The organism is Nocardia sp. NPDC004068 (genome assembly GCF_042874315.1).
Taxonomy (GTDB): Bacteria; Actinomycetota; Actinomycetes; order Mycobacteriales; family Mycobacteriaceae; genus Nocardia.
Map to the genome: position 1 here is coordinate 1 of NZ_JBIAMW010000027.1, position 48,437 is coordinate 48,437.

Consider the following 48,437-nt stretch of genomic DNA (forward strand, 5'->3'; position numbering starts at 1 on the left):
GTGTCACACACAAACACGACATGATCACGCGGTGGCCGCTCCACGTCCAGCCCACTGACCAGCAACACCATCGATCACGAAGTCCGGCTGGAGTATTAGGCTGGTCGGTGAAACCTGCCAGTGGACCGAAAGGCGCTACGAACGTGGGGAATTCGAGCTGTGGCCTCTGTGGGAAAACCATGAGTGTGCCCGCAACGGGCAACCTGTGTGCTTCATGCCTTCGGGCGGCTGGCCTCTCGCAGCCGATACCTCCGAACCTCTACAACGATCCGACGATTCGAAACGCCTTGGCGCGCTACGACTTCGGGACGGTGTTCGTCGCAGTGCGCAAAAAGGCGGGGCTCAGTCAGATGCAGCTGGGCGCCTTGCTCGATTTGAGTCAGTCCCGCATATCCGCGGTCGAACGCGGTGAGCGAAACATTGGGCATATCAAGCTGGTTGCGCGGATCGCCGCCCGGTTGAGCATCCCGGCCCATCTTCTCGGCTTCACGCCCGAACTGGACGGTACCCTGGCAAGGGAGGAGGTGAGCTGGATGGATCGACGCGACTTCCTGATCCTGGCGACTGCCGCCACCCTCGGTTCCAGCCTGCACCCGGAACTGGCGCGCTTGGGCAACGCACTGCCCGGCGAGGCGGCACCGGTGACGCGTACCAGCCTCGGCGCGGCCGACATCGATGCGATCGAGGCCATCAGCGCGGCGTTCCGCCGCTGGGACATGGCTCACGGTGGCGGACTCTGTCGGATGGCGGCGCTCGCTCAAGTCCAGCAAGTACGCGCTCTGGAAACCGCCAGTTGCAGCGAAGAGATCCGCATTCGCTACTGGATCGCCGCCGCCGAGCTGGCGGCGATCACGGGCTGGCTTTGCTGTGACGCCGAAGACCATGACACAGCACGCCGCTTGTGGACCTACGCACTCGATCTCACGCACCGAGGACAAGCCGACCCGCGCAGCACCGATCTGGCCGTGAGCATCCTACTGGACATGATCCACCAGTCCAGGCACCTCTGGCATCCGCTGAACGTGCGGCACGGCGACGATCAACGGCGCAAGGAAGCGCTGTCACTCGCCAATCTCGCGGCAACGACGGCAAGTACCCGCAAGCACCCGGTCGGCGCGATCACGGCAGGGTTTCTCTCGGACGAGACCGCCTCGTGTTGGGCGCTTCTCGGTGAGACCGAACAGATGCGACGTGCCCTCGGCACCGCCCAGGAGCAGTACACAGCGAGTAATGCCGACAACACGCACTCCTGGACGTCATACATCACTCCGGCGGAAATCTCCGCGGGGGTAGGGACTGCGTATTTCCTGCTGTCGTTGACCGACCCCGCTGCTGCTTCCGCGGCCATCGATCCGCTGACCACCGCGGTCAACAGCCATACGCCCGAGCACGCCCACAGCCGGGCCAGCCAGTTGCCGACGTTGACCGCTGCGTGCCTGCGTGCTGGCGATTATGAGGCGGCCGCAGCCTACGGTCGCGAGGCAGCCGTCGCCGTGAATTCGGTGTCCTCACAACGCTGCCGCACACGTCTGCGGGATCTGGATGCGCTGGCTGCCCATTACGACCGCAACCCACAGATCGCCGACATGCGGGAAGCGATCCGCCCGGCGCTCGTGGGTGCTGGTTGAGAGTGAGCGGTCGCTCGGACCGATGTGCCGCGCTGCGCCCTCACCGACCACCATCCGGACGGGAGCGCTCCGGCCGCCACGCCCCGTCGATGGCGGCTACAGCGTTCCGCTCAACTGACCTGGGTCCGCGGGGGAATGCCAGTTCATTGCCCATGGGGTGAGCCCAGGGCCTGGATTTCCAGGGGGCTCTAGGCCGAGGGGTGGCGGGGAGTTGCGGATGGATCCGCCGGTGCCGGATCCGGCTCGGCGACCAGGCCCTGGGCTATCAGATTGGCGGACTCACGGTCCAGGATGTCGTTTCGATAGTTCACCGAGACGTGTACGCGGTCGGCGGCTTCGATGATGTTGACGCCGATGAAATCGGGACCTGGGGGTGGGAGGAACATGAGGATGCGCGGTGGGGATTTCTGGGCGGGGGACGGTGGGGTGAGCCATTTGCTGCCGTACGACATCATCAAATGTGTGGTCGGTGATTCGGTGGGAGGGGAGGGTTTGGCCTTGCGGTGTTCTCTGCGCGAGTGCACAGCGCGGCAGAATATCAAGAGCGGGAGGCCGGAGTCGAGAATCTTCGATACTCGACCGGCCAGTTCACTCGGGTCATTCGGCGGCGTGGGGATTGATTTCGACCAGCTGAAATTTCCGTCGACGGCCATTCGCGCGGGGAGGTAGCGGCGCATATCGATCATCATCACCATTCGGGGGGCGATCACGATGCCCTGGGACCGGAACAAGGTTATTGCGCGGACCGAGAGGATCGACATGATCGTCGCCGCCGGACAGCGACGGTCGCGCTCCTCGCGCATCCTGTTCAGGAACCCGGCGTCACTGGTCGCCGCCGCCACGTCGAAGCGGTGGTCGTCGCCGGTCGGAGAGTCGCAAACAGCGGGATGACGCACCGGACGAGCGAGTTCCCGCTGTACGCGGATGGCCCTGGCGATGCGAAAGGGCGAGCGCCCGAACGAGTTCAGCAGCGCGCGTGGAATCGGTGCGAACGCTGGTCGGTTGACTGTCGGAAAGGGCGCGGGCTCGGTGTCGAGGAGGAATCCGATGAAACTCCAGGTCGATACGGCGTCCCCGAGCGCGTGTGAATAGCGGATCTCGGCCCAATCGTGGCCGATCGTCAATCTGAACGGGAGCCCGTCGCGTCGATCGTTGTCTCGATTCGCGGATATCGGCGGCGATTCGTCCGCCGAGGAAACCACCAGCGCGCGAATGAACTCGTCCGCGCGATCGGCGGACGGACGGCCACTGACTCCCCGGTCGATATCGAGCAGACGCCATCTGATGTCATCGCCGTGCCGATGGGCGCATTTCTTCAATCGGGCGCGCACCGATTCGACGTCCGGAGTCCGAATCGAGGTGATCACCTTGATCACCCGTACGTGCCGCCACACACGGTCGCGGCGCCGCAGCGGGCGAATATCGACGGCGGTCCACCCGGCGATACTACCTACCCGACCGTACCGATTCAGCATCGCGAAATCCTGTCCATTCATTGAACCGCCACGAGCGCTATTCGAGAGAGGGATATTGTGCGGTGCCGCGCCGTCAAATAGTCTGCGACCAAACGTCATACATATTCCGCAGCGTCGACACCTCGACCTCCCGCCCCACGATCGGGCTCAGAATCGGCCGCCGGAATTTGCCCAATGATGGGAACGTCGCGCAATCGACCGTCGTGCAGTCGTGCTTTTCGGCGGTTTCGATGAGGTATCGGAGGAGGTGGAGTTCGGGCTGCGGGGTGGGGTCGTAGGCGAGGATCTGTTGCCACAGGCGGCCGAGGGGAGCTCGGAGGGGGTTGCCGGAGTGGGCTCTGGTGAGGCGGAGGTCGGATTTCGGGAGGGCGGTGCGCGCGGTGAGGAGTTCGTCGTAGAGGAGGCGCTCGCCCTCGTCGAGGTCTGGGTACGTCAGTTTCGCCACGGGATGTCCTCTGGGTGTGGGCCGCTGTCGGCGGGCGGTCCTTGTCCCCCAAGGTCCCAGAACGGGTGCGGTGTGGCATGCGTATCGAGGTACTCGATTCAACTTCCCTGGCGTACGGCTCCCCAGACCTTGCGGGCCGCGACGAGGACCGGATCCCAGACCGGCGAGAACGGTGGGGCATAGCCCAGGTCCAGCGAGATCATCTGCTCGACAGTCATTCTCGCGGTCAACGCCACCGCCGCGATGTCGATGCGCTTGCCCGCGCCCTCGCGCCCCACGATCTGCGCACCCAGCAAACGTCCGGTCCGCCGTTCCGCGAGCATCTTCACCGTCATGGGTGCGGCGCCGGGGAAATACCCTGCGCGACTGGTGGATTCGATGACCGCGGTGTGGAACTTCAACCCGGCGCGGTGCGCATCCCGCTCCCGGAGCCCGGTTCGAGCGACCTCCAGGTCACACACCTTGCTCACGGCGGTGCCGACGACGCCGGGGAACGTCGCGTAGTCGCCGCCGACGTTGAACCCGATGATCTGCCCGTGCTTGTTGGCGTGCGTGCCGAGCGGGATGTGTCGGCGAGCGCCGGAGACCAGATCCAGCACCTCGACGCAATCGCCACCCGCCCAGATGTTCTCGTGATCACGGACCCGCATGGACATATCCGTCAACAACCCGTCGTTCAAGCCCACCGGAAGCCCGGCCGCCCGAGCCAGCTCGGTGGCGGGCCGAACTCCCAACCCCAGCACCACCACATCCGCCGGGTACTCGTCCTCGGCGGTGGCGACGCCGCGAGCCCGACCGGAGTCCGTCAGGATCTCGGTCACCTCCGCGTTGCCGACTACCCGAATCCCCATGCCCTCCATGGCTTTCCGGATCAACACGCCCATATCGGGGTCCAGTGTGGACATCGGCTCGGCGCCACGGTTGATCATGGTGACCTCGAAGCCCCGATTGATCAGCGCCTCGGCCATTTCCACGCCGATGTACCCGGCCCCGACCACCACCGCGCGGCGGCCGGGGGTCGAGTCCAGCGTGTCGAGCAACGCCTGCCCGTCGTCCAGGGTCTGCACGCCGTGGACGCCGGGCGCGTCGATTCCGGGGAGCGAGGGGCGGATGGGGGTGGCGCCGGTGGCGAGGACGAGTTTGTCGTAGTGCCACCAGGTTTCGTCGCCGGTCGCGAGGTCGCGAACCCTGACCCGGGTGCCGGGAACGTCCAGTTCCACGGCCTCCGTGCGCAAGCGGAGGTCGATGTCGCGGGACCGGTGTTCCTCGGGCGTCCGGGCGATCAGCTGGTCGCGGGAGTCGACCTGGCCGCCCACCCAGTACGGGATGCCGCAGGCCGAGTAGGAGGTGAAGTTGCCGCGGTCGAACACCACGATCTCGAGTTCGTCGTTCGACTTCAGACGCCGGGCCTGGGAGGCCGCCGACATGCCCGCGGCGTCGGCGCCGATGACCACCATCCGTTCGCTCATACCGATGACGGTACGGACCCTCGGATCAGGCCGTCTCCGAGCCCTGTTCGCGTTGCACGACGAGGGCGACGTGCAGGCGGGACGGGCAGCGCAGGCGCAGCATCACCTGGCGGAGGTGGTTGACGACCGTCCACTCCGCGATGCCGAGATGACTGGCGATCATGCGGTTGGTCATGCCGCGGGAGACGAGAACGGCGACCTCGCGCTGCCGGTTGGTGAGCGCGGCCAGCGACGGGCGCGATTCGGCGGGGCGGGATTGAGGGTGAAGCATAGGATCCATCGAGACACTCGCTTTCGGCTACGGAAATGCATGCCCCACATTCCGATGAGATGACGTCTCATGTTCCGGGCGCGCGCACGCGGCCGGGTGCTTCCACCCCCCTTGCGAGAATACCGACGAGCGGAACCCCCGGTTCCGACGACTATTCCGATGCTACGTATTGTGTGCCCCGTTGCGATGATTGATCTTGCCGTATTGCATGTTGAAGTGAGCGCAAAGTGATCCAAGTCACACTATAAGATTTCCATGCCATTCTCGTATCATTGCTGGTGAACAGGGCTGCGGGGGCGTTGCCAGGCCCCCTGGGAGGGTCTTCTCGCTCGTATTCCTCGGGTTTGCCAGGGGCCTTGCCCGGTTGTTTCCTGGAGGTAACAATCAACACCGCTCGTCCCGCCGAGAGCTGTTCGGTGGCCGAACGGTGTGCCGAGGTGCTGTCATTAGCCGGGGTGGGTCGCCGGCATTTGCGATAATCCAACTGGTCGTTCTGCTTCAGCCCTGGCAGCAGATTGCTACTTGCGAAACGTCGACATTTCGGGCGCAATATCAAGAGCCCCTCGGACACGACAACGACGTCGGCTCACCGAACTCATGCGGCTCCGGTCTGCGGGGCCGACGGCACGTCGGAGGTTGCAATTCACGATGCATCGACACCGCGCATCGCGATCGTAGGCGGGGGACCCCGGGGTCTGAGCGTTTTCGAGCGGTTGTGCGCGAACGTACGACGCGGTGGCGACCGCGATTCGGTCGAGGTGTACCTCATCGATTCCACCAGCATCGGCACGGGGGCGGTGTGGCGCACCGACCAGTCCCCGCATCTGCTGATGAACACCGTCGCCGCCCAGGTCACGATCTTCACCGACGAGAGCGTGACTATGGCGGGTCCGGTCGAGGCCGGGCCCAGCCTCTACGAATGGGCGAACTTCCTGACCAAGATCGACGACTTCGCGGGGCTGCCCGAGGAGGTCCTGGCCGAGGCCCGGCGCACCGCACCGGACACGTACCCGACCCGTGCCTTCTACGGGCACTATCTGCGCTGGGCGTATCGGCGCACCCGCGACCGGGCCGCGTCGCGGGTGCGCGCGCACGAGATCGTCGGAACCGTCGTGGATCTCCGCGACCGGGCGGACGGACTCCAGGAGCTGGAGCTGAGCGACGGGCGGCGCATCGGTGCGCTGCACGCCGTGGTGCTCGCGCAAGGCCATGTGCCGCTGCGGCATTCGCCGCATTCGGCCACGCTCGCGGCGGAATCGGCGCGGCTGGGGCTGACCTATCTCGCGCCCGGCAATGCCGCGGACATCGATGTCGAGCGCGTACCCGAGCGCGGCACGACGATCATCCGCGGGCTCGGGTTGACCTTCTTCGACTACATGGCCCTGTTGACGGTCGGCCGCGGCGGATATTTCAAGGCGTCCGCGATCGCGGGCGAACTGGAGTACATTCCGTCCGGCCGGGAGCCGCTGATCGTGGCGGGCTGCCGTCGCGGGGTGCCGCACCACGCGCGCGGGGAGAATCAGAAGGGCGTCGAGGGCAGGCACGTGCCCATGCTGCTGGATTCGGGGCGGATCGCCGAATTGCGCAGGCGCGCGGATCGATTCGGGGACGTGTCGTTCCGGCGCGATGTCTGGCCGCTGGTCGCGCGGGAGGTGGAGGCCGTGTACTACGCGCGACTCATCGCCGACCGGATCAGCCCGCGCGAGCGCCGGTGGTTCCACGCGCGCTATCTGGACGCGCCGACCGCGGACGAGGTGCGGAAACTGTTGCGGGAATACCGGATCGACGAGCGCGATCACTGGGACTGGGCGCTGGTGGCCGACCCCACGGGCGGGCGGCGGTTCGCCGATCCGGACGCCTTCCGGGATTGGCTGCTCGCCTACCTGGACGCCGACGTGCGCCACGCGCGGCTCGGCAATGTGGACGGACCGGTCAAGGCGGCGCTGGACGTGCTGCGGGATCTGCGCAACGAGGTCCGGCTGATCGTCGACCACGGCGGCATCACCGGCAGCTCCTACCGCGACGATCTCGACGGGTGGTACACGCCGCTGAACGCCTTCCTCTCCATCGGCCCTCCCGCCGGGCGCATCGCGGAGTTGGCCGCGCTCATCCGCGCCGAGGTGGTCCGGATCGTGGGGCCGGGGATGCGGGTGCGGCTCGACGCCGAGGCGGGGTGTTTCGTGACGGAGTCTCCGCTGGTCGACGGGTCGGCCGTCACCGGGGTGGCGCTGATCGACGCGTGGCTGCCCGAACCGGATCTGCGTGCCACGGGGGATGAGTTGTTGCGTAATATGCTGCATCGCAAGGAGATTCGTGGCTACGCCATCGCCGATCCGGGCGGGGACCCGTATCGCACCGGCGGTCTCACCGTGGCCCCGGATTCCCATGCCGTCGTCGACGACGCCGGGCGGCCGCATCCGCGCAGGTACGCGCTGGGTGTGCCGACCGAGGCCGTGCACTGGGTGACCGCCGCCGGGCCGCGACCCGGTGTCGACTCGGTGACATTGTCGGACAGCGACAGCATCGCCCGTTCGATATTGCAGCGAAAGGATTGATGTCCATGAGCATCGACAAGGGCCTGCTCGCCCCCGTCCGGGCGGGGGTGCCGGCGGCGGAACTGGTGTCCGACGACGCGTGGCTCGAGGCCATGCTCGAGGTGGAGCTCGCGCTCGCGCGGGCGCAGGCGCGGCTGGGCATCGTCCCGGTCGAGGCGGTCGAGCACATCACCGCGGCCGTGCGCGACCATCGGTTCGACGCCGCGGTGATCGCGGAAGCCGCTCGGGGCGCGGCCAATCCGGTGGTGGTCTTCGTTCAGCAGTTGCAGGCGGTGGTGGCCGCGGCCGATCCCGCGTCGGCGATGTACGTGCATTGGGGTTCGACGAGTCAGGACATTCTCGATACCGCCACCATGCTCGTCGCCGCGCGGGTGGTGACGGCGATCGTCGCGGATCTGGAGTCGACCGCGGACTCCCTCGCCGACCTCGCCCGCCGCCACCGCGACACCCCGATGGCCGCGCGGACCCTTGGCATGCACGCGGTGCCCACGACGTTCGGGGCGCGGGTGGCGACCTGGCTCCAGGGCGTGCTCGACGCCCGCGACCGGCTGCGGCGGGTGCGGGCCGACGGGCTGCCGGTCCAATTGGGCGGGGCGGCGGGCACATTCGCGTCCTATCTGGAATGCGTCCGCGACAGCGGCGGGGAACTGGCGGACGCCCCGGCCGAGCGGATCTACACCCGGCTCACCGAGGAGTTCGCGGGGGAGTTGTCCCTGGCCCGCGCCGACGCGCCCTGGCACAGCGTGCGCACGCCGATCGCGGATCTGGCCGCCGCGCTGTCGATCACCTCGGGCGCGCTGGGCAAATTCGCCGTCGACGTCATCACCCAGGCGCGCACCGAGATCATGGAGGTGGCCGAGCCGGGCGCGGCCGGGCGGGGCGAGTCCTCGGCCATGCCGCAGAAGCGCAATCCCGTGCTGGCCACCATGATCCGCGCGGCCGGAATGCAGGTGCCCGCGCTGGCGTCCACGCTGTACGCGGCCATGCTCGCCGAGGACGAACGGTCGCCCGGCGCCTGGCACGCCGAGTGGCAGCCGCTGCGGGAGTGCCTGCTGCTGGTGGCGGGCGCCGCGCACACCGCGGCCGAACTGGCGGCCGGGCTGACCGCGGACGCCGACCGGATGGGCCGCGTCCTCGCGGCGAGCCGGGGCCAACTGGTCTCGGAGCGCCTGTCCATCCGCCTGACCCCGCTGCTCGGCCGGGTCGAGGCGAAGAAGGCACTCCAGGCCGCCGCCTTCGAGGCCGAGGCGAGCGGCCGCACCCTCGCCACCGTCCTGGCCGAGAACCCGGTCGTGCGTGAGCATTTCGACGCCGACCAGATCGCCGCCCTGCTGCGCCCGGAGGACTATCTCGGCATGGCCCCGGAACTGGTGGATCGGGTGGTCGGGCGGGTGTGACGGCGTCGCCCCGAATTGGTGGATGGGCGCTCGGATCGGTTGTGGCAGCACGGCTCCGGAGCTGCTGTGCCGGGCGGTCGGCGAGGTGGAGCGATGGGTTCTCGGGCCGGTGGATCGAGAGTGACGGCGTAGCCCCAGAACTGGGGTACGGGCGGGTGTGACGGCGTGGCTGCCGGGCTCGGGTTCGGGTCGGTGGGGCGGCACTACGATGGCCGGATGGCTGAGCGGTTGCACAGGGTGCCGTCACGGTTCGTGGTCGAGCATTGGGCGCGGGCGACCTTTCCCGAGGATGACGAGTGGATCGCGTTGGTGCGGGCGCCCGAGGGGTTGACCGTGGTGCGGGAGGCGCCGCCGTGGGCGGAGGGGGAGACGTGGGTCGGGTTCTATGGTGGGGCCGAGCGAGGGGCGCGGCGGCCCGACAGTTTGAGCGCGCTCGCGAATCCGTTGGCGGACAGTGGGATTCCGGTGTTCGTGGCGTCGACGTATCACGCGGATCTGGTGTTGGTGCCCGAGGAGCGGCTCACCGAGGCCGCGGCGGCGTTGCGGGGGGCGGGTTTCGCGATCAGCGAGTAGCGGCGAGGCCGTAGAGCAGGGGGACGATCGGCTCCTCGGGCGGGAGTCGCCACCAGCCGTTGTCGGTCGGCACCATCTGCGGGAAGCGCGGCCACGGGAGCAGTTCGGTCTCGGTGAGCGCGGTGATGCGCAGGCCGGCGGCCAGCAGGGCGGTGATCACCTCGCCGAGGCCGTGCCGCCATTCGTAGGCCGTGGTGTCGCCGGTCAGGGGCGGGCCGTCGGTGTAGGTGTGCGGGCTGTCGCGGCGCAGCGCGCCCCGGCCCGCGAGGTAGTCGTCGTGGAGCAGCAGCGCGCGCGGGTCCGCGCCCGGCGGGGGCGTCGGGCCCAGCGCGTGCAGCAGCGGATGGAATTCGACGATGTACACCAGCCCGCCCGGCCGCAGCAGCCCGGCCAGCACCCGCGCCCAGCGGGTGAGGTCCGGAAGGTAGCAGAGCGCGCCCTTACCGGTGTACACGATGTCGAACGTCGCCCCGCCGAGCGCGGACACCGCGTCGTGCACGTCGGCGCAGACGAATTCGACGGCGTCCCCGGCGAATTCGCGGGCGTGGCGCAGGGACTCGGCGGAGAAGTCGAGGCCGACCGCGCGGGCGCCGCGCCGCGCGAATTCGACCGTCTCCGTGCCCAGATGACATTGCAGGTGCACAACGTCGCGATCGCGCACGTCGCCGAGCACATCCCATTCGAACGGCGCGAACCAGAACCCCGGCTCGTGGCCGCGGTAGAACTCGCTCGCGGCGTGGATCGGCGCGCGAGCGTCCCAGTTCCGTCGGTTGGTCAGCAGCGGGTCCATCGGGTCATGGTAGGGGCCGGGACCGCCGCGCGGGTGTCATCCCGCTGCCGAATCCGCCGTCGCGGTCGCCTGTGCCGACAGCGCGAATTGCAGGTCACCGCGCCGGGCCACCGAGAGTTTGCGGTAGACGCGGGTCAGGTGCTGTTCGACCGTGCTCGTGGTGATGGCCAGCGATTCGGCGATGTCGCGATTGCGTTTGCCCAGCGCGGCCAGCTCCGCGACGCGGCGTTCGGCCGGGCTGAGGGTTTCGGCGCTGCGTGCGGTCGCGCGGGGACGCGGGCCCGCGGCGGGAGCTCGGTCGCCGCGTAGTCGCCGGACCAGCGGCACCGAACCGCACGCCTCGGCCAGCCGCACGGCCTCGCGCAGCAGCGGCCGGGCCTTGTCGGCGTCGCCGATGCCGCGGTGGGCACGGCCCAATTCGGTGAGGGCCGTGGCCAATTCGTGGTCGTCGCCGCCCGCGCGGGCCACCGCCACCGCCCGGCGCAGCAGCATGACCCGCCGGTGCGGGTCGCCGGTCGCGGCGAGCAGCCGCAGCGACACCGAACCGGTGCGGTGCCGGTCCGCGCCGCCGATCAGTTCCAGGTGCATGGTGGCCAGGGTCTGGGCGCGGCGCTGGTCGCCGAGCTCGAGATAGGCCGCGGCCAGATCGTTGCGCCAAGGGACCAGCCACGCGAAGTCGAGATGCCATTGGCGCATGAGGTTTCCGCACTGGCGGAACTGCCGCAGCGCCTCCTCGGGCCGTCCCGCCGCCAGACAGTGCTGACCCCAGGCGTGCAGATACGGCAGCGCGAACCGGGATTCGAACATCGCCCGCGGCACCGGGCGGCCCAGCTGCGCGGCGGCCTCGGTGTGCCTGCCCTGCGCGGTCAGCGCCCGGACCAGGACCGCGATCGGGCGGCCGACCCAGACGCCGAGATGTTCGGCCGGGACGAGATTCAAGGCGAGCGTGGCGTTCTCGATCGCGCCGGTGAGATTTCCCTTGCGCAGCAACGTCTCCGCACGCAGCGCGGCGAAGACCGAACGCCAGGTGGGCGCACGGCGCGCCTGCGCCTCGGCGAGCAGCGAGGTGCACCAGGCGTCGGCGGTGTCGAGATGGTCGCCGTAGATCAGGCTGTCGACGGCCGCGACCAGCGCCTCCACCGAGGTGACGGCCAGCCGGTGCCCGGCCAGGATGCGCTGGGCCAGCCCGGCGATCTCGGCGGGCGGATGCTGCACGGTTTGCGCGCCGAGCAGGTCGGCGGCCTGGCGATGCGGGGAGCGGCGGTCGAAGGCGGCCCGCCCGCCCTCGCCGACCCGGGTCGCGAACAGGCGGCGATGGCGGTCGACGTGCGGCGGATGGGTGTAGCGCAGCCAGGCGCAGAGGAAGTCGACGGCCGGGTCGACGATGCGGTGCGGGTCGCGGTCGAGCCGGGCCAGCGCCTGATCGGCGTGCTGGGTGTTGCCGTGCCAGAGCATGTGCAGCACGGCCGTGGGCAGTTCGGTATCGGGGACGCGGCCGGTGTAGAGCGCGGCCTTGAGGCGCGCGAAGTTCCGCGTGCGCGCCGAGGGATTGACCCGGCGTTCCACCGAGACCAGCCGGGTGGCGATCGCGGCGCGCGCTCCCGCCCGGCGGCTGGCCCGATACGCCAGTTCCAATCGTTGCGCGGCGCCGTCGATATCGTCGTGGACCAGCGCCTCGTCGGCGGCCTCGACGAGTACCTGCGCGGCCCAGGAGCTGCGCGGTTCGCCACCGGCCACCAGCTGGGCGGCCACCGCCGCGGCGGGAAAGTCGTTGCGATACAGCACCTCCGCCGCGCGGGTGTGCAGATTCGCGCGATCGTCGGCCGGGATCGCGCGCAGCAGATGCGCCGCCACCGCGGGCGGATGCAGCCGCTGCCCGTCCACCATCCCCATCGCGGCCAATTCGGTGACGGTCTCGCGCACCGAATCCGGATCCGTCTCCAGAAGTTCGGCGACGAATTCGATGTCGGACGCCGCCCCCAGCACCGCCATCGCCTGTGCCACCCGATGTCGTGCCTCGTCGGCTGCCAATACGGCCGCCAGACTGTCGCACTCCAGTCGCGCCCCCCGCGCGAGCTGGGGTTCTTGTGGACCGATGACGACCGCTGCCCGGCCTCGGTCTCGAGCGACCGACCGCTGCATGCTCGTTGTCCCTTCGTCGATTCAATGGCCCCGACTGAAGGGGAGTACGTCTCGGGAGACGCGGTCTTGCAGGGAGCGGCAACGTTGCAGCTGTGCGTCGCGGAACACACGGGAATTCAGCCGGTGCACAATGGTTTTCGGCGACCACCGGGGTGCATCCCATCACCACCGGCGACGATCTGTCGCGTGAATTATGCTACATGTCAAGCTGTTTCGCGTATAGATCGACATCTTGCCGATCGGCGCGAATGGGCACGTGCCGATTCGCGACGCGAGCCGTCCTCGCCCCATCGAATCGGCCCGGACGGATACCGCGAGTGCGCCTTTTCCGCACAAACTCGGCAACCGCCGATACGCCGCCGATCCGGCCGTCGGAGACCGCGGAATCCGCTGCCCCGCAAGCCCGTTCCGGACGGCTGACCAGCAGGAAACCCGTTCGGGTGACCAGCTTCGCGCGGTTCGGCGTGAAATCCTTCGCGGCGGCCCGGCGCTCAGCCGGAAAATAGCCGCGACCGGGCCCGCGCCGCCGACACCCGCCGCCCCCGACGGGCATCGGGTGCGCGGCGGCGGGGGCGGGGGAGCGAACCGGAGAGACGTAGATCACATACTTGTTCCGAATGCCCGTGATTGGTTCGAGATTCGCCGGACCCCGCGTCGCGGGCGCCGCGAACCGCGCGGCGGCCCCGCCGGGCGTGCCCGGCCGGACCGTCCCGGTCGATTCGAAACGTGCGTGCATGGACCCCTGCTCTCTCGACGGATTACCGATTCGCTCGAATTCTGTTGCGAAGAAAAGGTATTGGCGTCGCTGCCGAACCGGGAGATTACCAGGGGAAGTGCGGTGAATTTTCGTTCGAGGCGGCGTCGTTATCCCGTTCGTGATCCGAAACGGCAAGGTGAGGGAACTTTTCGGAGGAATCCTTCCGGCATATTCCAATAGGGGGTCATAGGGGTTCCGACAACTGGGGGTTCGGCGGCATCGGCCCAGGTCGGCAAGGCTGTCGGACCCGCCTGGCATAGTTCGGTCGCGATGGCATCCCTCGACGACGACGGCGCGACGCCGCTCCCGACTTCGCTGCTGAGCGTGCTGGTTTCGTGGCGCTCGGCGCACGCGCTGGACGCGCACGCGCTGTTGCTGGCGGCCGACGGCCGGGTGCGCTCGCGCGCGGACGCGGTGTTCTTCAACGCGCCGCGGCATCCCTCGCAGGCGGTGACGCTGGATCAGCGGCCCGAGCCGCGCACCGCGCGATTGTCGGTGTCGTTGCCGCGCACCGAATCCGAGGTGACGCGCGTGCTCGTCGCGGGTTCGGTCACCGACGGCGCGCTGGCCGATCTCGGGCGACCGGAGGTGACCGTGTTCGACGCCGAGGGGCCGGTCGCCCGCTGCGATGTGGCGGCCGTGCCCGGGGCGCGGACCATGGTGCTGGCGAGCCTGTTCCGGAGTGACGGGCGCTGGTGGTTCCGGCCCGAGCACTCCGGATTCGACGGGCTCGCGGACCTGTTGGCGGCCTTCGGGGTTCGCGAGGTGTCGACGATCCGCGCGCGGGTCGCGGCGCGCGTGGACGACACGCCCGCGCCGCCCGGTGACCCCCGACCGGACTGGCACGACGATCCGCGCGACGCCACGATGTCGCGCTGGTGGGATGGCACGCGGTGGACCGAGACCACCCGCGAGCGCGTCCCCGTCGACCCCCGGATCTGCGCGCGCTGCGGCCGCCCGCGGCGCTGGCGACTGCGCGGCACGCCCACCCCCTGCCGCGCCTGCGAGGCCGAGATCGAGCGCTACCTCGAGGGCTGGCGGGCGCGGGCGTGGCGGGTGCTCACCGCCGACGGTCCCCGCGGCCGGGCGTGGGACGAGTTGTGGACAGCCTTGCGCTACCGGCACATCGACGCCGAGCGCGGGCGCGCGGCACTGCGCGGGCCGGGGCTGGCCTACGCCGAGCGGCTGGCCGCGTTCGCGGTCGCCGACGGCGAGGTCGGCGCGGACGAGGTCGACGACTTCGACCGCACGGTGGCCGCGCTGGCGCTGACCGGTCCGCAGGTGGACGAGTTGCGCCGCAGGCTTCGTCGCGGGCGCACACTCACGCGGTTGCGCGCGGGCGAGTTGCCGACCGTGCGCGCGCCGGGGCTGCACCTGGACCCGGAAGACGCGGTCCACCTGGACATTCCGGCGACGCGCGTGCGGCAACTCGCCCGGGGACCGCGCGCGACCGACGGCAGACTGATCTGCTCGGCCCGCAAGCTGCGCTTCGTCGGACCGGAGGCGGGCATCGAAATGCCCTGGGCGCGCGTGGTTTCGGTGGTCGTCGCCGACGACACGGTCGTGGTGGCCGCTACCTCCGCCCGCGGCGGGGCGACATTCCGGGTCGAGGACCCGGATCTGGTCGCGGCCGTCCTGGAAGGCGCGCTGCGCGTGGCCAAGCGGCTCACCCTCGCACCCGGTCGCCGCGACCGTCGTTCCATCCCACCCGAACTCAAGGCCCAGGTATGGCAGCGCGACGGCGGGCGCTGTGTGGAATGCGGGGCGACCCACTATCTGGAGTTCGACCACGTCATCCCGCTCAGTCGCGGCGGTGCGACCAGCGCGGCGAACCTGCAGATCCTGTGCCGTGCGTGCAACCGGGGCAAGGGTGCTCGCATCTGACGATGCGATGGGTGCCAAGGTCCTCGCGTGGCGCGATACGACCGGTTGGTTCGGGGCGGCGGGGGCACTTCGTCGTGCGGCTCGTCGTCCGACACTCGCCTCGTCGCGAGTGCCTGTCGTATCGGATCCTCGATCGGCTCGTCTTTCCGGGGGTTGACCTTCGTCCGGTTTCGAAACGTGCTGGGCGGAAGTTTCGTTCGATGTGTCAGTGCGCGCCGAGGGCGCTGAGTACGACTTGGCGCAGGACGCCGAGGACATCGGCGGTCTGTTCCTCGCCGGTGCCGTAGGTGTGCGCGGCGATGGTGAAGCCGCTGCCGTAGGAGGCCGAGGCGACCTCGGGCGGGCCGAAATCCGACCAGCCCCACTTGGTTCCGAGCACGCCCGGGAGTTTCGCTGTGCCCCAGTCCTGTACGGTGCCGTCGGCGGCGACCGGATCGGCCTCGGCCATCCAGGTCAGCAGCCGGGAGTCCGGATCGGTGCGCAGTTTGGTGTCGAGGAAGTCGGCGAGGTCGGCGGTGCTGGTCAGCGAGGATTCCCACGATCCGTTGCGGCGGGTGGCGGTGAGGTGATACTCGGCGGCCACCGCGTCGATGGCCGTGGGGTATTTCGCGTCGAGTTGCGAGGCGGCGGCGTCATCTGATTTGCGAATCATTTGCTCTCCCAAGCGAAGATCCTCAGAGGAGCCGTCGCCGTGGCGCAGTGCGTAATCCACCAGATAGAGCTTGACCATCGACAGCGCGCTGTGCGGCTCGTGGTCGTTGGCCGTGTCCCAACGCATCCAGGGGAGCGCCGAGCGGACCGCGATGGCCGTGCGTGGTGGCACATCGGCGGGATCGGGCAGGTCGGGGGCGGCGGTCGCGGGTCCCGCCGCGACGATGATCGCGCCCGTCAGCAATCCGGTCAGCAGCGCCCGACAGTTCATGTCTCGCCTCCGCGGTCCGTGAACACGTGCTCCCCAGAATGCGCCCGGATTGCCCGGAATGCGGCGTGTCGCGAGGCGACACACCGATTGCTGTTTATTCGCCCGAGGTCAGGCGGTGGTCCGGACATGGGCCACGGCGGTCACCGCGTCGAGCGCGGCGGCGGCCTTGAGGACCATTTCGCGGTATTCCTGTTCGGGATCGGAATCGAGGACGATCGCCCCGCCCGCGCCGACCCGCCAGCGGCCCTCGTGGCGCACGGCGGTGCGGATGACGATGTTCAGATCGGCGGTGCCGCCGAGGCCGAGGTAGCCGAGGGTGCCCGAATAGATGCCGCGCGCCTCGGTCTCCAATTCGTCGAGGAGCTCCAGCGTGCGCAGTTTCGGGGCGCCGGTCATGGAACCGCCGGGGAAGCAGGCCCGCAGGCAGCCGACCGCGTCGATCTCCGGGCGCAGGGCGCCGCGGACGGTGGTCACGAGCTGATGCATGGTCGCGTAGGTCTCGGCGGTCATCAGGCTGGGGACGTGCACGCTGCCCGGTTCGCACACCCGGCCCAGATCGTTGCGCAGCAGGTCGACGATCATGAGGTTCTCGGCGCGGGTCTTGGGATCCGATTCCAATGCGCGACGGGCGATTTCGTCGGCGCGGGGGTCGGGGTGCCGGGCGGCGGTGCCCTTGATCGGGCGGCTCTCCACCGTGCGGGCGCGGTCGATCCTGAGGAATCGTTCGGGGGAGGAGCAGGCGATCTCGAGTTCGCCGAAGCGCAGGAACGCGGCGTAGGGGGCGGGGTTGCGGCGGCGCAGGACGCGGTGGACGTCGAGGCCGGGGCAGTCGGCGTCGGTGTCGGTGTTGTCGGTGAGGTTGACCTCGTAGGTCTGGCCCGCGCGGAGATGGTCGCCGATGGCGGCGATGTCGGCGAGGTAGCGGCGACGGCCTCGATTGGGTTGGCGGGGCGGGAACGGTGGTGGGGGCTGATCGGGTAGCCGATCGGCGGGGCTCGGCATGGCCGTTATCGCGGCGCGGGTCTCGGTGAGCCAATTCCGTGCTGTCGCAAGGGAATCGGCGTCGGTGAGGGCGAGGAGGTGGGTGCGGGCGGTGTGGTGATCGACCACCACCAGGCGGTCGGCGAAGATCCACTGCGCGTCCGGGGTGGGGGAGCGGTGGCGGGCGGTCGCGCCGCAGTCGGCCTTCACCTCGTAGCCGAGGTAGCCGACGTAGCCTCCGGCGAAATCGAAAGGGACGTCCGGGAATTCGATGCGGCGGCGGGCGAGTTCGGTGGACAGGTAGTCCAGTACGGTGCCGGGTACGGTTCGGGAGCCCGATCCGGAGTCGACCCGGACGAAACCGTCGCCTACTCGGTAGTGGACCACTTCCGACAGCGGGCCGGACGCGTCGCCGAGGTACGAGAAGCGGTCCATGCCGGTTTCCAGGTGGGCGCTGTCGAGCCAGAAGGCTGTTTCGGTGTCGGCGTAGCGGGCGAGGAAGAGGGCTTCGGTGTCGGTGGGGTGGTCGATGGTTTCGTGGAGTACGCGGTATTCGAGGGGGGTGGGGCGTGGGGGGTCGGAGAGCGGGTGGGTCTCGGTGTTGCGGCAGTCCTGCTCGCCGGTCCCGGTGGTGTTGCGGCGGTCTCGCTCGCGGATCTCGGTGTTGTGGTGGTCTTGCTCGGGGGTCTCGGTGTTGTGGTGGTCTTGCTCGGGGGTCTCGGTGTTGTGGTGGTCTCGCTCGCGGGTCTCGCTGTTGTGGCGGTCTCGCTCGCCGGTCTCGGTGTTGTGGTGGTCTTGCTCGCGGGTCTTGGTGTCACGGGGGTCCCGCTCGCGGGTCTCGGTGGGGCGGCGGCCTCGCTCGCGGGTGGATGCGGTCCTCGCGCTCGGGGAGCCCGCGGGGGCGGGCGCAATGTCGGGTCGCCGAACCCGGATCGTCCTCTCCTCCGCTGGCGTCGGTGCCGCACGGCGGGGCGGTGTTTCCCGGGTCAGCCGGGCGAAATTGGCGAGTATCGCTCGGCCGTGCTCGCTCGCCACGGATTCGGGATGGAACTGCACGCCCCACTGCGGCCGATGTCTGTGCCGGACGCCCATGATCACCCCGTCGGGGGCGGTGGCGGTGATCTCCAGCGTCTCCGGTAGTGGCAGCCCCGCGCACAGCGAGTGATAGCGCACCGCCTCGAATTCCATTGGGACACCGGCGAACAGATCGCGCCCGTCGTGCCGGATGCGGTCCGGATAGCCGTGCCGGGGCAGCGGCGCGGGCACCACCGATCCGCCCGCGCCCAGCACGATGCCCTGATGGCCCAGGCAGACCCCGAGCAGCGGGAGGTCGCCGTGTTCGATCAGCGCGCGGGAGATGCCGAAATCGCGGGGAACATCGGGGCGGCCGGGGCCGGGGGAGATCACCACGTTGTCGAACCGGTCGAGATCCAATTCGCTGAGATCGGCCACCTCGTCGTTGCGCACCACCACCGGTTCGCAGCCCTCGACCTCGCCGAGCAGATGGAACAGGTTGTAGGTGAACGAGTCGTAATTGTCCACCAGCAACGTGCGCATGCCCGACACGGTAATCGGTGCGGGCAAGCGGGGTGCGCCGCGCTTTGATGGCAGGTGCCCGCAGTTTCTCGCCGATCGTGGTGCACAATGTGGGACATGTCTGAGGTGCAACCGGCCGCAGTGGCGCGGGACGTGGTCGATTTCGCGGTCGTCGGGAAGTGGATGGACGAGCAGGGGCTGCCGGGCGGGGAGATCGAGGACGCGACCTCGCTCGGCGGCGGCACCCAGAACATCATGGTGCGGTTCGCGCGCGGCGGGCGGGAGTATGTGCTGCGGCGCGGGCCGAAACACTTGCGGCCCAAGAGCAATGAGGTGATCCGGCGCGAGTCCCGGCTGCTCGGTGCGCTGGACGGGACCGGCGTGCGCGCGCCGCGGGTGATCGCGGCATGTCCGGACGAGTCGGTGCTCGGCGCTGTGTTCTACCTGATGGAGCCCATCCACGGCTTCAATCCGCAGACCGAACTGCCCGCCCTGCACGCCGGGGATGCCGAGGTGCGGCGGCAGATGGGACTGTCGGCGGTGGAGGCCATCGCGCGGCTGGGCATGCTCGACTACCAGGCGCTGGGACTGGCCGACTACGGGAAGCCTGCGGGTTTCCTGGAACGGCAGGTGCCGCGCTGGCTGGGTGAGCTCGAGTCCTACGGTTCCAACGAGGGCTATCCCGGGCCGGAGATTCCGGGCGTCGAGCGGGTCGGGGAGTGGCTCGACCGGAATCGGCCCGCGCAGTGGCGCCCCGGCATCCTGCACGGGGACTGTCATCTGGCCAACATCATGTTCACCTACGACGGGCCCGAGGTCGCGGCCATGGTCGACTGGGAGATGTCGACCATCGGCGATCCGCTGTTGGATCTGGGCTGGCAGATCGCGACCCGGCCCGAGCCGGGGACGACGGGCGCGGCGCTGGTCGGCAAGCTCGGGGCGGCCGGTGGCCTGCCGACCGCCGAGGAGATGGTGGCGCACTACGGGTTGTTCTCCGATCGCGATCTGAGCGCCGTCACCTGGTACACCGTGCTGGCCTGTTTCAAGCTCGGCATCGTGCTCGAGGGGACGCACGCGCGGGCGTTCGCGGGGAAGGCGCCCAAGCAGGTGGGGGACTTCCTGCACGCCATCACCCTGGAGTTGTTCGAGCGGGCACGGCGTCTGATGGAATGACCGCATCTCGCGGAGGTTTGGCGGTTTCTTTGTGGCGGTAGAGTTTCCGCCAGTCTAGGTTGAGTCCATGCCGATCGTGCCCGAAGACAAGGACTGGACCTGGGTCCTGGAACGCCGCTGCCCCGAGTGCGGATTCGACGGTCCCGCGACGCCCTACGAGGCGGTGCCGGGTCTGGTACGGGACGCCGCGAGCCGCTTCGCGGTGATGCTCGAGCGGCCGAATGTCGCTGTGCGCCCGAACGATTCGACGTGGGCGCCGCTGGAATACGCCGCACACGTGCGCGATGTGTGCCGCATCTTCGCGCATCGCCTCGACATCGCCCTCGGCGGCCCCGGCCTCGACCCGGGCATCGCGGGCTTCACCGGCACGGTCGGCTTCGCCGACGGCCTACCGGTATTCGAGAACTGGGACCAGGACCACACCGCCGAGGTCGGCCACTACCTCTCCCAGCCCCCGTCCACCGTCGCCCAGCAACTGACGACCGCCGCCGAAACCACCTCCGCCGCATTCGAATCCGTCCCCGAGCCCGACCGAGATCGAGCCGCCCGCCGCAGCAACGGCTCCCTGTTCACCGTGGACTCCATGGCCCGCTATTTCCTCCACGACCTGGTCCACCACCTGCACGACGTCCGCGCCTGACCTCACGACGTACACCTCTGATCCGACGCCCACCTACACCAGGTACGGCAGCCCCAGCCGCACCCCTTATTCGCCGTCGCACCCCCTGCAAGGTGTGCGGATCCAAATAAGGGGTGCGGCTGGGTTGCCGTACCTGGGGGTTGAGCGCCTGGTGGCGAAGCGCTTTGGAGGGGTGGGGCTGGGTTGGCAGCGCTGGGGGGTCAGGGTTTGGTGCAGTGGATTGTGGTGTGGTGGAGGGTGCGGGCTCGGGGGTCGTCGAGGACGGCTGTGCCTAGGCGGGTGGGGATGTAGGCGAAGCCTAGGCCGGTGGTGGGGTCGGCGAATGCTGTGGAACCGCCGAAGCCGGTGGTGCCGTAGGCGTGGGGGGTGGAGCCGAAGGGGAAGGTGGGGGTGGGTTTGCGGAAGCCGAGGTGGTAGTGGCTGGGGGTGTGGAGGATGAGGTCTCGGGGTGGGACTTCTCCGGGGGTGTCGGCGGTGGCGAGGCGGTCGAGGATCGCGTTGTCGATGGGGAGTTCGCCGGTTCGGGCGGCGGCCGCGGCGTAGACGCGGGCCAGGGCGCGGGCGGTGCCTACGCCGCCGGAGCCGGGGTGTTCGACGCTGAGGTAGTCGCGGCGGGCGGCGCGGGCGGGGGCGCCGAGGCGGGGGCTGTTCAAGGCGCGGTAGGTGGCGCCGCGCTTGGCGTAGAGCTGAAAAGCGATGCGCAGCGGGACTTCTCGTTCGTAGCGCAGCAGGTCCAGGCCGGTCGTGGCGGACAGTTCGGCGACGCGGTCCATGGGCACGTCGGCGGGTAGGCCGATGAAGAAGTCGACGCCGAGCGGGTCGGCGAAGCGTTCGGCGAAGATCCGGCCCAGCGTGCGGCCGCGCGGATCGATCCGGCGGATCAGCTCGCCCTGGTAGAGGCCCGCGGTGATCGGGTGGTAGCCGTGCCGGGTTCCCGGGCGCCACAACGGTTTCTGATCCGCGAGGATCGCCGCGACGGCGTCGAGATCGGCCAGATCGCGCAGCCGGACCACGCGATCGAGTTCGGGCAACCCGGCCTGATGATCGATCAGTTGACGCACGGTGATCGATTCCTTGCCGTGCGCGGCGAATTCGGGCCAGTACCGCGCGACGGGCGCGTCGTAATCCAGCAGCCCGCGCGAGACGGCCTCGGCCAGGACGAACGCGGCCATCCCCTTCGTCGTGGAGAACACCGGCGCCATCGTGTCGCGCTCCCACGGCAGGGTGCGGCCCCGATCCCGGTGTCCCGCCCACAGATCCACCACGGGACGATCGCCGAGGTAGACCGCGACGGCCGCCCCGATCTCCCCGCGCCGGGCGAAGTTGCGCCGGAACGCGTCCGCGACGGGGCCGAATCCGGAATCCACATCGCCGTGGACGGCAGGCAGTGCGCTCATGACGGAGTCGATGCTAGCCGCCCGCGGCGAGGTCGTAGGCTTCGGTGCGTGCGAGCACTGGAGCAGATTCGGGAATGGCCGGTCCGGCATGCTGCGGCGGGTGTGGTGACCACGCGGGGGATCGCGGCGAGCGAGGGGGACGCCGATCGGGTCTTCGCCCTCGCCTCGGTCACGAAACCGCTTGTGGCGTACGGGGTTCTGGTCGCGGTCGAGGAGGGCGCGATCGAACTGGACCAGCCCGCCGGGCCGCCGGGATCGACCGTGCGGCATCTGCTCGCGCACACCTCGGGACTGGCCTTCGACACCACGGTGATCATGGCCGAGCCGGGCGCCAAGCGCATCTACTCCAGCGCCGGATTCGAGGTGCTGGCCCGATTCGTGGCCGAGCAGACCGGGATTGCGTTCGAGGACTATCTGCGCGAGGGCGTGTTCGAGCCGCTCGCCATGAAATCCTCGGTGCTGCATGGGTCGGCCGGGCACGCCGCGCGCTCCTCGCTGAGCGATCTGCTGCGCTTCGCCGAGGAACTGCTCGCGCCCACGCTGGTGTCGGAGCAGACGCTCGCCGAGGCGACCTCGGTCCAGTTCCCGGGTGTCAACGGAGTACTGCCGGGCTACGGATCGCAGCGCCCCAACGATTGGGGGCTGGGCTTCGAGCTCCGCGATCACAAGACTCCGCATTGGACCGGGGCGTCGAATTCGCCGCGCACCTATGGTCATTTCGGGCAGACCGGCACGTTCCTGTGGGTCGATCCCGAGATCGGGGTGGCGTGCGTGGCGTTGAGCGACGAGAATTTCGGGGACTGGGCGCGGGCGCTCTGGCCGCCGCTCAGCGAGGGGATCATCGCCGAAATCTCGACGTCACACGACACGGGGGAAAAGTAACACCCGTAACTCGGGGCACTCCAGTAAACTCGGGCCACGCCAGCTCGACGGGCCGTTGGGGAAGACGTCCGACGTCGAGGCTGGAGGTGTACTGGTGCGCGGATCGAATCAGTTCGCGGACGGGACGGGTGGTGTCGTGTACATCCACTCGTCGCCCGCGGCGCTGTGCCCGCACATCGAATGGACGCTCTCCTCGACCCTGAAGGCCCCCGCCAAGCTGCGCTGGACCTCCCAGCCCGTCGCGCCGGGCCAATTGCGCGCGATCACCGACTGGTTCGGTCCCGTGGGCACCGGCGGGCGCCTCGCCACCGCCCTGCGCGCCTGGCCGGTGCTGCGCTTCGAGGTGACCGAGGATCCCAGTGACGGCGTCGACGGCGAACGCTACAGCTTCGTCCCCGGCCTCGGATTGTGGTGCGGCGCAACGAGCGCCAACGGCGACGTGATGGTGGGCGAGATGCGCCTTCGCGCGATCGTGCGCGCGGCCCGGGAACGGGGGCGCGCGACGGCCGCGGAGATCTCCGCCGACATCGATTACGCGCTGGGCACCGCGTGGGACGCCGATCTCGAGCCGTACCGTTGCGGCGGCGAGGGGGCCGAGGTCACCTGGTTGCGCCGAGATGTCGGCTGACCCCACCTACTCCAATTCCCTTGTGAGGCAAGAGATTTCGTTTCACGGCCCCAGTGTCGGGTCGGGGCACGGGCCTCAGAGCGGGATGTTCTTGGTGTGCGCGGCTTTCGCCGGTGCCGAGGCCAGGGCGGCGGCGATGATCGAGCGGGTCTTGGCCGGGTCGATGACCTCGTCGACCACGCCGATCGACAAGGCGCGGCTCACCCCGCCGGCGATCTGCTCGTGTTCGGTGGTGAGGCGGTCGAGCAGGGCCTCGCGGTCCTCCTCGGGGGCGGCGGCGAGGGCCTTCTTGTGCAGGATCTGGACGGCGGCCTTGGCGCCCATGACGGCGACCTCGGAGCCGGGCCAGGCGAAGACCGCGGTCGCGCCGAGGGAGCGGGCGTTCATGGCGATGTAGGCGCCGCCGTAGATCTTGCGGGTCACCAGGGTGACGCGCGGGACGCGGGCCTCGGCGAAGGCGTGCAGCAGCTTCGCGCCGCGGCGGACCACGCCCTCCCATTCCATGCCGACGCCGGGCAGGTAGCCGGGCACGTCGGTGATGACGACCAGCGGGATGCCGAAGGAATTGCACAACCGCACGAAACGCGCTGCCTTCTCGGCACTTTCGGAGTCCAGGCAGCCGCCCAGATGCAGCGGGTTGTTGGCGAGCACGCCGACCGTGCGCCCGGCGAGGCGGCCGATGCCGGTCACCATCGAGCGGGCGTACCCGCCCTGCAACTCCTCGAAGGAGGATTCGTCGGTGCCGTCGGGGGAGGGGACGCTGTCCAGCAGCGCGTGCACGATGGGCTTGACGTTGTAGGCGCGCCGCGCCGACTCCGGCAGCAGCGCCCGCAGATCGATGTCGCCGTGCTCGGCGGCCACCGGATCGAATTCGCCCTGTTCGGCGAACATCGACACCAGCCGCCGCGCGCGATGCATCGCGTCGGCCTCGTCGTGGGCGGTGATGTGGCTGACGCCGGACTTCTTGCCGTGCGTGACCGGACCGCCGAGCGTGGCCATGTCGACGTTCTCGCCGGTGACCGAGCGGACCACGTCCGGCCCGGTGACGAAGATGCGGCCCTCGGGGGCCATGATGACGATGTCGGTGAGCGCCGGACCGTAGGCCGCGCCGCCCGCGGCGAATCCGACCACCACCGAGATCTGCGGGACCAGCCCGGACGCGCGGACCATGGCCTCGAAGACCAGGCCGACCGCGTGCAGCGACTCCACGCCCTCGGCGAGGCGGGCCCCGCCGGAATGCCAGATGCCGACCACCGGGACCCCGGAATCGATCGCGGTGTCGATGGCGTCGACGATGTGCTTGCAGCCGTCCACGCCCATCGCGCCGCCCATGACGGTGGCGTCGGAGCAGTAGGCGACCGTGCGCACGCCGTCCACCTCGCCGATGGCGGCGAGCACGCCGGACTTGTCGCGGGGATGCAGCGGCAACACCGTGCCGGGATCGAAGAAACGCTGCAACCGTCCCAGCGGATCGCGGGGATCGGCGACGGCGTCGGCGTGAGCCGGGGCCATGATGGTCATAGCGAGTCTCCTCGGCAGCGAATGTCGTTGTCCCGGCGGGGTTTTCGCCCGCCGGGACCGCTTCAGTTGTCCGATCGCTACCGGGGATCAGTAGCGGCCGAAGGCGAGCGCGACATTGTGCCCACCGAAACCGAACGAGTTGTTGATCGCGTAGTCGATGTCCTGGCGGCGGGCCTCGCCGCGCACGACGTCGAGATCGATCTCCGGATCCTGGTTCTCCAGGTTCAGCGTGGGCGGCACGATGCCGTCCCGGATGCTGAGCACGGTGAGCACCGACTCGAGGGCGCCGACCGCGCCGATCGAGTGGCCCAGGGCGGACTTCGGCGCGTAGACCGAGGCGTGCTGCACGCCCGCCTTGTGGATGGCGTTGGCCTCGGCCGTGTCACCGATCGGCGTCGCGGTCGCGTGCGCGTTGATGTGGCTGACATCGCTCGGCGACAGACCGGCGGTCTGCATCGCGCGCTGCATGGCCCGCGCCGCGCCGCTGCCCTCGGGATCGGGGGCGACGAGGTGGAAACCGTCGGAGGTGATGCCCGCACCCAGCAGCCGCGCGTGAATGGTCGCGCCGCGCGCCTTGGCGTGCTCCTCGGTCTCCACGACCAGCAGCGCACCGGCCTCGCCGAAGACGAAGCCGTCGCGGTCCTTGTCGAAGGGACGCGAGGCGCCCTTCGGGTCGTCGTTGCGGGTGCTCATCGCCCGCATCATGGAGAACGCCGCGATCGGCACCGAGTCGATGTATCCCTCGACGCCGCCGGTGACGACCATGTCGGCGTCACCCATCACGATCATTCGCCAGGCGTTGGCGATGGCCTCGGAGCCGGACGAACACGCCGACACCGGAGTGACCACTCCCGCCCGGGCCTGCAACTCCAGGCCCACAACGGCGGACGGGCCGTTCGGCATGACCATCTGAACGGCCAGCGGCGAGATCTTGCGGTAGCCGCCGGTCTTCAGCTTGTCGACCGAATCGACGAGCGCGTCACCGCCGCCGAGGCCGGTGCCGATCGCGACGCCGAGACGTTCCGGATCGACCTCCGGGCTGCCGGCGTTCTTCCACACCTCGCGACCCAGCACGGTCGCCAGGCGCTCGACATAGGCCATGCGACGGATCTCGACCCGGCTCAGCAACGTGTCCGGGTTGACCTTGAGGTGACCGCCGATGCGAACCGGCAGTTCGTATTCCTCGATGAAGGAATCCTCGAGCGTGTCGATACCGCTCTCGCCGTTGAGGAGTCCCTTCCACGTCGCATCGACATCGCCCGCGATCGACGTGGTCGCCGCCAGGCTAGTTACGACGACGTTGGGGAAGTTCCCGTTCTTGGTGGAAGGAGTGGTCACGGTTCGGCCCTTACTCGCCTGCGCCGAACTTGGCCTTCAGCTCCGCGGCCGCCTCGGAGTTCTCGGCCTCGAGCTTCTGGATGTAGGCGACCGCGTCACCGACGGTCTTCAGGCTCGCGAGGTCCTCGTCCGGAATCTTCACTCCGTACTTGTCCTCGGTCTGCACCGCGATCTCGACCATCGACAGCGAATCGATGTCCAGGTCATCGACGAAGGACTTCTCCAGAGTCACCTCGGACGGCTCGATGCCCGTCACCTCCTCGATGATCTTCGCGAGTTCCTCGACGATCTGTTCCTGGGTCAGAGCGGCCACTTCGTGGCTCCCTTCTTGTTGCTCTCGGGGGTCTTTTCTTCTTTTCGGAGCGAGCCGGGCATTTGTTTCCGTCCGGCTCTGTCGTGGCCGCATCGTTGCGGGCCGCGACGAAAGCTATCCGGTTGCCGAGACAGTCGACAACTCCGCCAACGCGACGAGGTCGGCCGGGGCCTTCACCGCGAGATTCGGGGTGCCCTTCAGCTCCCGCTTGGCGATCCCGACCAGCGTTCCGGCCGGGGGCAGTTCGGCCACCGCGGACACCCGCGCCTCACGGACGGTCCGGGTGCACAGGTCCCACCGCACCGGGCGGGTGACCTGGGCGGCGAGCTTGTCGATGGCGTCGCGGCCCGAGGCGACCGGCTTGCCGTCGAAGTTCGACAGCAGGGTCCGGGTCGGCTCGCCCGGGGTGATCCGGGAGATGGCCTCGGTCACCGCGTCCTGGGCGGGTGCCATGAACGCGGTGTGGAACGCGCCCGCCACGGGCAGCGCGCGGATGCGCGCCTTCTCCGGCGGGTTGTCGGCGAGTTCGGCCAGCGCTTCGAGCCGTCCCGCCGCCACGATCTGCCCGGCCGCGTTGCGGTTGGCCGGAATCAGTTCGAGTTCGGCGAGCCGGGTGAGCACGGCGGCCTCGTCGCCGCCGAGCACGGCGGACATGCCGGTGGGTTCCAGCGCGCACGCCTTGGCCATCTCCGCACCGCGGATACCGGCCAGCCGGACGGCGTCGTCGGCGGAGATGACTCCGGCGACCGCCGCGGCGGCGAGCTCACCCACCGAATGTCCGGCGACGATGGTATCGGCCGGAACGGCCCGCGCCGGGATTTCCGCGAACGCCAACAGCGCCGCGGCGACGACGAGCGGTTGGGTGACCGCCGTGTCGGTGATCTCCTCTGCGGTGGCAGTGGTCCCGAGTCGAAGCAGATCCAGGCCACACGCCTGGGACCACTTGTCGAGACGGTCGCGCGCGCCGGGGAGATCGAGCCAAGGCGCGAGCATGCCTGGGGTCTGGGAGCCCTGTCCAGGGGCGAACAACGCGATCACGTCTACAAGAAAACACCCCGGGAGCCGATTCCACAGATGTCGACGCGGATGAAGCTTGTCGACCGCTTTTGTGTGGACCCCACAAAACGGCACGTGGGATGTCCCGATCGACCGATTCGGGTTCCGCGTTACAGCCGATCCTCGAAGAAGGTGTCACCGGCGTCTTCTGGGGCGGATGTAGGCGATTCGTTACGAGTTCGTGTCAATCGACCTACTGTGGCGGCGATCCGGAGCACGTACGCGTCCCGCGGATTCATCGGATCCCGGCCGGTGATGTCGGCGATTCGCTTCAACCGGTAGCGCACCGTATTTGGATGAACGTACAGCTGCCGCGCACAGGTCTCGACGGCTCCGCCGCAGTCCAGGTAGGCGTCGAGAGTGTCCGACAGAGCCGACCCGGCGGCGGCCAACGGTAGCACAAGATACTCGTTGAGAGCGTCGACCGCAGCACGGTCGCCGAGCATCACCCGTTCGGGCAGCAGTTCCGAGGCGTGCACCGGGCGTGGCGCGCCCCGCCAGCCCACCACGGCCTCCATTCCGGCCATGGCCTCGACCGCGCTGACGTGCGCGGCGGCCAGGGTGCGGGTGGTCGGGCCGATCACGACGGGCCCGTCGGAGAAGACCTCGTTCAGCAGTTCGGCGAGAAACGGTGAGGGATAACCGGTGTCGCCGAGATGCCCGCTGACCACCATTACCAGCCGCGAGCCCTGCACCACGGCCAGCGCGGCGTTGCCGTGCCGGGCGGCGATGGTGTGCACCGAACCGACCGCGGCCACTTGGTCATTGACCGGAGTGCCGACGAGGACCGTCGCGGGCGCGGTGGCGTCCCAGTTCAAAGTGGCCGCGCGCGAGAGCATTTCGGGTCCGGTGTCGCCGCGCACGACGGCGTCGACGACCAGGGCCTCGAGCCGGGTGTCCCAGGCGCCGCGGGATTCGGCGGCGCTGGCGTAGACCGAGGCGGCGGCGAAACCGAGTTCGCGGCCGTAGCGCAGCACCGCCTCGGTGAGCGCGACGAGCTGGCGGTCGTTGCGGGCCAGGGCGGGCAGCCACTGTTCGAAGAACTCCATGGCCACCCGGACCATGTCGACGGTCTGGCGCAGGGTGAGCCGCCGGGCCAGATCCTGGGGGATCACCTGAAAGGCGTCCAGCGAGAAGCGGATATCGCTCTCCGGGTCCTGGAGCCACTCCAGGAAGTTCACCACCGCGGTCTGCACCAGCATCTGCACGCCCGCGCGCTGCGCGGCGTCGAGATCGCCGAAGAACGGCAGCCGGTCCTCCATCGAGGCGATCGCCTCGGTCGACAACCGGCCCGACAACTGCCGCACCCGCTTGAGCAGCGTGTCCGGCAACGGATCCCGGGTCTGCCGATTGGGCGACAGCGCCCCGGTCGGCAGATAGACCTCGTGTTCGGAGGAGCCCTCGGAGATCCGCCGAGGCCGCGGCGGTTTACGTTCCACCATGCAATATTCCCTTGCGGCCCCCGCGCCGCAGCAGACCCCCTTGATATGGGCGCGCCGCCCCGGCGAAAAGCGTGCCGGGGCCAGAGGAGGTCGATGCGCCGGGGCCAGGAGAGGTCGATGCGCCGGGGCCAGGAGAGATCGATGCGCCGAGGGCAGGAGAGATCGATGTGCCGGGCCCGGGGGAAGTTGGCGCGCCGGGGCCAGAGAAGGTCGGCGTGCTGAGGCCAGGGGGGATGGGCGCCCTGGGCCCGAGGGAGGTGGACGCCCCGGGCCCGGGTGAACTCGTCACGCCGGGCCCGGCCGAGGGTCGGGCGCCCAAGGGGGTCACGCCAGTTGTTCCTCGGTGCTGGTGGACTGCGGGGCCGCGTTCACGTCGTGGATGCGGTAGCGGTCGGCGGCTTCGGTGACCTTGGCGCGGTCGATCTTTCCGGCTCGGGCGAGGCCCGCGAGGGCGGCGACGACGATGGATTCGGCGTCGACGTTGAAGACGCGGCGGGCGGCGGGGCGGGTGTCGGAGAAGCCGAAACCGTCGGTGCCGAGGGTGATGTACTCGCCGGGGATCCACTTGCGGATCTGGTCGGGTACCGCGCGCATCCAGTCCGAGGCGGCCACGAACGGGCCCTGGGCGGTCGAAAGCGCTTGCGTCACATAGGGAGTGGCGGGCTCGGCGCCGGGATTGTGCAGGGCGTCGATCTCCTTGGCCAGGGCCTCTTTTCGCAGTTCGCTCCACGAGGTCACCGACCAGACATCGGCCCGCACACCCCAGTCGGCGGCCAGCAGCTCCTGCGCCCGCAGGCCGTCGGGCACGGTCACCCCGGCGACCAGGATCTGCGCGCGCACGTCACCCTCGCCGCCGCGCTTGTAGAGATACAGCCCCTTGAGCAGACCCGCGATGTCGACGTCGTCGGGCTCGGCCGGTTGCGCGTAGGGCTCGTTGTACAGGGTGATGTAGTAGAAGACGTTCTCCCCGCCGAAGTTGTCGTTCGGCATGTGCGGATTCGTCCCCGGCAGCACCGTCGACTCCGGCGCGGGCTTGCCGCCGCCGTACATCCGGCGCAGCCCGTCGCGCACGATGTGGGCGATCTCGAACGCGAAGGCCGGATCATAGGCCACCACAGCGGGATTCGTGGAGGCCAGCAGCAGCGAATGACCGTCGTTGTGCTGCAACCCTTCCCCGGTCAGTGTGGTTCGCCCGGCGGTTGCTCCGAGCACGAAACCGCGCGCCAGCTGATCGGCCGCGGCCCACAGTCCGTCGCCGGTGCGCTGGAATCCGAACATCGAGTAGAAGATGTAGAGCGGGATCATCGGCTCGCCGTGGGTGGCGTAGGAGGTGCCCGCCGCGGTGAACGAGGCGGTCGATCCGGCCTCGTTGATGCCCTCGTGCAGGATCTGCCCGACCGTGCTCTCTTTGTAGGCAAGCATCAATTCCGCGTCGACCGACGTGTACAACTGGCCGTTGCGGTTGTAGATCTTCAACGAAGGGAACCACGAGTCCATGCCGAAGGTGCGGGCCTCGTCCGGGATGATCGGCACGATCCGCTTGCCGATCTCCTTGTCGCGCAGCAACTCCTTCATCAACCGCACGAAGGCCATCGTGGTGGCCACGTTCTGCTTGCCCGACCCCCTGCGGATCGAGCGGTAGGGCTCGTCGCCGGGCAGTTGCAGAGGCTTTGCCACAGACCGGCGTTCGGGCAGGAACCCGCCCAGGGTGCGGCGGCGGTCCATCAGGTACTGGATGGCCGGGTCGTCCTTGCCGGGGTGATAGTACGGCGGCAGCTTGGGATCCGCCTCCAATTGCGCGTCGGTGATCGGAATGCGCTGCACGTCGCGGAACGCCTTGAGGTCGTCCAGCGTCATCTTCTTCATCTGGTGCGTGGCGTTGCGGGCCTCGAAGTGCTTGCCCAGGCCGTAACCCTTGATGGTCTTGGCGAGGATGACCGTCGGCTGACCCTTGTGCGCGAGCGCCGCCGCGTAGGCCGCGTAGATCTTGCGGTAGTCGTGGCCGCCGCGCTTGAGGTTCCAGATCTGTTGATCGGAGAGGTTTTTCACCAGTTCCTTGGTCCGCGGGTCGCGGCCGAAGAAGTGCTCGCGGACGTAGGCGCCGTCATTGGCCTTGTAGGTCTGGTAGTCGCCGTCGGGGGTGGAGTTCATCAGGTTCACCAGCGCGCCGTCGCGGTCGCCGGACAGCAGCGCGTCCCACTCCCGGCCCCAGATCACCTTGATGACATTCCAACCCGCGCCGCGGAAGAACGACTCCAGCTCCTGGATGATCTTGCCGTTGCCGCGCACCGGACCGTCGAGGCGTTGCAGGTTGCAGTTGATGACGAAGGTCAGGTTGTCCAGGCCCTCCATCGCCGCGACGTGCGCGAGCCCGCGCGACTCCGGCTCGTCCATCTCGCCGTCGCCGAGGAACGCCCACACGTGCTGATCGGAGGTGTCGGTGATGCCGCGGTCGTGCAGGTAGTGGTTGAACCGGGCCTGGTAGATCGCGTTCATCGGGCCCAATCCCATGGAGACCGTGGGGAATTCCCAGAAGTCGGGCATCAGGCGCGGATGCGGGTACGACGACAGGCCGTGGCCCGGGCCGCCGTGGCTGTACTCCTGGCGGAAACCGTCGAGCTGATCCTCGCTGAGCCGCCCCTCGAGGTAGGCGCGCGCGTACACGCCCGGGGAGGCGTGGCCCTGGATGAAGATCTGGTCGCCGCCGCCGGAGTGGTCCTTACCGCGGAAGAAGTGGTTGAACCCCACCTCGTACAGCGCCGCCGACGACGCGTAGGTCGAGATGTGGCCGCCCACACCGATTCCCGGCCGCTGCGCGCGATGCACCATGACCGCGGCGTTCCAGCGGATCCAGGCGCGGTAGCGGCGCTCGACCTCCTCGTCGCCGGGGAACCATGGCTCGTTCTCGGTGGGAATGGTGTTGACGTAATCGGTGGAGGTCAGCGCGGGGATGGCGACATGGCGTTCCCCGGCGCGCTCGAGCAGGCGCAGCATCAGGTAGCGCGCGCGGCCGGGGCCCTCGCGATCGAGCATCTCGTCGAAGGATTCCAGCCACTCGCCGGTCTCCTCCGGATCGATGTCCGGTAGGTAGGACGCCACACCCTCACGGATCACCCGCACGCGCGCGCCGGTCGGCTTGGGAACCGACTGTGCTTCGGCCGCAGCGCCGTTGGGCGCGGAACTCGACGACATCGGGTGCATGAGGTCTGTCAAAATCAATGCTCCTCGTACATGGGGTGGACAAGCTGATGGCTCTAACCCCGGACAGCCACGCTGGTGGGCGGAGGCGGTCCGTCGAATACTGGCTGGGTCGCATCTCACATCCTTGTCGATGATGCGTCCCCGGTCATCATGTCAGCCGGAAATCCAGTACCGTTCGCTAGGCGGCGCGGTAGCCCGATCCGGATCGTTCCCGCGGGCGCCACCATCGGACATCGTCGAGGCATCGAGAAGCGGGGAGATGATGAAGCTGCTGAACCCACGCGGGTTCGGGTTGGTGTGCGCGACCGTCGCGGTCGGCATCGGACTGACGGTCGCGGGCTGTTCCAATGCCGTCCACGGTACTCCCACCGTGGACCAGGCCGACGCCGCCGCGTATCGCACCGAGATGGCCTCCTCCTCGGCGGCGGCCACGTCCTCACGCAAGGCGGCCGCGGAGGCGAAAGCCGTGAGCGACAACTGCACTCCCTTCCGCGACACCACCGGCGTCGCGGTCACCAAGTACAACGAGTTCGTCGACGCGCACGACAACAACGCGCCCGATCAGGACGCCAAGCGCGACGCGTCGGCGGAGACGCTGGAGAACGCGGCCAAGACGGTCGAGGGCCGGGTCAGCGGCGCGGGCGACGCGCTGCCGTCGGATCTGGCGCAGAAGTTCACCGACTACGTCGCCGCGGCCCGCGCGCTGGCCGCGGAGACCCGGAAGATGACCTACACCGCGCCGGTGGGGCCGCTCAACGACGCCAGCAAACGCGTCAACGACGCCCTGAACGCGGTGCGCAACGCCTGTCCGGCGCGCTGACTTCCGCCCGGGTCGGCGCGACATTTCGAGGGCCAATTGGCCGGATCGGCTTGCGTTGCGGCGGATAACCATGTTCGCTTGCAATGACCTGACCGTCGGGAGTTGAGGAGGACACCACCGTGGTCGCCGCGGCGGACGCGCAGAACTACGCCCAGAAACTTGGCCTCGAACACGATATGGCCGTCCAGGAGCTGGGCTGGGACGAGGACACCGACGACGACCTGCGGGCGAGTGTCGAGGAACTGATCGGTTCGGAACTGCTGGACGAGGACACCGACGAGGTGGTCGACGTCGTCCTGCTGTGGTGGCGGGACGGGGACGGTGATCTCGTCGACGAGTTGATGGACGCCATCGGCCCGCTCGCCGAGGACGGCGTCGTCTGGGTGCTCACGCCCAAGACCGGTCAGCCCGGCCATGTGGATCCGAGCGAGATCGCCGAATCGGCGACCCCCGCCGGCCTCACGTCGACGACCCCCGTCAGCCTCGGTACCTGGACCGGTACCAAGCTGACCCAGCCCAAGACACCCTCGAAGCAGCGCTGACCCGCGCTCCTCGATCATTGTCTCCGCCGGGGGCGTCGCGCGCGATGCCGCCGGCGGACGTCGCCACGCCGACCGGAGGGAGAATGCGCGCATGCCGCTCGAAGTGGGCTCGCCCGCGCCCGATTTCACGCTGAAGGACCAGAACAACCAGGACGTCACCCTGTCCGCCTACCGCGGCCACAAGAACGTCCTGCTCGTGTTCTACCCCTTGGCGTTCACCGGCATCTGCCAGGGCGAGCTGTGCAAGGTCCGCGACGAACTGCCCAAGTTCCAGAACGACAACGCCGAGATCCTCGCCATCTCCGTCGGCCCCCCGCCCACCCACAAGATCTGGGCGGCCGAACAGGGCTACACCTTCCCCCTGCTCTCCGACTTCTGGCCGCACGGCGCGGTCGCCCAGACCTACGGCGTCTTCAACGACAAGACCGGCTTCCCCAACCGCGGCACGTTCGTCGTAGACAAGGACGGCATCATCCGCTTCGCCGAGATGAACGGCCCCGGCGAGCCCCGTGACCAGGCGGCTTGGGAGAAAGCGCTGACTGCGTTAGATTCGTAATCCCCCCGCGTTGTTGGGCGCGGGTGCTCTCGTCTGCTGTGGTGCGGGCGGGTGCGGGCGTATAGCTCAGTGGTAGAGCACTGGTTTTACACACCAGCGGTCGGGGGTTCGAAACCCTCTGCGCCCACAACGGTATCTGAGGCCACCCTTCCCCGGGATCATGTCTGCAGTCCTTCCATCTGAGCCTCGTCGACGCCCAATGGAACAGCCGTTCCTCCCGGAGCAGCGGCAATTTCGCTAACGCCGCCAGCAGCCGTGCGGCCTCGTCGTCATGCGCGCGGCTCGCCAATTCGCAAACGGTGGCAACCCAATTCGGCTCCCGGTTATGGGCGAGGACATCGAGTTCACCCAGGCTCGCGCGTCGAAAGTCTCGGAGCGGGCGTGTGGGGAACGCGCGGGATGTCATCCAGTTCGGTGAACGCCATCAGCGCGGCGATCTCCTCATCGGTGATGTCGTCCTCGTCATCGCTCATCGCCGAATCCGGCCTTCGGTCGTGTCGGGCGATTCTCGGCGAAATATCGCCTGCTGCAGTAGGTTTCGCCGAATCGGTTCCCCATGGTAGGGCCATTCGGAGTGGTAGGCCAGCAGTCTTTTCGATCTTCTCTGTCGTCTGCCAGAGCTTCGAGGAGGGCGAGAGGCACGCGCGGACGCCGCTGCCCCGGGGTGCGAATATCGCTCGGCGGGACGAGCCACACAGACGTGGACGTCGCGGCGCACATTGCCGACGGTGTGGATTCCGCTGGCGGGCATCGACCTTTCGTCCTGGAAGCGACCGACCCCGCAATCCAGTCGAGCTGACACAGCGGTTCAGCGAGACTGTCTGGATGCGGCGGGCCCGCGCAGTTTCTCGCTGGCCCGCTGGGGACGCTTGTGACCGGCTCGATGCCACCAGGTAGAAGCTTCGGTGGTTTGTTGGCGATAGCGCAGTCGGACGGCGAGGTTGTGCATGGCATTGGTATGACCGGCTTCGGCGGCGCGCCGATACCAGACGAGGGCATCGTCGGATCGGTGGGATTTGTCGAGCATGAGGGCGAGGTTGTACATGGCGTCGATGTCGCCGGCCTCGGCGGCGCACCGCCCCCAATGCTCGGCATCGGTGTCCTGGTGGATTCGGTGCAGTAAGTCCGCGAGGTTACCCATCGCGTGTGTGTCGCCGCGTCGGGCCGCTTCGAGGTACCACGGGTATGCCTCACGGAGTTTTCCCTGCGTGCACAACAGATTGGCGAGGTTGTTCATCGCACCCGTGTGCGCTTGGGCGGCGGCTCTGCGCCAAGCGTTTTCGGCTTCGACGAGGTCGCCTCGATCGGCCGCCAGTTGGCCGTCGGCGAAAATGCGGTCGGTGGTGCTGTCTGGAACGGCGAGCGGATCGATCGCCGGAGTGATCACAACATCATCCGATCGCACAGTGTCGCCAGGCGGGGTGAAGAGGCGCAGGCTCCCGGCGACGTTGACGCTTCGTCGCACTGGGCGGGGGTGACCATTGCCGTGCAGGATCCGATCGATGGTCCCGAAGAGTTGGTCGAGCGTTCGGCCGGGGTCCGCGGCGGCGGCGAGCAAGGCGGCGGTGAACGCGGTGTTCCGGTGCCCCTCGGGCGCGAGGGAGGTTTCGTTGCGGGGCGAGGACGCGATCGTGTACGTGCCGTTGATGTCGATCTGGCCGTCGACGACGGTGACCGGGGCGCTCATCGCTTCGAAGGCTCGCCCCGAGAAACAGCAGTCCAGGATCAGAATGCGGGCGCGGGCGCGGGCGGTTGCGAGTTCGTCGCGCAGGGTGGAGAACGGAATCGAACTCCATTCGGGATGGTCGGGGTCGCTGCCGGCCAAGGCAAGATGCAGGCGTCCGCGCCGATCCAACAGGCCGTGTCCGGTGTAGTACACCAGCAGGACCTCGTCGGCTTGGTCGACGGCCCGTGCGAGGAGCTCACCGACCTGCGGAGGCCGGTCGGGATCGACCAGTGCGATGCAGTGCTCAGGAGCGAGCGAAGCGTTGGTGGGCGCGGTGAGGAGCCGACCGAGGTCGCGAATGTTGTTGGCGGCGGCGGGAATATCCGTGATCGAGGGATGGCTGTATCGGCTCACCCCGATCAGGGCGGCGCGCCAGCCCGAACGGTTCTGTGCGGAGATCACTGAATCTTGTCCGCCTGGGTGAGCATTGCCTGAAGCGCGCGAGCGATTTCGGGAGTCTTGACGCGCTTCGCGTCGACCGTGATCTGGGTGTGATCGAGGGTGAGGGTGACCGCGATGTCGGAGCGCCTGTGGGCGAGCCATGCGGTCAGCGATTGAACCAGTGCGGTCGCTACACCTTGTGCGCCGAGCGCCACAACGAGCACCTCGGCCAAGTCGCCCATTCGACCGGGTCGAATCGGCGTAGTCGGCATGCTCACCCGGCCGCGCAGTTCGTCGTCCTCGGTGAACCACTCGAGGAGGCCGAAAAGGTCGTCGGCACTACCGTCCGTGTGGATCGTCAACGCGCCCTGTCCATTCGGCATATCGTGTCCTATCTTCTCGAAGCTATCGAAATTTGGGAGATCGGCCGTGTCGAAATGAATTGCCGTGTTATTGAACACTCGAATGCTGTATCGCAGCAAGACTTCGCCGGTAGTCCTCGGCCTCGGCGAGCTCGTTGAATTCCAAAAGTCCTTTGGTGAGATCCTCCAGATGTTCGCGTACCTCCGCCGGAGTGGCGCGGAAGAATTCGCGGCGAAGATTGACTTGGTTCACGCGTTTGTGTGCCAGGCGGCGATGGAGTTCTTCTTCTATACCCGCGGCGTCGACGTCGAAGAACATGGTGTGCACGTCGTACTTGAACGGGACCGAGGAGTTGCTCAAGTCGCTGATGCGGTCGTACGGGTCGACTCGGCGAGTCATGCCGATCTGGACTACTCCCTCGCCGAAAGCGCCGATATTGGACACGACGTACACATGGCCCGCGCGTAGATTGCCCGCTCGGTTTGCGAGGGCTGTGATGTCCTGTTCCAAACTCGCGAGCTTGCTCTGGAGGTCGCGTGCCTTCGTGGAGTCGGTGTCACCGGCGGCTTCGAATTCGGTGAGGTCGGCCAGATATTGTTGATGCTGCTTCTCGAGTCGCCGTTGTTCGCGTTCGATCTCCTGTTGCGCTTTGCGTTCCTCGCGGAGGCGCTCGCGTTCATCGCGTTCGGCCTCCTTCTGACGGGCCAGCTTCTCCAGATAATCGGCCGTCAACTCCAGCTCCTGGCGGCGGAGTTGGTGGTACCCGGGGGTGACGCGCAGTTTCATGGTCGCGCCGAGTCGTTCGATGGTGACAGCCAGGCGTTCGAGGCGTTCGAGTGCGCTGTTCAGCTTGTATGGTTTGAGACTCCGGACGAGATTGTCGGCCTCGGCGTTGTACGCGCGCAGCATCAGTTTCGAATATTCACGGATCATTTTGCGGCCCGCAGCCGCAGAACCATTGACTTCCCAGACCTGGGACGCCTCGATCGCGCCGCCGTCCCGCGCTGCGGCGTACTTGATCTCATGTTGCAGTCGGTCCAGTTCCGCGCGGTAGGCCACCACGTCGGAGAGTGGATGGCGGTACTGATAGATCCCTATTTCCTGGAGCACCTGCTCGTCTTGGGTGTTGATTATCTGAGTGCGCAGGCTGTCCAGGCGTGCCTGTTCGGTGGCAACTTGCGCGGTGAGTTGCTCTCGACGGAGTTGGAGTTCTGCGATATCGAGTCCGCCGACGCTGGCCAGCTGGGTGCGAAGTCGGTGGACCTCGGCCAAGGCGTCGGCCAGTTCTCGAGATTGCCGCTTCGCGTATGCGCGAGTGCCGAACATCGGTACCTTCGGTGCCGAAGGAGAGCCCGGTACCGTCGGTGCGGGTACGTCGGTTGTGGGAGAGGGTGTCGGTTCCCCGACCCAGTGCGTGCCGTTCCAGTATCTCGAGAAGCCCGGATTCTGTGGATCGGGATACCAATTCGGTGGAGCGCTGTTCATGATCTTCCCCCTTGCTACGGTCGCACTATAGAGAATGCCATCAGCCGCACCCGCTGAACGCCGAAAGCGTGGAATTTCTGAGGGTGCCCGCGCTTACGTGATCCATCGAGGGGCTGTCTGTCCCGATGGGCGCTGGATCGGGAGGTTGGGCGCCCGAGCCTGCGCGGACGAATTCCTGGAGGACGCTCGGCGTAGGGCGGGGAATCGAGTAGCCCACTACCCGTGCCCCACCCCACCCCCGCCCCCTAGCGTTCCCCCCGAACGCGTAGGGGCGAGGGCAAGGAGAGGGACATGCCGCTCACGCCGATTCCGGAACTCGGCGATCGGATACTGATCGTCTTGCGCGAGATGGGTGCCGGGAGTCCGGCCGATGTGATCGATGCCGTCGGGCGGCTCCGTGGGTTCACTCCGACCGCGGAGGATCAGCGGGTCGACGAGCGGACGAAGTTGCCGCGGTGGCAGGCGCGGATTTATGGGGCGCGGCGGTATCTGGGGGACGAGGGGTGGGTGCGGGCCACGCGGAATCGGTGGCGGATCACCGAGGAGGGGAGGGCGGCGGCGGATGAGGCGCGTAAGCGGTGGCCGGAGTCGGAGACGCCGCCGGTGACGCGGAATCCGGATGAGCGAAATCTGGTGCAGTACAGCGTGATCGCGCAGCCGTTGCTGGATCCGGAGATTCGGGCGCGGGTACTGAAGCAGCCGACCGACGACGACAGTCCGCTGCCCGTGGTGATCGAGTTGAACCTGGGCTACCCCGAGGGAGTTCAGGGGGCGAACGCGGCGCTGGCGGAGATGGTGGGGCGGCTCGGGGAGCGGCCGGGGGTGGCCGCGCCGCCGAAGCCGTTGTTCGACGAGTACGCGTGCGCGGATCTGTCGATGCGGCAGGTGCGGGAGTTGGTGCGGATCGACCACGAGAATCGCAGGAACCCCCGCACGACCCACGTCATACATCGGATCTGGCCGAACTTCCCCGTCGAACCGTTGATCGATCTGTCGGCACGCACGGTCAAGGCCGACGCCGCGCGCCGTTCGTTCGACGCGGCCGGACGCGACATCTGTTGGGCCGTGGTCGATTCCGGGATCGACCGCCATCACCCGCATTACGTCGCCGAGAAAACCCTCGAGGCCGATGACGTCAAATATCTGCATCGCGACTTCACCAAGTCGTTCGCCCCCGGTATCGAGACCGTCGACTCGGCCCTCCAGGACGAATTGGGGCACGGCACCCACGTCGCCGGGATCATCGCGGGCCATCTGCCCGATGCGTACCCGCGCGAGAAGATGAAGGTCGTCGTCCGCCAGCACACCGAACCCGGCGACGCCCATCCGTTGTGCGAGGAGCGTTCGGTAGACCCCGGACTGGTGTCGGGCATGTCGCCGCTGACGCATCTGGTGAGCCTCAAGGTGCTCGACAGCGAGGGCTCCTCCGACATGGTCGCGGTGATGGCCGCCCTGCGGTACGTCCGAGAAACTAACGGCGACAACGACAAACTGATGAAGATCCACGGCGTCAACCTCAGCCTCGGCTACGAGTTCGACGCCGAATGGTTCGCCTGCGGCCAGAGCCCCCTGTGCAAGGAGGTCGACCGCCTGGTCCGCTCCGGCGTGGTCGTGGTCGTCGCCGCGGGCAACACCGGGTACGGGCGGTTCAGTTCCAGGGAACGGCAGACCAATGTCGGGCTGACCATGACCATCAACGATCCCGGGAACGCCGAGCGGGCCATCACAGTCGGTGCGACACACCGGGATTCGCCGCATACCTACGGCGTGTCCTACTTCTCGTCGAAGGGGCCGACCGGGGACGGGCGGTTGAAGCCGGATCTGATCGCGCCGGGGGAGCGGATCACCTCCTGTGCCACCGGGCGGACCGCGGCGCGTTGGGGGTTGACCGATGTCGCCCCCGACCTGGCCTGCTATGTGACCGACACCGGCACCAGTTTCGCCGCGCCGCATGTGTCCGGCGTCATCGCCGCGTTCCTGTCGGTGCGCCGCGAATACATCTGCCGCCCCGACGAGGTCAAGAACATCTTCATGAAGTCGGCGACCTCCCTGGGACGGGAACGGTATTTCGAGGGTGCGGGGCTGGTCGACCTCATGCGCGCCCTGCAATCGATCTGAGACACGGAGGCCGCGATGACCATCGACATCCAGGGACTGCCGCTGGTGGAGCTCGCGTTCGACGCGGACGGCGACGTCGACCCGGACGGCGCCGCCGCGCTGCGCGCCGCGCTCGACGAGCACGCGCCGACGGATCTGCTGGTGTTCAGCCACGGCTGGAACAACACCCCCAGCATCGCCGACCGGCTCTACCGCGCCTTCTACGGCGAGCTCGCGCCGCTGCTCGCCCAGCACGGCGCGCCGGATCGAAAGGTGTTGCTGCTGGGCGTGTTCTGGCCCTCGGCGCGGTGGACGGACGAACCGATCCCGGACTTCGAGCCGGGCGCGGCGGTCGACCTGGGCGACGGCGGCCCGGCCGCGGGGCTGGGCGACGCCCCCGAATTCCCGCCGCCCCCGCCGCCCGATCCGGACCTGCGCGCGCTCGTGCGCGACGCGTTCCCCGCGACGCAGGGTCCGGCGGTGAAGGAACTGCTCGATCTGCTCGTCGAGCGGCCCGACGACGAGACGGCGATCGGCCGGGCCCGCGACCTGGTCGCCGCGCTCGCGGCCGCCACCGGCACCGGCGGGGACGGCGAGCAGGACGACGCCCCGACATCGCTCGCCCAGACCGACCCGAAAGCGGAGGCGTTCGAGCGGTTCGCCACCGCGCTCGAGGAACTCGGCGTCGTCACCGGGAATCAGGGCGGCGCGGCCGGATTCGGCGACCGGTTCGCCCGACTGTGGCACGGGGCGCAGGAGGTCGCGCGGCAGCTGACCTACTGGCAGATGAAGCGGCGCGCCGGGACGGTCGGCAGCCGCGGGCTGGGTCCGTTCCTGGGCGAGCTGGTGCGGGAGCGGCCGGAGCTGCGAATCAGCTTGATAGGACACAGTTTCGGCGCGCGCGTGGTGTCCTACGCGCTGGCGGGCCTGCCGGACGGCGCGGCGGTCGAATCCGTCACGCTGTTGCAGGGCGCGTTCTCGCACTTCGCCTTCGCCGGGGCGCTGCCGTTCGATCAGGGCCGCTGCGGCGATCTGTTCGGGGCCCAAGCGCGCGTGCGCGGGCCGATCGTCGCCTGCCACTCGAGCTTCGATTCCGCTGTGGGCGTGCTGTATCCGCTCGCGTCGCTGCTCGCGCACCAGGACGCGGCCGCGTTCGAGGACGAGACCTACCGGTGGGGCGGCATGGGCCACGACGGGCACCAGCCGGACGCGCCCGCCGTCGCGTTGCGCGACGCGGGGGAACCGTACGGGTTCGGGCACAGTCTGGTGAACGTGGACGCGGCCCGCGTCGTGAAGAACGGGAAACCGCCGTCGGGCGCGCATTCCGACATCGTGCACGCGGAATTGGCGTGGGTCGTGCTGTGCGCCGCCGGTCTGGTGGCCCAGAGGTAGTGCGCTACTCGCGACGCGGCCGCCGTGTACGGGAAAGCTGCGGTACGCAGTACGGCTGATCGGGAGAGGCGAACGGTGCGCAGCGATATCGACAACCTTCTGGACGTGGTGATGCCGGTCACCGCCGCGTCCGATCCGTTCTGGATCACCTCCGCGAACATCGTTGCGGCGCATGGTGATCCGTTCCGGTCGCCGGTCCGCGAGGTGACGGCGGTCGTGTTCGAGTCCAGTTTCGACAGCCGGTCGCGGTTCGATCCGGTGCCGGTGGCCCGCGGCCTGCGCGCCCGGCTGCCGCGACCGCCGCGGCTGGCCGTGGCGATGGTCGCGCCGACGCTCGAGATCCCCGCGGCCACCCAGCACGCCCTCGCCTACGAGACCGGACTCGCGCTCGACGTGCCCGACGTGCGCGTGGTGACCGCGAGCGACGCCCGCCGGTACGGGGACGGTGCGGAACGGGCACTGGCCGTGGTCGAGGGCGAGACGCCCGGCCAGGACGTGGATCCGATCGCGGCGGCGTTCGCGCACGCGTATCTGTCCCGCCAGCAGCGGCGAATCCCGTTCCGCTGCACGCCCTTACAACGCCGCATCCTCGATGTGGTGGCCGCCGGGACGATCGTGCCGACGACCGCCGCCATCGCCGCGGCGGTGTACTCGACGGAGAAGAAGGTCAGCGAGAGCATCGCGGAGCTGGTCGCCGAGTTCTGCCCGGGGCGCGCGGACGGGACGGGTCTGCGGGACGGACATCAGCGGCTGTACTGGCTGATGCACCGGTTCGGCGCGTGGCTGCGGCTGGTGAACGGCCGGATCCGATAACGATGCCGGCCGGATCGAGGGGCGACCGCGCGGCCGCCGAGGCCGTCGGGCGGGACAGCGTCGTGCTCGCCCGGGTGCTCGGCGCGCGGGTGACGGAACCGAGCACCGTCGTGGTCGTGGACGAGGTGACCTATGTGGCCGTCGCGCTCGTCGAGCGCAGCGCCGACGTCACGGCCCTGTTCCCCGCGCACTATCCGGAGATGCCGCCGCTGGTGTTCCTGACCCCGAGGCCGGGCGCGATCGGATTCCTCGCGGATGTGGCGGCCCGGCTGTGCGCGGGCGCGGCCGAACCCCCGGCCTCGGTGGCGCTCCCGCTGCCGTGGAATCTGAGCGTCGATCCGGAGTTCCGGCTGTCGAACGCGCTCGGCCGGAGCTTGCAGAAGAAGTCTCGATCGGGAAACGACCCGGAATCCGAGTTAACGCGATACCGTGCCGAAACGATAATGGGCGGCATTTCCGAAGCGTGTCGCGAAAATCGCGGATAAAAAGGCGAGAATGCGTTCGCACACCGACCCAGGCAAGCCTGACCTTGCTGTTCAGGAGTGCGAAAGCCCTCTACCATCGGCCTCGAACACCCCCTCGGCTAATCCGGCCGAGGACGCTGCGATGGAAGGAGGAATTCATGACCACGATGGAGATGCCGCACGTCAGCGAATGTACGGTCGCGGACTGCTCGTACAACCACGACGGCTGCCATGCCTACGCCATCAACGTGGCGGGCCAGAACGGCTCGGCCGACTGCACCACCTTCGTCCCGCTCTCCAGCAAGGGCGGTCTCGACCGCGTCACCTCGATGGTCGGTGCCTGCCAGCGGGCCGACTGCAGCTACAACCAGAACCTGGAGTGCAGTGCCCCCTCGATCCGCGTCGGCATGGGCGCGGGCGACAACACGGCCAACTGCCTGACCTACAGCCCCGCCTGAGGTCCACCGGCGAACGGGCGGCATCCTCGCGGGCGGCCGCCCGTTCGCCGATCTCCGGTCGATTTCTCGAATTCTCTGGTTAACCCCGCGTTACCGGTATACGCTGAGACCCGTTCTGTCGACAACAGATATGCGACTTCGGTAGGCCGATCCGGCCGCATCAGAATTCAATACGCTCGCGGTGAGCCGCGAGCGGTTCCACGCAACAAACGGGTTCGCAATATGAAGTTTCAGAGATCGATCGCAACGACCGCTTTGTCGGCAACTTTTGCCGGTGCAATTCTGCTGGCTCCGGTGGTAGCCGCGGCGGATCCGCCCGATCCGGCCGACGCGCCGGATCCCGGCCTCGTCCACCCGGTCGCCTCGCAAGTCGAGAACCAAAGGGCCATGGGCGAATTCGCCACCGAGTTCGGCATCGCCGTGACGACCGGGGGGTTCATCGGATCGGCGATCGGCCTGGGGGTCGGGGCCGCGGTCGGGTGCGTCATCGTCCCGGCGGTGGGCTGCATCCCGGGCGCGCTGTCCGGCGCGTCCCTCGGCGCGATCATCGGCACCCTCGTCGTCGGCGGCCCCACCTTGGCTATCTCGGGCGCCGACCTGATCACGACCCTCAATTCGCCGCCCGGCAGCACCCGCTGGTCGGACGAGAACTACTACTACCAGAAGCCCGCTTCCTGACCCGTCGACGGCGCCCGGGGGAGCGGGCGCCCTCGCGATCGGGACCCGAATCAGCTCGACTCGGTGCTTTGGCGTTGGAAGCGGTAAGCCGACTCTTGCCGACGACGACAATGCACGGCCCGTCGATCCTGATGGGTGGACATCAAGGTCATCCACCGAATCGGTCTGTGTGCCAGGGGCTTACACAGCACTCGTCGCTGCGAGACCTTCGCGTGAGCCGGGCACACGGTCGACCGCGCTGCGGTGAGCAACCGAGGACGGCTGTGCGTACCTGACTAAAGCCCGAGGATGTCGTCCGAGCCGCCGTGCACGCCCTGCCGATTGTCGGAATCTGCTGGTAATCTCCGATGACCAGGAGGGGGCGACTATGACGTTCGAAGTGAACCCGGACGGGTTACGGGCCGCCGGTGGGGCGTTGGCGCTGCTGCCGACGGATATCGATAACGCACCGAAGCTCGATGCCGAACCGGTGGCGACATCGCTCGCGGGCCTGACGGTCGGCGCCGAGCTGGCCGAGTCCAACGCCGCGAGTACTCGGGCGAAAGAACTGCTGAAGGCGCGCTTCAACGAATTCTCGGCGTTGCTGGTGGTCTGCGCCGACAACTTTCACGGGAGCGACCAGGAAGCCGCTCAGCGTATCGCGGCGGTCGCGGATCTCAACTCCGGCGACCCGCACTCGGGGAGGTAGCCATCGCGCCGACCCCGAAACAAGTGCTGGCACTGGATATATCGGGTTTGCGGGGTGTCGCCGACCGCGCGACCCAGATCGCCGACGCCATTGTCAAGGCGGCGGGGGCCATGCACACCACGATCCACGACGGCTTGGCCTGGCAAGGTGCGGCGGCACGAGCCGCCGGTGACAAGGCCGACCGTGAACAGACCCAGATGCGAGCGATCGCGACCGCCTACGACGATCTCGGTGCGGCCTGTGCCGGTGCGGCGCGCGACTTGCAGTACCCCGTGGCGGAGATCAAGGCGATCCTTCAGACCTATGTCGTCCGACCGGTTGCGGTAGCCGACGACTGGAGTGTCACCGGCGTCGACGATCCCGATTCCGAAGCGGCCGTACAGCTTTCACGCCTGCCTGGGCTGGTGGCCAATTTGCAGTCCGCCGATGCGCGATGGGGCGCCGAGATCGCCACCGCGAACAGCGAATTGGCGAGGATGGCGCCGGCGACCACGCTGACGGCGGTCCAGGTCGCCGACACCAGCTTCAAGTCCACAGATTCGCGGGCCGACCCCGATCGGCTCCGCACCTCCGCCGCGGCGTTCCAACAGGTTTTCGGACGACCGCCGATCAGCGCCTCCGACTGGAGCACGGCCGAGGTTCTCAACCCGAAGAGCTACACCCCGGAATTTCAGGGTGTCGGGCCTGAGATTCGCGTCGTACGAATTCAACCCGTTCCAGGGCAGGGAGTGGTCCGAGCGTCCCAGTACATCGAACAACGTGATGTTTCCGACCTGGATCTGAACCCGTTTCATGGGAATTTCAGCGCGCGCGATTTGGGCAACAATCGCACGGCCGACCCGAACTTCGATCCTGAACATACGAAAGTTACCACGTATATCGACTACGAAAACGGGATCGTTGTCATGCGTCAGAACCCTTCTGTTCGAGAGAACCACGACGGAAGTCCGGGAGAAGTCAAAGTCGGAGCGCCGGAAGGGACGGTGTGGCAGAACCCCGATGGATCGGTGCGCATCCAGTACGAGTCCGGTAATCCGCTACCACCGGCGGTGGCTACCGAGCCGCCGTTGTCGGATGGCCATCACGTTACAGTTAACGGTGACTTGGTGTTCCAGCCTGGGCCGAACGGAGTTCAAGTGAACGGTACACGCAGTGATTACCCCTCGTTGGAGGTATATCAGGACACTCCCGACGGTCGCACGCAGACAATCGCATTGGACCCGGCGCAATCCGGGAGTTCGCTCGGTCCCGCGATGAATCTGCCGTTCCACCACGACATCGGTGTGGGAGGTCTTGCGTTCGCGCCGTTCTCCGAGTGGAACGAGCAGTTCGATGTACCGGGAAACCCGAAACCGTCGACACGGTTCGGTCCGGTTATCGCTCCCCCCAGCGTACCGGCCCAGCCGCTGCCCAGCGGGACGGCCTGAATGGAGCGCCCACCGTCGGTGGACAACACCCGTTTCTGGCGCCTTGCCACCTGGAGTCTCGCGGGATTCTTTGTACTGCAAGTGGCATTCATGGCGATCACTTCGCTGATCTCGAACTCGGATACCGTTGCTACGTATGTCGGCTCGTTTGTCGCCGCTTCGATAGCCGGAACCCTCCTGGCACTGCTGGTGCGGTGGAAAACGCGCGGCGCTGGTCGTGGTGTTGCCCTCGCTGCGGCGACCGCGGCCGGGATCTGGACCGCTTCGACGGCCGCTATCGGTTTCCTGATTGCGGTCGGGTAATGCAGCAGAGGCGCGGCGCTTGGCACGGACCGCGGTCGTTTTGCAGTGCTGCGATCTTCTTGACGCTGAACGTGATTCCGCTCTTCCTCTACTTTTACCTGCTATACCTTCTCGTCGTGGTGTACGCGGTCGAAATGATCGCGGCGGCTGTGCTGTCCGCCTGCGGTGGCCGCGCCCGGCAGTGGGGCACGGGTATTGCAGCCGCCCTGGTGGGCACCGCAATTTGTCTCTTCCTGATACCAGTGTGGATGCAGTACGTCTGAGCCCGCCCCGAGACGTGCGTGCCGCACTCCTGACCGTTTGGTGTCGTCCGGCAAGGGGCGGCCGGATCGGTCCGCCCCTTGCCGGACAACTCATGCCGTTTCCAGAAGCATTGTCCTGGAGGCGGATTCGCTCAACGCAGTCCGTTGGAGCTCGGCGAGGGCGGTCCGATAGTGATCGACTTCGCCGGAGCGTTCGAGGTAGAGGTTTCCGACGTATTCGGTGATGTGGACCAGGGGCGGTTCGTTGAGACGGGTGCTGGGCAGTATCGGGAACTCCAGCAGGGTGAACGGTCCGGTGAGCGCGCCGATGCGGCTACGGCCGTTGAAGGGCATGACCCGCAGGGACACGTTGGGGAGGTGGCTGATCTCGGCGAGGTGGCGTCGTTGCTCGGCCATCACGCCGGGGCCACCCCACTCCTCCCGGATGGCCGCCTCCGAGATGATGATCTCGACGGCGAGGTTCGAATCATCGAGAGCGCGTTGCTGTTTCGCGGCCGCGTCGATGCTTTCCTCGACCTGGTCGGTGGGCATATGGGGCGACCGGGTCCAGGCGACAGCGCGGCTGTAGTCGGATGTGCGCAGGATAGGAGGGAGCAGCAGCGTCGCCCACGCCGTCAGCAGGATCGCGGCGTGATCGAGAACCACCCGCGGATCGAAATCGTGTGTGTCCCGATCCAGGTCCGGCCGCCACCACCCACCGCCGCATTTCGCGATGAACCGAACCTCCCGCGCCAGCGCGAGGATCACCCGCCGATCCGCGTCACCCACCCGATATCGATCGCACAAGGTGTTCAAATGCAGATCACTGGCGACCCGCGCCGTCACCCCTTCCTCCAACCGCCCGATCGTCTGCGCCGACACCCCCAGCACACCCCCCGCCTGGTTCTGACTGACCTCGGCCCTCTTGCGGAAGGAACCCAACTGCCGCCCCAGCGCTCGCTTGGCGAGTGACGAACCTTCTCTGCGCATTGCAATACCTCGCTCTCTTGTTGATTGTTCTGTGAAATCGGTTGTTTCGGGTTCTTGGTGGTGGTCATGGGAAGCGAATCTTGGAGTCGGCGGACTCCGGACGGGGCGATGCGTCTCGGAGAGCGGAAACGACGCGCTCTAACAGCTCTACAGTTGGAGGTTCGAATCGAATAGTTTCGGGAAACGTGCATTGCCCCGAAACCCTCCGTGGCAGAGAGGGATTCGACATCAGCGTCCTCCGTCGTCGCTCGGCGGCGTCATCGTGATGCTCCTCTCATCGATGATTGCAGGACTGCAAGGTCGTCCAGAACTCATGCCGAATCTCGTCCCAGAGGTCGCACAGCCTGGGGGACCGCTCACGCGCTTCCACCAAATCCGGAAAGTTGCTCGAGCCGAACCACGCCCAACCACCAGCCCGCTGGCGTACCGACAAGATTCTGATCTCGCCACTAGAGATCCACCACAAAGCTTCGTCACCACCGCGAGAGCCGGTGCGATGCAAGGGGCTGCTGCACGGATAGGTGACAACCGAGTTGGCTTGCCGGGTGGCGAGCCTGAGAGGATGTCGCAGTGCCGAAGCCGTATCCGAAAGAGTT

42 protein-coding genes, 1 tRNA gene and 1 pseudogene are annotated in these 48,437 nt (G+C 68.1%); 23 read left to right on the plus strand and 21 right to left on the minus strand.

Going from position 1 to position 48,437, the window contains the following annotated elements:
- Positions 1 to 179 precede the first annotated feature (179 nt).
- Positions 180 to 1,628, plus strand: a complete 1,449-nt coding sequence (locus ACFYTQ_RS36835; protein WP_387370939.1) for a helix-turn-helix domain-containing protein — start codon at positions 180 to 182, stop codon at positions 1,626 to 1,628.
- 188 nt (positions 1,629 to 1,816) lie between these two features.
- Here the strand turns inward: ACFYTQ_RS36835 and ACFYTQ_RS36840 are convergent, their stop codons facing one another.
- The 4 genes from ACFYTQ_RS36840 to ACFYTQ_RS36855 all read right to left on the minus strand — a co-directional run bounded on the left by ACFYTQ_RS36840 (position 1,817) and on the right by ACFYTQ_RS36855 (position 5,297).
- Entirely contained in the window at positions 1,817 to 3,202 is a 1,386-nt protein-coding gene (locus ACFYTQ_RS36840; protein ID WP_387370941.1) for a hypothetical protein, read from the minus strand.
- Complete coding sequence (locus ACFYTQ_RS36845; RefSeq protein ID WP_387370943.1) at positions 3,177 to 3,548, minus strand: hypothetical protein; 372 nt, start codon at positions 3,546 to 3,548, stop codon at positions 3,177 to 3,179. Before ACFYTQ_RS36845 ends, ACFYTQ_RS36840 begins: the two co-directional genes overlap by 26 nt.
- Before the next feature lie 98 nt (positions 3,549 to 3,646).
- The gene (locus ACFYTQ_RS36850) at positions 3,647 to 5,017 is read right to left on the minus strand and encodes an FAD-dependent oxidoreductase (protein WP_387370945.1); all 1,371 of its coding nucleotides are present in this window, start codon (positions 5,015 to 5,017) and stop codon (positions 3,647 to 3,649) included.
- Positions 5,018 to 5,042: 25 nt separating this feature from the next.
- Positions 5,043 to 5,297: a helix-turn-helix transcriptional regulator gene (locus ACFYTQ_RS36855; protein WP_387370947.1), complete on the minus strand. Its 255-nt coding sequence runs from the start codon at positions 5,295 to 5,297 to the stop codon at positions 5,043 to 5,045.
- Between the two features lie 662 nt (positions 5,298 to 5,959).
- On the opposite strand from ACFYTQ_RS36855, the gene ACFYTQ_RS36860 reads away from it, so the two are divergent.
- From ACFYTQ_RS36860 to ACFYTQ_RS36870, 3 genes are all read left to right on the plus strand, one after another.
- Positions 5,960 to 7,843 carry an FAD/NAD(P)-binding protein gene (locus ACFYTQ_RS36860; protein ID WP_387371014.1) on the plus strand — a complete coding sequence of 628 codons (1,884 nt, stop codon included), beginning with the start codon at positions 5,960 to 5,962 and terminating at the stop codon, positions 7,841 to 7,843.
- Between the two features lie 5 nt (positions 7,844 to 7,848).
- Positions 7,849 to 9,240 (plus strand): 3-carboxy-cis,cis-muconate cycloisomerase, encoded by a 1,392-nt coding sequence (pcaB, locus tag ACFYTQ_RS36865; protein ID WP_387370949.1) that lies wholly within the window; start codon positions 7,849 to 7,851, stop codon positions 9,238 to 9,240.
- A gap of 216 nt (positions 9,241 to 9,456) precedes the next feature.
- The gene (locus ACFYTQ_RS36870) at positions 9,457 to 9,813 is read left to right on the plus strand and encodes an ACT domain-containing protein (protein ID WP_387370951.1); all 357 of its coding nucleotides are present in this window, start codon (positions 9,457 to 9,459) and stop codon (positions 9,811 to 9,813) included.
- Here ACFYTQ_RS36870 and ACFYTQ_RS36875 read toward each other — a convergent pair.
- Together ACFYTQ_RS36875 and ACFYTQ_RS36880 are read right to left on the minus strand one after the other, a co-directional pair.
- The gene (locus ACFYTQ_RS36875) at positions 9,803 to 10,603 is read right to left on the minus strand and encodes a class I SAM-dependent methyltransferase (protein ID WP_387370953.1); all 801 of its coding nucleotides are present in this window, start codon (positions 10,601 to 10,603) and stop codon (positions 9,803 to 9,805) included. The genes ACFYTQ_RS36870 and ACFYTQ_RS36875 overlap by 11 nt on opposite strands.
- Positions 10,604 to 10,639: 36 nt before the next feature.
- Positions 10,640 to 12,607: a LuxR C-terminal-related transcriptional regulator gene (locus ACFYTQ_RS36880; protein WP_387370955.1), complete on the minus strand. Its 1,968-nt coding sequence runs from the start codon at positions 12,605 to 12,607 to the stop codon at positions 10,640 to 10,642.
- Between the two features lie 1,165 nt (positions 12,608 to 13,772).
- Between ACFYTQ_RS36880 and ACFYTQ_RS36885 the strand changes: the two genes are divergently transcribed.
- Positions 13,773 to 15,386 carry a TerD family protein gene (locus ACFYTQ_RS36885; protein WP_387370957.1) on the plus strand — a complete coding sequence of 538 codons (1,614 nt, stop codon included), beginning with the start codon at positions 13,773 to 13,775 and terminating at the stop codon, positions 15,384 to 15,386.
- Between the two features lie 205 nt (positions 15,387 to 15,591).
- Here the strand turns inward: ACFYTQ_RS36885 and ACFYTQ_RS36890 are convergent, their stop codons facing one another.
- Together ACFYTQ_RS36890 and pabB are read right to left on the minus strand one after the other, a co-directional pair.
- Complete coding sequence (locus ACFYTQ_RS36890; protein WP_387370959.1) at positions 15,592 to 16,308, minus strand: hypothetical protein; 717 nt, start codon at positions 16,306 to 16,308, stop codon at positions 15,592 to 15,594.
- A 108-nt stretch (positions 16,309 to 16,416) separates the two neighbouring features.
- Entirely contained in the window at positions 16,417 to 18,846 is a 2,430-nt protein-coding gene (pabB, locus tag ACFYTQ_RS36895) for an aminodeoxychorismate synthase component I (RefSeq protein ID WP_387370961.1), read from the minus strand.
- A 96-nt stretch (positions 18,847 to 18,942) separates the two neighbouring features.
- Between pabB and ACFYTQ_RS36900 the strand changes: the two genes are divergently transcribed.
- Positions 18,943 to 19,998: a phosphotransferase family protein gene (locus ACFYTQ_RS36900; protein ID WP_387370963.1), complete on the plus strand. Its 1,056-nt coding sequence runs from the start codon at positions 18,943 to 18,945 to the stop codon at positions 19,996 to 19,998.
- A gap of 67 nt (positions 19,999 to 20,065) precedes the next feature.
- Positions 20,066 to 20,638, plus strand: coding sequence for a DinB family protein (locus ACFYTQ_RS36905; RefSeq protein WP_387370965.1), 573 nt, complete (start codon positions 20,066 to 20,068; stop codon positions 20,636 to 20,638).
- 200 nt (positions 20,639 to 20,838) lie between these two features.
- On the opposite strand, the gene ACFYTQ_RS36910 is transcribed toward ACFYTQ_RS36905, so the two are convergent.
- The gene (locus tag ACFYTQ_RS36910; protein WP_387370967.1) at positions 20,839 to 22,035 is read right to left on the minus strand and encodes a serine hydrolase domain-containing protein; all 1,197 of its coding nucleotides are present in this window, start codon (positions 22,033 to 22,035) and stop codon (positions 20,839 to 20,841) included.
- 48 nt (positions 22,036 to 22,083) lie between these two features.
- On the opposite strand from ACFYTQ_RS36910, the gene ACFYTQ_RS36915 reads away from it, so the two are divergent.
- A complete protein-coding gene (locus tag ACFYTQ_RS36915; RefSeq protein ID WP_387370969.1) occupies positions 22,084 to 22,917 on the plus strand; it encodes a serine hydrolase domain-containing protein in 834 nt (277 codons plus the stop codon).
- Positions 22,918 to 23,011: 94 nt separating this feature from the next.
- A complete protein-coding gene (locus ACFYTQ_RS36920) occupies positions 23,012 to 23,545 on the plus strand; it encodes a DUF3145 domain-containing protein (protein ID WP_387370971.1) in 534 nt (177 codons plus the stop codon).
- Positions 23,546 to 23,620: 75 nt separating this feature from the next.
- On the opposite strand, the gene ACFYTQ_RS36925 is transcribed toward ACFYTQ_RS36920, so the two are convergent.
- The 6 genes from ACFYTQ_RS36925 to aceE all read right to left on the minus strand — a co-directional run bounded on the left by ACFYTQ_RS36925 (position 23,621) and on the right by aceE (position 32,416).
- Positions 23,621 to 25,066, minus strand: a complete 1,446-nt coding sequence (locus ACFYTQ_RS36925; RefSeq protein WP_387370973.1) for an acyl-CoA carboxylase subunit beta — start codon at positions 25,064 to 25,066, stop codon at positions 23,621 to 23,623.
- An 87-nt stretch (positions 25,067 to 25,153) separates the two neighbouring features.
- Entirely contained in the window at positions 25,154 to 26,404 is a 1,251-nt protein-coding gene (locus ACFYTQ_RS36930; protein ID WP_387370975.1) for a KasA/KasB family beta-ketoacyl-ACP synthase, read from the minus strand.
- A 10-nt stretch (positions 26,405 to 26,414) separates the two neighbouring features.
- Positions 26,415 to 26,717, minus strand: a complete 303-nt coding sequence (gene acpM / locus ACFYTQ_RS36935; protein WP_062505319.1) for a meromycolate extension acyl carrier protein AcpM — start codon at positions 26,715 to 26,717, stop codon at positions 26,415 to 26,417.
- A 114-nt stretch (positions 26,718 to 26,831) separates the two neighbouring features.
- The gene (locus ACFYTQ_RS36940; protein ID WP_387370977.1) at positions 26,832 to 27,755 is read right to left on the minus strand and encodes an ACP S-malonyltransferase; all 924 of its coding nucleotides are present in this window, start codon (positions 27,753 to 27,755) and stop codon (positions 26,832 to 26,834) included.
- Between the two features lie 128 nt (positions 27,756 to 27,883).
- Positions 27,884 to 29,215 carry a PucR family transcriptional regulator gene (locus ACFYTQ_RS36945; RefSeq protein WP_387370979.1) on the minus strand — a complete coding sequence of 444 codons (1,332 nt, stop codon included), beginning with the start codon at positions 29,213 to 29,215 and terminating at the stop codon, positions 27,884 to 27,886.
- A gap of 324 nt (positions 29,216 to 29,539) precedes the next feature.
- Positions 29,540 to 32,416 carry a pyruvate dehydrogenase (acetyl-transferring), homodimeric type gene (gene aceE, locus ACFYTQ_RS36950; protein WP_387371016.1) on the minus strand — a complete coding sequence of 959 codons (2,877 nt, stop codon included), beginning with the start codon at positions 32,414 to 32,416 and terminating at the stop codon, positions 29,540 to 29,542.
- Between the two features lie 259 nt (positions 32,417 to 32,675).
- Between aceE and ACFYTQ_RS36955 the strand changes: the two genes are divergently transcribed.
- The 4 genes from ACFYTQ_RS36955 to ACFYTQ_RS36970 all read left to right on the plus strand — a co-directional run bounded on the left by ACFYTQ_RS36955 (position 32,676) and on the right by ACFYTQ_RS36970 (position 34,461).
- The gene (locus tag ACFYTQ_RS36955) at positions 32,676 to 33,236 is read left to right on the plus strand and encodes a hypothetical protein (RefSeq protein WP_387370981.1); all 561 of its coding nucleotides are present in this window, start codon (positions 32,676 to 32,678) and stop codon (positions 33,234 to 33,236) included.
- Between the two features lie 119 nt (positions 33,237 to 33,355).
- Positions 33,356 to 33,778, plus strand: a complete 423-nt coding sequence (locus tag ACFYTQ_RS36960) for a DUF3052 domain-containing protein (protein WP_387370983.1) — start codon at positions 33,356 to 33,358, stop codon at positions 33,776 to 33,778.
- Between the two features lie 91 nt (positions 33,779 to 33,869).
- The gene (locus ACFYTQ_RS36965) at positions 33,870 to 34,334 is read left to right on the plus strand and encodes a peroxiredoxin (RefSeq protein ID WP_387370985.1); all 465 of its coding nucleotides are present in this window, start codon (positions 33,870 to 33,872) and stop codon (positions 34,332 to 34,334) included.
- A gap of 55 nt (positions 34,335 to 34,389) precedes the next feature.
- Positions 34,390 to 34,461, plus strand: a tRNA-Val gene (locus ACFYTQ_RS36970).
- A 217-nt stretch (positions 34,462 to 34,678) separates the two neighbouring features.
- On the opposite strand, the gene ACFYTQ_RS36975 is transcribed toward ACFYTQ_RS36970, so the two are convergent.
- The 5 genes and pseudogenes from ACFYTQ_RS36975 to ACFYTQ_RS36995 all read right to left on the minus strand — a co-directional run.
- Positions 34,679 to 34,807, minus strand: coding sequence for a hypothetical protein (locus ACFYTQ_RS36975; RefSeq protein ID WP_387370987.1), 129 nt, complete (start codon positions 34,805 to 34,807; stop codon positions 34,679 to 34,681).
- Positions 34,808 to 35,142: 335 nt separating this feature from the next.
- Positions 35,143 to 36,462, minus strand: a complete 1,320-nt coding sequence (locus tag ACFYTQ_RS36980; protein ID WP_387370989.1) for a tetratricopeptide repeat protein — start codon at positions 36,460 to 36,462, stop codon at positions 35,143 to 35,145.
- Entirely contained in the window at positions 36,459 to 36,902 is a 444-nt protein-coding gene (locus tag ACFYTQ_RS36985; RefSeq protein WP_387370991.1) for a hypothetical protein, read from the minus strand. The genes ACFYTQ_RS36980 and ACFYTQ_RS36985 overlap by 4 nt, the downstream gene beginning before the upstream one ends.
- Positions 36,892 to 38,130 (minus strand): DUF4041 domain-containing protein, encoded by a 1,239-nt coding sequence (locus ACFYTQ_RS36990; protein WP_387371018.1) that lies wholly within the window; start codon positions 38,128 to 38,130, stop codon positions 36,892 to 36,894. The genes ACFYTQ_RS36985 and ACFYTQ_RS36990 overlap by 11 nt, the downstream gene beginning before the upstream one ends.
- A gap of 63 nt (positions 38,131 to 38,193) precedes the next feature.
- Positions 38,194 to 38,289, minus strand: a pseudogene (locus tag ACFYTQ_RS36995) (DUF2510 domain-containing protein); the annotation flags it as partial.
- Positions 38,290 to 38,580: 291 nt separating this feature from the next.
- On the opposite strand from ACFYTQ_RS36995, the gene ACFYTQ_RS37000 reads away from it, so the two are divergent.
- The 10 genes from ACFYTQ_RS37000 (at position 38,581) to ACFYTQ_RS37045 (ending at position 46,872) form a co-directional block, all read left to right on the plus strand.
- Positions 38,581 to 40,407: a S8 family serine peptidase gene (locus tag ACFYTQ_RS37000; protein WP_387370993.1), complete on the plus strand. Its 1,827-nt coding sequence runs from the start codon at positions 38,581 to 38,583 to the stop codon at positions 40,405 to 40,407.
- A 15-nt stretch (positions 40,408 to 40,422) separates the two neighbouring features.
- Positions 40,423 to 41,778: a serine-threonine protein kinase gene (locus ACFYTQ_RS37005; RefSeq protein WP_387370995.1), complete on the plus strand. Its 1,356-nt coding sequence runs from the start codon at positions 40,423 to 40,425 to the stop codon at positions 41,776 to 41,778.
- Between the two features lie 75 nt (positions 41,779 to 41,853).
- The gene (locus ACFYTQ_RS37010) at positions 41,854 to 42,591 is read left to right on the plus strand and encodes a hypothetical protein (RefSeq protein ID WP_387370997.1); all 738 of its coding nucleotides are present in this window, start codon (positions 41,854 to 41,856) and stop codon (positions 42,589 to 42,591) included.
- A gap of 2 nt (positions 42,592 to 42,593) precedes the next feature.
- On the plus strand, positions 42,594 to 43,076 hold the full coding sequence (locus ACFYTQ_RS37015; protein ID WP_387370999.1) for a hypothetical protein: 483 nt from the start codon (positions 42,594 to 42,596) through the stop codon (positions 43,074 to 43,076).
- Between the two features lie 137 nt (positions 43,077 to 43,213).
- On the plus strand, positions 43,214 to 43,513 hold the full coding sequence (locus ACFYTQ_RS37020; protein ID WP_387371001.1) for a DUF1540 domain-containing protein: 300 nt from the start codon (positions 43,214 to 43,216) through the stop codon (positions 43,511 to 43,513).
- 294 nt (positions 43,514 to 43,807) lie between these two features.
- A complete protein-coding gene (locus ACFYTQ_RS37025) occupies positions 43,808 to 44,191 on the plus strand; it encodes a hypothetical protein (RefSeq protein WP_387371003.1) in 384 nt (127 codons plus the stop codon).
- Positions 44,192 to 44,558: 367 nt separating this feature from the next.
- The gene (locus ACFYTQ_RS37030) at positions 44,559 to 44,879 is read left to right on the plus strand and encodes a hypothetical protein (RefSeq protein WP_387371005.1); all 321 of its coding nucleotides are present in this window, start codon (positions 44,559 to 44,561) and stop codon (positions 44,877 to 44,879) included.
- Between the two features lie 23 nt (positions 44,880 to 44,902).
- Positions 44,903 to 46,306 carry a hypothetical protein gene (locus ACFYTQ_RS37035; RefSeq protein ID WP_387371007.1) on the plus strand — a complete coding sequence of 468 codons (1,404 nt, stop codon included), beginning with the start codon at positions 44,903 to 44,905 and terminating at the stop codon, positions 46,304 to 46,306.
- An 18-nt stretch (positions 46,307 to 46,324) separates the two neighbouring features.
- Positions 46,325 to 46,609: a hypothetical protein gene (locus ACFYTQ_RS37040; RefSeq protein WP_387371009.1), complete on the plus strand. Its 285-nt coding sequence runs from the start codon at positions 46,325 to 46,327 to the stop codon at positions 46,607 to 46,609.
- A gap of 59 nt (positions 46,610 to 46,668) precedes the next feature.
- Positions 46,669 to 46,872 carry a hypothetical protein gene (locus ACFYTQ_RS37045; RefSeq protein ID WP_387371011.1) on the plus strand — a complete coding sequence of 68 codons (204 nt, stop codon included), beginning with the start codon at positions 46,669 to 46,671 and terminating at the stop codon, positions 46,870 to 46,872.
- A 90-nt stretch (positions 46,873 to 46,962) separates the two neighbouring features.
- Here the strand turns inward: ACFYTQ_RS37045 and ACFYTQ_RS37050 are convergent, their stop codons facing one another.
- Complete coding sequence (locus ACFYTQ_RS37050) at positions 46,963 to 47,841, minus strand: helix-turn-helix domain-containing protein (RefSeq protein ID WP_387371013.1); 879 nt, start codon at positions 47,839 to 47,841, stop codon at positions 46,963 to 46,965.
- Between the last annotated feature and the right edge of the window lie 596 nt (positions 47,842 to 48,437).

What these genes read in the sequence shown, in the direction of transcription:
- ACFYTQ_RS36945 (WP_387370979.1), bottom strand. Translation starts at nt 29,215, where the DNA reads ATGGTGGAACGTAAACCGCCGCGGCCTCGGCGGATCTCCGAGGGCTCC.
- ACFYTQ_RS36900 (WP_387370963.1), top strand. Translation starts at nt 18,943, where the DNA reads ATGTCTGAGGTGCAACCGGCCGCAGTGGCGCGGGACGTGGTCGATTTC.
- pcaB (WP_387370949.1), top strand. Translation starts at nt 7,849, where the DNA reads ATGAGCATCGACAAGGGCCTGCTCGCCCCCGTCCGGGCGGGGGTGCCG.
- ACFYTQ_RS36975 (WP_387370987.1), bottom strand. Translation starts at nt 34,807, where the DNA reads ATGAGCGATGACGAGGACGACATCACCGATGAGGAGATCGCCGCGCTG.
- ACFYTQ_RS37050 (WP_387371013.1), bottom strand. Translation starts at nt 47,841, where the DNA reads ATGCGCAGAGAAGGTTCGTCACTCGCCAAGCGAGCGCTGGGGCGGCAG.
- ACFYTQ_RS36925 (WP_387370973.1), bottom strand. Translation starts at nt 25,066, where the DNA reads ATGACCATCATGGCCCCGGCTCACGCCGACGCCGTCGCCGATCCCCGC.
- ACFYTQ_RS36835 (WP_387370939.1), top strand. Translation starts at nt 180, where the DNA reads ATGAGTGTGCCCGCAACGGGCAACCTGTGTGCTTCATGCCTTCGGGCG.
- ACFYTQ_RS36910 (WP_387370967.1), bottom strand. Translation starts at nt 22,035, where the DNA reads ATGAGCGCACTGCCTGCCGTCCACGGCGATGTGGATTCCGGATTCGGC.
- ACFYTQ_RS36905 (WP_387370965.1), top strand. Translation starts at nt 20,066, where the DNA reads ATGCCGATCGTGCCCGAAGACAAGGACTGGACCTGGGTCCTGGAACGC.
- ACFYTQ_RS36855 (WP_387370947.1), bottom strand. Translation starts at nt 5,297, where the DNA reads ATGGATCCTATGCTTCACCCTCAATCCCGCCCCGCCGAATCGCGCCCG.
- ACFYTQ_RS36870 (WP_387370951.1), top strand. Translation starts at nt 9,457, where the DNA reads ATGGCTGAGCGGTTGCACAGGGTGCCGTCACGGTTCGTGGTCGAGCAT.
- ACFYTQ_RS36990 (WP_387371018.1), bottom strand. Translation starts at nt 38,130, where the DNA reads ATGTTCGGCACTCGCGCATACGCGAAGCGGCAATCTCGAGAACTGGCC.
- pabB (WP_387370961.1), bottom strand. Translation starts at nt 18,846, where the DNA reads ATGCGCACGTTGCTGGTGGACAATTACGACTCGTTCACCTACAACCTG.
- ACFYTQ_RS36850 (WP_387370945.1), bottom strand. Translation starts at nt 5,017, where the DNA reads ATGAGCGAACGGATGGTGGTCATCGGCGCCGACGCCGCGGGCATGTCG.
- ACFYTQ_RS36840 (WP_387370941.1), bottom strand. Translation starts at nt 3,202, where the DNA reads ATGACGTTTGGTCGCAGACTATTTGACGGCGCGGCACCGCACAATATC.
- ACFYTQ_RS37015 (WP_387370999.1), top strand. Translation starts at nt 42,594, where the DNA reads ATGCCGGCCGGATCGAGGGGCGACCGCGCGGCCGCCGAGGCCGTCGGG.
- ACFYTQ_RS36890 (WP_387370959.1), bottom strand. Translation starts at nt 16,308, where the DNA reads ATGAACTGTCGGGCGCTGCTGACCGGATTGCTGACGGGCGCGATCATC.
- ACFYTQ_RS36965 (WP_387370985.1), top strand. Translation starts at nt 33,870, where the DNA reads ATGCCGCTCGAAGTGGGCTCGCCCGCGCCCGATTTCACGCTGAAGGAC.
- ACFYTQ_RS36885 (WP_387370957.1), top strand. Translation starts at nt 13,773, where the DNA reads ATGGCATCCCTCGACGACGACGGCGCGACGCCGCTCCCGACTTCGCTG.
- ACFYTQ_RS37000 (WP_387370993.1), top strand. Translation starts at nt 38,581, where the DNA reads ATGCCGCTCACGCCGATTCCGGAACTCGGCGATCGGATACTGATCGTC.
- ACFYTQ_RS36875 (WP_387370953.1), bottom strand. Translation starts at nt 10,603, where the DNA reads ATGGACCCGCTGCTGACCAACCGACGGAACTGGGACGCTCGCGCGCCG.
- ACFYTQ_RS37020 (WP_387371001.1), top strand. Translation starts at nt 43,214, where the DNA reads ATGACCACGATGGAGATGCCGCACGTCAGCGAATGTACGGTCGCGGAC.
- aceE (WP_387371016.1), bottom strand. Translation starts at nt 32,416, where the DNA reads ATGCACCCGATGTCGTCGAGTTCCGCGCCCAACGGCGCTGCGGCCGAA.
- ACFYTQ_RS36955 (WP_387370981.1), top strand. Translation starts at nt 32,676, where the DNA reads ATGATGAAGCTGCTGAACCCACGCGGGTTCGGGTTGGTGTGCGCGACC.
- ACFYTQ_RS37030 (WP_387371005.1), top strand. Translation starts at nt 44,559, where the DNA reads ATGACGTTCGAAGTGAACCCGGACGGGTTACGGGCCGCCGGTGGGGCG.
- ACFYTQ_RS37005 (WP_387370995.1), top strand. Translation starts at nt 40,423, where the DNA reads ATGACCATCGACATCCAGGGACTGCCGCTGGTGGAGCTCGCGTTCGAC.